Origin of the sequence: Cellulomonas soli, from assembly GCF_052036975.1 — a bacterium.
Taxonomy (GTDB): Bacteria; Actinomycetota; Actinomycetes; order Actinomycetales; family Cellulomonadaceae; genus Cellulomonas; species Cellulomonas soli_A.
In genome coordinates this window covers 1-56,634 of record NZ_JBQIAR010000014.1, presented here as the reverse complement: position 1 = coordinate 56,634, position 56,634 = coordinate 1, and the positions used below count along the sequence as shown (strand labels likewise).

At 72.4% G+C, this 56,634-nt stretch carries 52 protein-coding genes (1 of these 52 only partly in view); 37 read left to right on the top strand and 15 right to left on the bottom strand.

All coding sequences use genetic code 11. From position 1 onward, the window contains the following. From ACTHAM_RS14180 to ACTHAM_RS14170, 3 genes are all read left to right on the top strand, one after another. Positions 1–402, top strand: partial view of a PhoH family protein gene (locus ACTHAM_RS14180; RefSeq protein ID WP_440688666.1) — the final stretch only. Its footprint begins 978 nt before the window's first position; the window shows 402 of its 1,380 coding nt (coding positions 979–1,380); its start codon lies off the left edge, out of view; its stop codon occupies positions 400–402. A gap of 114 nt (positions 403–516) precedes the next feature. Further along, positions 517–1,134 carry a PadR family transcriptional regulator gene (locus ACTHAM_RS14175; RefSeq protein WP_440688564.1) on the top strand — a complete coding sequence of 206 codons (618 nt, stop codon included), beginning with the start codon at positions 517–519 and terminating at the stop codon, positions 1,132–1,134. Then, positions 1,131–2,957 (top strand): MFS transporter, encoded by a 1,827-nt coding sequence (locus tag ACTHAM_RS14170; protein ID WP_440688562.1) that lies wholly within the window; start codon positions 1,131–1,133, stop codon positions 2,955–2,957. Before ACTHAM_RS14175 ends, ACTHAM_RS14170 begins: the two co-directional genes overlap by 4 nt. Here ACTHAM_RS14170 and ACTHAM_RS14165 read toward each other — a convergent pair. Genes ACTHAM_RS14165 through xseA form a run of 4 tightly spaced genes read right to left on the bottom strand, consistent with a single transcriptional unit; the run spans position 2,893 to position 6,570 of the window. After that, positions 2,893–4,314 carry a class II fumarate hydratase gene (locus tag ACTHAM_RS14165; RefSeq protein ID WP_440688560.1) on the bottom strand — a complete coding sequence of 474 codons (1,422 nt, stop codon included), beginning with the start codon at positions 4,312–4,314 and terminating at the stop codon, positions 2,893–2,895. The genes ACTHAM_RS14170 and ACTHAM_RS14165 overlap by 65 nt on opposite strands. Before the next feature lie 44 nt (positions 4,315–4,358). Continuing rightward, positions 4,359–5,012 carry a carbonic anhydrase gene (locus ACTHAM_RS14160; protein WP_440688558.1) on the bottom strand — a complete coding sequence of 218 codons (654 nt, stop codon included), beginning with the start codon at positions 5,010–5,012 and terminating at the stop codon, positions 4,359–4,361. Continuing rightward, a complete protein-coding gene (locus ACTHAM_RS14155; protein WP_440688556.1) occupies positions 5,009–5,269 on the bottom strand; it encodes an exodeoxyribonuclease VII small subunit in 261 nt (86 codons plus the stop codon). Before ACTHAM_RS14155 ends, ACTHAM_RS14160 begins: the two co-directional genes overlap by 4 nt. Before the next feature lie 53 nt (positions 5,270–5,322). After that, entirely contained in the window at positions 5,323–6,570 is a 1,248-nt protein-coding gene (gene xseA, locus ACTHAM_RS14150) for an exodeoxyribonuclease VII large subunit (protein WP_440688554.1), read from the bottom strand. A gap of 95 nt (positions 6,571–6,665) precedes the next feature. Between xseA and ACTHAM_RS14145 the strand changes: the two genes are divergently transcribed. Beyond that, positions 6,666–7,709: a 4-hydroxy-3-methylbut-2-enyl diphosphate reductase gene (locus tag ACTHAM_RS14145; protein WP_440688552.1), complete on the top strand. Its 1,044-nt coding sequence runs from the start codon at positions 6,666–6,668 to the stop codon at positions 7,707–7,709. A gap of 59 nt (positions 7,710–7,768) precedes the next feature. Here the strand turns inward: ACTHAM_RS14145 and rmuC are convergent, their stop codons facing one another. Next, the gene (gene rmuC, locus ACTHAM_RS14140) at positions 7,769–9,124 is read right to left on the bottom strand and encodes a DNA recombination protein RmuC (RefSeq protein ID WP_440688550.1); all 1,356 of its coding nucleotides are present in this window, start codon (positions 9,122–9,124) and stop codon (positions 7,769–7,771) included. Positions 9,125–9,172: 48 nt separating this feature from the next. On the opposite strand from rmuC, the gene ACTHAM_RS14135 reads away from it, so the two are divergent. From ACTHAM_RS14135 to ACTHAM_RS14120, 4 genes are read left to right on the top strand one after another with little or no spacing between them, the layout of a single operon-like run. Beyond that, positions 9,173–10,018, top strand: a complete 846-nt coding sequence (locus ACTHAM_RS14135) for an ABC transporter ATP-binding protein (protein ID WP_440688548.1) — start codon at positions 9,173–9,175, stop codon at positions 10,016–10,018. After that, positions 9,994–11,562: a hypothetical protein gene (locus tag ACTHAM_RS14130; RefSeq protein ID WP_440688546.1), complete on the top strand. Its 1,569-nt coding sequence runs from the start codon at positions 9,994–9,996 to the stop codon at positions 11,560–11,562. Before ACTHAM_RS14135 ends, ACTHAM_RS14130 begins: the two co-directional genes overlap by 25 nt. Positions 11,563–11,611: 49 nt before the next feature. Continuing rightward, complete coding sequence (gene ychF / locus ACTHAM_RS14125) at positions 11,612–12,697, top strand: redox-regulated ATPase YchF (RefSeq protein ID WP_440688544.1); 1,086 nt, start codon at positions 11,612–11,614, stop codon at positions 12,695–12,697. After that, a complete protein-coding gene (locus ACTHAM_RS14120; protein WP_440688542.1) occupies positions 12,690–13,046 on the top strand; it encodes a zinc ribbon domain-containing protein YjdM in 357 nt (118 codons plus the stop codon). The genes ychF and ACTHAM_RS14120 overlap by 8 nt, the downstream gene beginning before the upstream one ends. A 10-nt stretch (positions 13,047–13,056) precedes the next feature. Here ACTHAM_RS14120 and ACTHAM_RS14115 read toward each other — a convergent pair whose 3' ends face one another. Then, a complete protein-coding gene (locus ACTHAM_RS14115; RefSeq protein ID WP_440688540.1) occupies positions 13,057–13,536 on the bottom strand; it encodes an iron chaperone in 480 nt (159 codons plus the stop codon). A gap of 443 nt (positions 13,537–13,979) precedes the next feature. Here ACTHAM_RS14115 and ACTHAM_RS14110 point away from each other — a divergent pair, with 443 nt between their 5' ends. The 3 genes from ACTHAM_RS14110 to ACTHAM_RS14100 all read left to right on the top strand — a co-directional run bounded on the left by ACTHAM_RS14110 (position 13,980) and on the right by ACTHAM_RS14100 (position 18,624). Continuing rightward, positions 13,980–15,773 (top strand): ABC transporter family substrate-binding protein, encoded by a 1,794-nt coding sequence (locus ACTHAM_RS14110; protein WP_440688538.1) that lies wholly within the window; start codon positions 13,980–13,982, stop codon positions 15,771–15,773. A gap of 227 nt (positions 15,774–16,000) precedes the next feature. Then, the gene (locus ACTHAM_RS14105) at positions 16,001–17,536 is read left to right on the top strand and encodes an ABC transporter permease subunit (RefSeq protein WP_440688536.1); all 1,536 of its coding nucleotides are present in this window, start codon (positions 16,001–16,003) and stop codon (positions 17,534–17,536) included. Next, the gene (locus ACTHAM_RS14100; RefSeq protein ID WP_440688534.1) at positions 17,533–18,624 is read left to right on the top strand and encodes an ABC transporter permease; all 1,092 of its coding nucleotides are present in this window, start codon (positions 17,533–17,535) and stop codon (positions 18,622–18,624) included. The genes ACTHAM_RS14105 and ACTHAM_RS14100 overlap by 4 nt, the downstream gene beginning before the upstream one ends. Before the next feature lie 2 nt (positions 18,625–18,626). Here ACTHAM_RS14100 and ACTHAM_RS14095 read toward each other — a convergent pair whose 3' ends face one another. Continuing rightward, the gene (locus ACTHAM_RS14095) at positions 18,627–19,247 is read right to left on the bottom strand and encodes a PH domain-containing protein (RefSeq protein ID WP_440688532.1); all 621 of its coding nucleotides are present in this window, start codon (positions 19,245–19,247) and stop codon (positions 18,627–18,629) included. A 26-nt stretch (positions 19,248–19,273) separates the two neighbouring features. Between ACTHAM_RS14095 and ACTHAM_RS14090 the strand changes: the two genes are divergently transcribed. From ACTHAM_RS14090 to ACTHAM_RS14060, 7 genes are all read left to right on the top strand, one after another. Further along, entirely contained in the window at positions 19,274–21,061 is a 1,788-nt protein-coding gene (locus ACTHAM_RS14090) for an ABC transporter ATP-binding protein (RefSeq protein WP_440688530.1), read from the top strand. A 20-nt stretch (positions 21,062–21,081) separates the two neighbouring features. Continuing rightward, a complete protein-coding gene (locus ACTHAM_RS14085) occupies positions 21,082–23,022 on the top strand; it encodes an ABC transporter substrate-binding protein (RefSeq protein WP_440688528.1) in 1,941 nt (646 codons plus the stop codon). Between the two features lie 185 nt (positions 23,023–23,207). After that, positions 23,208–25,136, top strand: coding sequence for a translational GTPase TypA (gene typA / locus ACTHAM_RS14080; RefSeq protein ID WP_440688526.1), 1,929 nt, complete (start codon positions 23,208–23,210; stop codon positions 25,134–25,136). An 11-nt stretch (positions 25,137–25,147) separates the two neighbouring features. Then, entirely contained in the window at positions 25,148–26,173 is a 1,026-nt protein-coding gene (locus ACTHAM_RS14075; protein WP_440688524.1) for a PIG-L family deacetylase, read from the top strand. Positions 26,174–26,177: 4 nt separating this feature from the next. Then, positions 26,178–26,618: a hypothetical protein gene (locus ACTHAM_RS14070; RefSeq protein ID WP_440688522.1), complete on the top strand. Its 441-nt coding sequence runs from the start codon at positions 26,178–26,180 to the stop codon at positions 26,616–26,618. Further along, on the top strand, positions 26,615–27,115 hold the full coding sequence (locus ACTHAM_RS14065) for a flavin reductase family protein (protein WP_440688520.1): 501 nt from the start codon (positions 26,615–26,617) through the stop codon (positions 27,113–27,115). The genes ACTHAM_RS14070 and ACTHAM_RS14065 overlap by 4 nt, the downstream gene beginning before the upstream one ends. 126 nt (positions 27,116–27,241) lie before the next feature. Next, positions 27,242–30,100 carry a VanW family protein gene (locus ACTHAM_RS14060; protein ID WP_440688518.1) on the top strand — a complete coding sequence of 953 codons (2,859 nt, stop codon included), beginning with the start codon at positions 27,242–27,244 and terminating at the stop codon, positions 30,098–30,100. Positions 30,101–30,146: 46 nt separating this feature from the next. Here the strand turns inward: ACTHAM_RS14060 and ACTHAM_RS14055 are convergent, their stop codons facing one another. Next, positions 30,147–30,443: a hypothetical protein gene (locus tag ACTHAM_RS14055; protein WP_440688516.1), complete on the bottom strand. Its 297-nt coding sequence runs from the start codon at positions 30,441–30,443 to the stop codon at positions 30,147–30,149. A gap of 111 nt (positions 30,444–30,554) precedes the next feature. On the opposite strand from ACTHAM_RS14055, the gene fdxA reads away from it, so the two are divergent. From fdxA to ACTHAM_RS14040, 3 genes are all read left to right on the top strand, one after another. Continuing rightward, positions 30,555–30,881, top strand: a complete 327-nt coding sequence (gene fdxA, locus ACTHAM_RS14050; protein ID WP_146953845.1) for a ferredoxin — start codon at positions 30,555–30,557, stop codon at positions 30,879–30,881. Positions 30,882–30,890: 9 nt separating this feature from the next. Then, entirely contained in the window at positions 30,891–32,042 is a 1,152-nt protein-coding gene (dapC, locus tag ACTHAM_RS14045; RefSeq protein WP_440688514.1) for a succinyldiaminopimelate transaminase, read from the top strand. Positions 32,043–32,294: 252 nt separating this feature from the next. Then, a complete protein-coding gene (locus ACTHAM_RS14040; RefSeq protein ID WP_440688512.1) occupies positions 32,295–33,593 on the top strand; it encodes a citrate synthase in 1,299 nt (432 codons plus the stop codon). 33 nt (positions 33,594–33,626) lie between these two features. On the opposite strand, the gene ACTHAM_RS14035 is transcribed toward ACTHAM_RS14040, so the two are convergent. Continuing rightward, a complete protein-coding gene (locus ACTHAM_RS14035; protein ID WP_440688510.1) occupies positions 33,627–34,520 on the bottom strand; it encodes a hypothetical protein in 894 nt (297 codons plus the stop codon). Between the two features lie 25 nt (positions 34,521–34,545). After that, complete coding sequence (dapD, locus tag ACTHAM_RS14030) at positions 34,546–35,541, bottom strand: 2,3,4,5-tetrahydropyridine-2,6-dicarboxylate N-succinyltransferase (protein ID WP_440688508.1); 996 nt, start codon at positions 35,539–35,541, stop codon at positions 34,546–34,548. Positions 35,542–35,658: 117 nt separating this feature from the next. On the opposite strand from dapD, the gene dapE reads away from it, so the two are divergent. The 6 genes from dapE (at position 35,659) to ACTHAM_RS14000 (ending at position 41,785) form a co-directional block, all read left to right on the top strand. Next, positions 35,659–36,753: a succinyl-diaminopimelate desuccinylase gene (dapE, locus tag ACTHAM_RS14025; protein WP_440688506.1), complete on the top strand. Its 1,095-nt coding sequence runs from the start codon at positions 35,659–35,661 to the stop codon at positions 36,751–36,753. A 29-nt stretch (positions 36,754–36,782) separates the two neighbouring features. After that, positions 36,783–37,583, top strand: coding sequence for a TIGR00730 family Rossman fold protein (locus tag ACTHAM_RS14020; RefSeq protein ID WP_440688504.1), 801 nt, complete (start codon positions 36,783–36,785; stop codon positions 37,581–37,583). 2 nt (positions 37,584–37,585) lie between these two features. Next, entirely contained in the window at positions 37,586–38,515 is a 930-nt protein-coding gene (folP, locus tag ACTHAM_RS14015) for a dihydropteroate synthase (RefSeq protein ID WP_440688502.1), read from the top strand. A gap of 23 nt (positions 38,516–38,538) precedes the next feature. After that, a complete protein-coding gene (locus ACTHAM_RS14010) occupies positions 38,539–39,813 on the top strand; it encodes a hypothetical protein (protein WP_440688500.1) in 1,275 nt (424 codons plus the stop codon). 188 nt (positions 39,814–40,001) lie between these two features. Next, complete coding sequence (locus ACTHAM_RS14005; RefSeq protein WP_013884554.1) at positions 40,002–40,169, top strand: DUF3117 domain-containing protein; 168 nt, start codon at positions 40,002–40,004, stop codon at positions 40,167–40,169. Positions 40,170–40,180: 11 nt separating this feature from the next. After that, a complete protein-coding gene (locus ACTHAM_RS14000) occupies positions 40,181–41,785 on the top strand; it encodes a leucyl aminopeptidase family protein (protein ID WP_440688497.1) in 1,605 nt (534 codons plus the stop codon). A 94-nt stretch (positions 41,786–41,879) separates the two neighbouring features. Here ACTHAM_RS14000 and ACTHAM_RS13995 read toward each other — a convergent pair whose 3' ends face one another. Continuing rightward, complete coding sequence (locus tag ACTHAM_RS13995) at positions 41,880–42,512, bottom strand: O-methyltransferase (protein ID WP_440688664.1); 633 nt, start codon at positions 42,510–42,512, stop codon at positions 41,880–41,882. Positions 42,513–42,722: 210 nt separating this feature from the next. On the opposite strand from ACTHAM_RS13995, the gene sigE reads away from it, so the two are divergent. The 7 genes from sigE to ACTHAM_RS13960 all read left to right on the top strand — a co-directional run bounded on the left by sigE (position 42,723) and on the right by ACTHAM_RS13960 (position 49,017). Next, positions 42,723–43,370, top strand: coding sequence for an RNA polymerase sigma factor SigE (gene sigE, locus ACTHAM_RS13990; protein WP_440688495.1), 648 nt, complete (start codon positions 42,723–42,725; stop codon positions 43,368–43,370). Continuing rightward, complete coding sequence (locus ACTHAM_RS13985; RefSeq protein WP_440688493.1) at positions 43,367–44,314, top strand: zf-HC2 domain-containing protein; 948 nt, start codon at positions 43,367–43,369, stop codon at positions 44,312–44,314. Before sigE ends, ACTHAM_RS13985 begins: the two co-directional genes overlap by 4 nt. Beyond that, positions 44,311–45,783 carry a S1C family serine protease gene (locus tag ACTHAM_RS13980; protein WP_440688491.1) on the top strand — a complete coding sequence of 491 codons (1,473 nt, stop codon included), beginning with the start codon at positions 44,311–44,313 and terminating at the stop codon, positions 45,781–45,783. The genes ACTHAM_RS13985 and ACTHAM_RS13980 overlap by 4 nt, the downstream gene beginning before the upstream one ends. Before the next feature lie 21 nt (positions 45,784–45,804). Then, positions 45,805–46,227, top strand: a complete 423-nt coding sequence (locus tag ACTHAM_RS13975; protein WP_440688489.1) for a twin-arginine translocase TatA/TatE family subunit — start codon at positions 45,805–45,807, stop codon at positions 46,225–46,227. A gap of 103 nt (positions 46,228–46,330) precedes the next feature. Continuing rightward, positions 46,331–47,368: a tryptophan--tRNA ligase gene (gene trpS / locus ACTHAM_RS13970; RefSeq protein ID WP_440688487.1), complete on the top strand. Its 1,038-nt coding sequence runs from the start codon at positions 46,331–46,333 to the stop codon at positions 47,366–47,368. Continuing rightward, on the top strand, positions 47,365–47,967 hold the full coding sequence (locus tag ACTHAM_RS13965; protein ID WP_440688485.1) for a 2'-5' RNA ligase family protein: 603 nt from the start codon (positions 47,365–47,367) through the stop codon (positions 47,965–47,967). The genes trpS and ACTHAM_RS13965 overlap by 4 nt, the downstream gene beginning before the upstream one ends. A 9-nt stretch (positions 47,968–47,976) precedes the next feature. Then, positions 47,977–49,017, top strand: coding sequence for a YihY/virulence factor BrkB family protein (locus ACTHAM_RS13960; RefSeq protein ID WP_440688483.1), 1,041 nt, complete (start codon positions 47,977–47,979; stop codon positions 49,015–49,017). A 37-nt stretch (positions 49,018–49,054) separates the two neighbouring features. Here the strand turns inward: ACTHAM_RS13960 and ACTHAM_RS13955 are convergent, their stop codons facing one another. From ACTHAM_RS13955 to sdhC, 4 genes are read right to left on the bottom strand one after another with little or no spacing between them, the layout of a single operon-like run. After that, positions 49,055–49,846 (bottom strand): succinate dehydrogenase iron-sulfur subunit, encoded by a 792-nt coding sequence (locus ACTHAM_RS13955; RefSeq protein ID WP_440688481.1) that lies wholly within the window; start codon positions 49,844–49,846, stop codon positions 49,055–49,057. Further along, the gene (sdhA, locus tag ACTHAM_RS13950) at positions 49,846–51,672 is read right to left on the bottom strand and encodes a succinate dehydrogenase flavoprotein subunit (protein WP_440688479.1); all 1,827 of its coding nucleotides are present in this window, start codon (positions 51,670–51,672) and stop codon (positions 49,846–49,848) included. Before sdhA ends, ACTHAM_RS13955 begins: the two co-directional genes overlap by 1 nt. A gap of 41 nt (positions 51,673–51,713) precedes the next feature. After that, positions 51,714–52,172 (bottom strand): succinate dehydrogenase, hydrophobic membrane anchor protein, encoded by a 459-nt coding sequence (gene sdhD, locus ACTHAM_RS13945; RefSeq protein ID WP_440688477.1) that lies wholly within the window; start codon positions 52,170–52,172, stop codon positions 51,714–51,716. Continuing rightward, positions 52,172–52,570 (bottom strand): succinate dehydrogenase, cytochrome b556 subunit, encoded by a 399-nt coding sequence (gene sdhC, locus ACTHAM_RS13940; RefSeq protein ID WP_440688475.1) that lies wholly within the window; start codon positions 52,568–52,570, stop codon positions 52,172–52,174. The genes sdhD and sdhC overlap by 1 nt, the downstream gene beginning before the upstream one ends. 174 nt (positions 52,571–52,744) lie before the next feature. On the opposite strand from sdhC, the gene ACTHAM_RS13935 reads away from it, so the two are divergent. From ACTHAM_RS13935 to ACTHAM_RS13925, 3 genes are all read left to right on the top strand, one after another. Next, on the top strand, positions 52,745–53,878 hold the full coding sequence (locus ACTHAM_RS13935) for a mannose-1-phosphate guanylyltransferase (RefSeq protein WP_440688473.1): 1,134 nt from the start codon (positions 52,745–52,747) through the stop codon (positions 53,876–53,878). 162 nt (positions 53,879–54,040) lie between these two features. Next, positions 54,041–55,249: an amidohydrolase gene (locus ACTHAM_RS13930; RefSeq protein ID WP_440688662.1), complete on the top strand. Its 1,209-nt coding sequence runs from the start codon at positions 54,041–54,043 to the stop codon at positions 55,247–55,249. Positions 55,250–55,430: 181 nt separating this feature from the next. After that, entirely contained in the window at positions 55,431–56,573 is a 1,143-nt protein-coding gene (locus tag ACTHAM_RS13925) for a BMP family lipoprotein (protein WP_440688471.1), read from the top strand. The last annotated feature ends 61 nt before the right edge of the window (positions 56,574–56,634 follow it).

Genomic DNA, 56,634 nt, shown 5'->3' with positions numbered 1-56,634 from the left:
ATGAACCCGTGGGCGCAGGCGGTGTTCGACACCCTGGGGGCCTTGGTCGGCAAGGAGGTCGTCGAGGAGATCCTCGACCGTGACGTGCTCGAGGTCCTGCCGCTGACGCACATCCGCGGGCGGTCGTTGCACGACGCGTTCGTGATCGTCGACGAGGCCCAGTCGCTCGAGCGCAACGTGCTGCTCACGGTGATGTCCCGCATCGGGCAGAGCTCGCGCGTGGTGCTCACGCACGACGTCGCCCAGCGTGACAACCTGCGGGTGGGGCGGCACGACGGTGTCGCGGCGGTCATCGAGGCGCTCAAGGGCCACCCGCTCTTCGCGCACGTCACACTGACCCGTTCGGAGCGCTCGCCGGTGGCCGCCCTGGTCACGGAGATGCTGGAGGGCATCGAGGTCTGAGCCCGCGCGCGGCCGGGCCCGTCTGGACGGCACGGCGTCCGCCTGCCTATATTCCGGTCGGAATAGTCAGGTCGGAACACAGGAGGCGGCGCCGTGCCCGCAGAGCTGTCAGCCGTGGCAGTCCTCGCCCTCGCGCTGCTGCACGAGCGGCCCATGCACCCCTACCAGGTGCACCAGACCCTGACCCGGCGGGGCGACACCCGGCTCGTGCGGGTCAACCCCGGTGCCGTCTACCACGCGGTCGAACGCCTCGAGCGTGACGGGCTCGCCCGGACCGTCGGCACCGACCGCGACGGCCGCCGACCCGAACGCACCACCTACGAGATCACGCCGGCCGGCCGGGAGGCGTTCGCCGACCGCGTGCGCGGGATGCTCGGCGAGGACCACCCCGCCTACCCGCTGTTCACGGTCGGGCTCGCCGAGTGCCACGAGCTGCCCGAGCCCGACGTGACGGACGCCCTGACCAGGCGACACGCACGGATCGCCGCCCGCCTCGACGAGATGCTGCACCGCTACCACGGCATCCGCGACCGCGGCCTGCCCCGCCACTACCTGCTCGACGTCGAGTACGAGATCGCGCACCTGCGCACCGAGCTCGACTGGCTGCAGCGCACGCTGCACGAGCTGACCACCCGCGCGCTCGACTGGGACGCCCCGCTGCCCGAGCACCTCGTGCAGGCAGCGCGCACCCTGGACCCGGACGCCCCCACCCCCACGGAGACCCCACGATGACCACACCCGCCCCCGCCGCCGATCCCGGCGCGCAGCCCGCCGCGGCACCCGTGCCCCGCGCACTCGTCGACCTGCACGGTCGCAGCCCCTGGAGCATCCTGCCCCCGCTGTGCCTGGGCTTCTTCATGATCATGGTCGACACCACGATCGTGAACATCGCCGTCCCCACGCTGGTCTCCAGCTTCGACGCCAGCCTGACGGCCGTCGGCTGGGTCAACAGCGCCTACCTGCTCACGTTCGCCGTGCTGCTGCTGGTGACCGGCAGGCTCGGCGACACGTTCGGGCCACGCCCCGTGTTCGTCGTCGGCCTGGTCGTCTTCACGCTCTCGTCGCTGTGGTGCGGGCTGTCGGGCACCATCGAGATGCTCGTCGTGGCCCGCGCCGTCCAAGGGGTCGGCGGTGCGCTCATGACACCGCAGACCATGTCGATGATCACCCGGGTCTTCCCGCCGCAGCAGCGCGGCGCGGCCATGGGCATCTGGGGTGCCGTCGCCGGGGTCGCCACGATCACCGGGCCGGTGCTCGGCGGGCTGCTCGTGGAGACCGTCGGCTGGGAGTGGATCTTCTTCGTCAACATCCCCGTCGGCGTCGTGGCACTCGTGCTCGCCGTGCGGCGGTTGCCCGCCCTCGAGCGGCACACCCGCTCGTTCGACGGCGTCGGCGTGGTCCTGTCCGTGGTGGGCATGTTCCTGCTGGTCTTCGGCATCCAGGAGGGTGCGACCTACGACTGGGGAACCATCACCGGACCTGTCACCGTGTGGTCCGTCATCGTCGCCGGGCTGCTCGTGCTGGTCGGCTTCGTGCTGTGGCAGCGGCACCGCGGCCCGGATGCGTTGCTCCCGCTGACCCTGTTCCACCGCCGCAACTTCTCGCTGTCCAACGTGGCCGGCGCCGCCGTGTCCTTCGCGATGATCGGCATCTTCTTCCCGCTGACCCTGTTCCTGCAGTCGGTGCTCGGGCTCTCGCCGTTGGGCGCCTCGCTGGTGAACCTGCCCGGGTCGGTCATCTCCGGCGTCGTGGCCCCGTTCGCGGGGCGGCTGTCCGACCGGGTGCCCGGCAAGTGGGTCGTCGCCAGCGGGTTCACCTTCCTGACGATCTCCGTGGTGTGGCTGTCCGTGCTGGTGGAGCCGGGGCTGGCCACCTGGCAGGTGCTGCCGCCGATGGTCGTCTTCGGGCTCGGCACCGGCTGCCTGTTCTCGCCGTTGGCGAACCTGGCCACCGCGGGCCTCGACCACCGCACGGCCGGTGCCGGTGCGGGCGCGTTCAACACCACGCGGCAGATCGGCGGGGTCATCGGGTCGGCCGCGATCGTCGCGATGCTCACCTCGCGGCTGGCCAGCACCATCCCCGCCGCCGCGCAGGACGCCGCCGCCGCACTGCCCGAGGCCTTCCGTCAGCCGTTCGTCGACGGGTTCGCGCAGGCCGACGCCTCGGCGTTCTCCGGCGGCGCCGGGGGAGGGTTGACCCTGCCCGACACCGTGCCGGCCGACGTGGCCGCCCAGGTCCAGCAGGTCGCGCTCGACGCGGTGCACACCGGCTTCGCCACCGCGGTCGGTCAGACGTTGCTGCTCGCAGCGGCGGTGCTGGTGCTCGGACTGGTGGCTGCGCTGGCCATGCGGGGCACCCGCCCGCACGCCCACGGGCCGGTGGCTGCGGCCGCCGACGTCACGCCGTCGACCGCCGCCACCGCAGCCGGTGCAGGTACCGGTGCGGGCCCCGCCGCTTCCGGTGAGGAGCCCGCAGAAGGGTCCGCGGTGCTCAGCCCTTCGGCGGGCGCGTCATCGACAGGACGTCCAGCGCCGCGTCGAGCTGGTCGAGCGTGAGGTCACCGCGCTCGACGTAGCCCAGGTCGAGCACCGCCTGGCGGACCGTGATGCCCTTCTTCACCGCGTGCTTGGCGATCGCGGCGGCCGCCTCGTAGCCGATCACCCGGTTCAGCGGTGTCACGATCGACGGCGAGGACTCCGCGTACGCCCGGGCGCGGCCCTCGTTGGCCACCAGCCCGGCCACGGTCTTGTCGGCCAGCACGGTGGCGGCGTTCGACAGCAGGCGGATCGACTCCAGCACCGCCGAGGCGATCACGGGGATCTGCACGTTCAGCTCGAACGCGCCGCTCGCCCCCGACCACGCCACCGTCGCGTCGTTGCCGATGACCCTCGAGGCCACCATGAGCACCGCCTCGGGGATCACCGGGTTGACCTTGCCGGGCATGATCGACGAGCCGGGCTGCAGGTCCGGGATCGCGATCTCACCCAGACCCGTGTTCGGGCCCGAGCCCATCCAGCGCAGGTCGTTGCAGATCTTGGTCAGGCTCACCGCGATGGTGCGCAGCGCTCCCGAGAGCTCGACCAGCCCGTCGCGTGAGGACTGCGCCTCGAAGTGGTCGCGTGCCTCGCTCAGCGGCAGACCCGTGTCCTCCACCAGCAGCGCGATGACCCGCTGCGGGAACCCGGCCGGCGTGTTGATGCCGGTGCCGACCGCGGTGCCACCCAGGGGCACCTCGGCTGCGCGGGGCAGGGCGGACTGCAGGCGTTCCACGCCGTAGCGGACCGCCGCGGCGTACCCGCCGAACTCCTGCCCGAGCGTCACCGGTGTGGCGTCCATCAGGTGGGTGCGCCCGGACTTGACCACCCCCGACCAGTCCTCGCTCTTCTCCTCGAGCTCGGCGGCCAGGTGCAGCAGCGCCGGGATCAGGTCGTTCACGACGCCGGCCGTGGCCGCCACGTGCACCGAGGTGGGGAACACGTCGTTGGACGACTGCGAGGCGTTCACGTGGTCGTTCGGGTGCACGGCGGCGCCCAGGACCCGCGAGGCCAGCGTGGCCAGCACCTCGTTGGTGTTCATGTTCGAGCTCGTGCCCGAACCGGTCTGGTAGACGTCGACCGGGAAGTGCGCGTCGTGGACGCCCGAGGCGACCTCGTCGGCCGCGGTGACGATCGCCTCGGCGATGTCCTGCGGCAGGACGCCCAGCTCGGCGTTCGCCCGCGCGGCGGCCTTCTTGATCCGGGCCAGCGCCTCGATGTGCCCGCGCTCCAGGCGACTGCCCGAGATCGGGAAGTTCTCCACCGCGCGCTGCGTCTGCGCCCGGTAGAGAGCGGCGGCCGGAACCCGGACCTCGCCCATGGTGTCGTGCTCGATACGGAACTCGGTCCCCTCGTCGGGACCCGTCACGGAGGTCATTCCGCCATCCTGCCCCATGACCTGCGGCGCAGGGGCGAGTCGGCTCACTCGATGGTGCCGACGGCCTCCGTCAGCTGCACACGGCCGTCCGCGAGCGTGTACTCGACGCCCACGATCGCGCACCGGCCCTCGGCGATCGCCTCGGCCAACGACACCGAGTAGCCCTGCAGCATCTGCACCGTGTGGCGCACGTGCTCGTGCCCGAGCGTGGCGGCGTCGACGCTGGCCATGCCGGCACCGTCGGGCCCGTGCAGGTTGACGATGCTGGGGATGACCCGGTCGACGACGGCGCGGACGAACCCGCGCGGCAGCTCGCCGTGCTGCAGGGCGGCCGTCGCGGCGGCCACCGCACCGCAGCTGTCGTGCCCGAGCACCACGACCAGCGGGGCGCCGAGCACCTCGACGCCGTACTCGATGGACCCGATCACGGTGGTGTCGAGCACGTGACCGGCCGTGCGTACCACGAACGCGTCGCCGAGGCCCTGGTCGAAGATGATCTCGGCGGCCACACGCGAGTCCGAGCAGCCGAAGATCACCGCGAACGGGTACTGCGCGGCCGACAGCTGCGCGCGTCGGTCGATGCCCTGCGAGGGGTGCAGCATCTCGCCGCGCACGAACCGGGCGTTGCCTTCCAGCAGAGCCGCCCAGGCCTGCGCCGGGGTGGTCGGGCGGGACTCGTCGGTGACCGGGCCGCTCATGCCTGCTCCTCGTCGGACGGGCCGTCGGCGGCGGACGCGCGAGCGCCCTCCAGTCGGGCGCGCGCTCCGTCGAGCCATTCCTGGCAGCGGGCGGCGAGCGCCTCGCCGCGCTCCCAGAGGGCCAGGGACTCCTCGAGGGAGTCCGCACCGGACTCGAGGCGGGCGACGACGGAGACGAGCTCGTCGCGCGCCTGCTCGTAGCTGAGCGCGGCGATCTCGGCAGGGACGTCGGGTGTGGGGGTGATCGACGTGGGCACGGGCACAGTCAACCAGGCGACACCGACGCGGCCGCGCCCAGAGGCCCGCCGTCTCAGTCCGCGGAGCCCTCGACGACCTGCGCCGCGAGCTCCCCGCGGGCCACCCGCACGCGCAGCCGGTCGCCCGCCTCCACGTCACCGGGGTCGCGCACCACGTGCCCGTCGGTGCGCTGCACCACGGCGTAGCCGCGCTCGAGCGTCGCCGCCGGCGACAGTGCGCGCACCTGCGCGGCCAGGCGCGACGTCTCGGCGCGGGCGTGCAGCACCGCCTCGTCCAGCACGCGGCGTCCTGCGTCACGCAGACCGTGCAGCGCCCGCTCGTGCGGGTCGACGAGGGTCGCGGGGCTGGCGAGCACGGGGCGGCTGCGCCAGTGGTCGAGCGCGTGCTGCTCCCGTGCGAGGCGCTGGCCGAGCGCATGGCGCGTGCGCTGGCGGGCCTGCTGCAGGCGTGCCCGCTCCTCGGTGACGTCGGGCACGATCCGCTTGGCGGCATCCGTCGGCGTCGAGGCACGCAGGTCGGCCACCAGGTCGAGCAGCGGTGCGTCCAGGTGGTGCCCGATGGCCGAGACCAGCGGGGTGCGGCACGCCGCCGCGGCACGTACCAGCGCCTCGTTGCTGAACGGGAGCAGGTCCTCGAACGACCCACCGCCCCGCGCCACGACGATGACCTCGACCCGCGGGTCGGCGTCGAGCTCGGCGATCGCGGCGGTCACCTCGGGCACGGCCCGGGGCCCCTGCACGGTCACGCGGCGGATCTCGAACTGGACGGCGGCCCACCGGGCGCGCGCGTTGGAGACCACGTCGTGCTCGGCATCCCCCTGCTGCGCGCACACCAGCCCCACCACGGCCGGCAGGAACGGCAGCGGCCGCTTGCGCGCCGGGTCGAACAGGCCCTCGGCCCCCAGGACGCCCTTGAGGTGCTCGATCCGCGCCAGCAGCTCGCCCAGCCCCACGAGGCGCACCTCGTCCGCGGCGAACGTCAGGTCGCCCTTCTTGGCGTGGAACCGCGGCCGTGCGTGCACCACCAGGTGCGAGCCGTCGGCCAGCCGGTCGGCCACCGGTCCGATGGCGGAGGCCGGGGCGGTCACCGACAGCGACATGTCCAGGTCGGTGTCGCGCAGCGTCAGGAAGTACAGCGAGTTCCACCGCTTGAGGTTGAGCACCTGCCCCTCGACCCACACCGGCGGCATGCGCGCGATGTAGTCGGCGATCTTGGGGGCCAGGTGCCGCACAGGCCACGGGCGGTCGGCGGTGGTGTCGGCCGCCTTGACGGGCAGTGCGACGACGGGGTCCGTGCTCACGGGGACAAGCGTGCCCCACGACGCCCACAGCACCGGCACGCCCCGCGCACGTGACCCCCGCAGGGCCTCGGCGGGGAGCCACCTAGACTTGCCCGGTGACCTCCACGACCAGCACCCCGGCCCGCAAGCGTGTGCTCCTCGCGGCGCCACGCGGCTACTGCGCCGGTGTCGACCGCGCGGTCGTCGCGGTCGAGAAGGCGCTCGAGCACTACGGCGCCCCCGTGTACGTGCGCAAGGAGATCGTGCACAACAAGTACGTCGTGGAGACCCTCGCCTCGCGCGGCGCGGTCTTCGTGGACGACACCGACGAGGTGCCCGAGGGTGCGCGTGTGGTGTTCTCCGCGCACGGCGTCTCACCCGCGGTGCGCGCAGCCGCCGCGTCCCGGTCGCTGCAGACGATCGACGCGACGTGCCCGTTGGTGACGAAGGTGCACAAGGAAGCCGTGCGGTTCGCGGCCGACGACTACGAGATCCTGCTCATCGGGCACGACGGCCACGAGGAGGTGGAGGGTACCCAGGGCGAGGCGCCCGACCACATCCAGGTCGTCAACTCCCCGGAGGCGGTCGACGAGGTCGTGGTGCGTGACCCCGAGAAGCTCGTGTGGATCTCGCAGACCACGCTCTCGGTGGACGAGACCATGGAGACGGTCCGTCGGTTGCGCGAGCGGTTCCCCCACCTGCAGGACCCGCCCTCGGACGACATCTGCTACGCGACGCAGAACCGTCAGGTCGCCGTGAAGAAGCTCGCCCCCGCCTGCGACGTGGTCATCACCGTCGGCTCGGCGAACTCCTCGAACTCCGTGCGGCTGGTCGAGGTCGCGCTCGACGCCGGTGCCCGCAGCTCCTACCGGGTCGACCGGGCGGCGGACATCGACCCGGCGTGGCTGGTCGGGGCGAGCACCGTCGGCGTGACCTCGGGCGCCTCCGTGCCGGAGATCCTCGTGCGTGACGTGCTGGACCTGCTCGCCGCCGCGGGCTTCGAGGACGTCGAGGAGGTGCGCACGGCGACCGAGGACCTCATGTTCTCGCTGCCGCGTGAGCTGCGCGCCGACCTGCGTGCCGGTGGTGCGGAGCCGGAGCGTCGGCCCGGCCGCCCGCGGCGTGAGGGGCGCACCGCGATCGACGTGCAGACCGTCTGACCGGCGCGCGAGCGTCGCCCGGGGCTCGTGCAGGCCCCGGCACGGGAGAGCCGCGCGACTCAGGCGTCCGCGGCCTCGTGCCGGCGATCGGGCACCCGTTCGGGCAGCGGCACGACCTGCTCGCTCACCGAGGCCAGCAGCTCCGGGGCGCTCACGGCGGACAGCTGGGGGTTCACCGGGGGAGGGGTGGGCAGCTCGCCGTCGACCACGTCGAGCGCCGCGAACCGCCGTGCGCTGACCAGCACCCGGGTCTCCAACGACGACACGGTCTGGTTGTAGGCGCCGGCCGCCGCATCGAGCGAACGGCCCAGACGGGCCAGGTGCGAGCCCATCGTCGCCAGCCGTCCGTGCAGCTCCTTGCCGAGGGTGAGCACCGCCTGGGCGTTCTCCGCCAGCGCGTCCTGGCGCCAGGCGTAGGCCACGGTGCGCAGCAGCGCCAGCAGGGTCACCGGCGTGGCGATGACGACGTTGCGCTCGAAGGCGTACTCGATCAGCGACGGGTCCTGCTCCACGGCCGCGTGCAGGAACGACTCGGCCGGCACGAACATCACGACGAACTCCGGCGCCGGCGCGAACTGGTCCCAGTACCTCTTGGCAGCCAGGTCGTCGACGTGCTTGCGCACGTGCCGGGCGTGCGCCGCCAGCCGGGCGGTGCGCTCGGTCTCGTCCTCGGTCTGCGCCGCCTCCAGGAACCCCAGGAACGCGACCTTCGCGTCGACCACCACGTTCTTGCCGCCGGCGAGCTTGACCACCATGTCGGGGCGCAGCAGGCCGTCGTCCGTGCGGACCTGCTCCTGCTCGACGAAGTCGACGTGCGCGAGCATGCCCGCGGACTCCACCACGCGCCGCAGCTGCAGCTCGCCCCAGCGTCCGCGCACCTGCGAGGAGCGCAGGGCCGTGACGAGCTGGGCGGTCTGCAGGCGCAGGTGCTCGGACTCCGCACGCATCGCACGCACCTGCTCACCGACCGCGGCCTGGCCCGCCGCACGGGCCTGCTCGGCGTGCGAGAGCTGGGTGCGCACCTGCTCGAGCGTCGTGGCCAACGGCTCGACCATCGCCCGCACGGCCTGCTCGCGCTGGGCGAGCTCGCCCACCTGCGTCTGGTGGCTGGCCGCCAGCCGCTGGTGCGCCAGGGCCAGGAACTGCTCGGAGCTGGTGGTCAGCGCATCGGCCGCCAGAGCCCGGAACTGCTCGGACAGCCGTGCGCCGTCGGCCTGCGCGTCGGCCGCGCGCTGCGTGGCCAGCGCCCGTTCGGCGTCGAGCCGTGCCCGCAGCTCGACGGCCTCGATCTCGGCGGCACGCACGCGACGCTCGGCCGTGCGTGTGGCACGCGACGTGCCCACCACGACGCCGGCCCCGAGCCCGAGCGCGGCCCCGACCAGCACGCCGACCAGCACAGCCACTGCGATATCCATGCCCGAACCCTGCCAGGCAGCACCCACACCTGCTCCTATGCTGGCCGGATGCCGCCCGTCGAGATCCCCCCGCCCCCTGCACGTGGTTCGGGTGAGACGGCCGCTGCACCCGCCCCGACCGCCCCCGCGGCGGTCCCGCCCGCCCTCGAGCTGCGCGGTCTGTGGAAGCGCTTCGGGAACAAGATCGCCGTCGCCGGCGTCGACCTCGTCGTGCCCGCCGGCTCCTTCTTCGGCCTGGTCGGCCCCAACGGCGCGGGCAAGACGACCTCGCTGTCCATGGCCACCGGCCTGCTGGCGCCGGACTTCGGCACGGTGCTCGTGCACGGACGCGACCTGTGGGCCGACCCCATCGGCGTCAAGGGCATGCTGGGTGTGCTGCCCGACGGAGTGCGGCTGTTCGACCGGCTGACCGGAGCCCAGCTGATCACCTACGCCGGCCTGCTGCAGGGCCTCGACCGCGAGACCGTCGCCGCCCGGACCCACGACCTGCTGGGCGCCCTCGACCTGCGCGGCGACGCCGACACGCTGGTCGTCGACTACTCCGCGGGCATGACCAAGAAGATCGCCCTGGCCTGCGCGCTCGTGCACGCCCCGAGGCTGCTCGTCCTCGACGAGCCGTTCGAGGCGGTCGACCCGGTCTCCGCGGCCAACATCCGCGACCTGCTGGCCGGCTACGTGCGCTCGGGCGGGTCGGTCATCGTGTCCTCGCACGTCATGGACCTCGTGCAGCGCATGTGCGACCACGTCGCCGTGATCGCGGCCGGCCACGTCCTGGCCGCCGGCACGGTCGACGAGGTGCGCGGCGACGCCAGCCTCGAGGACCGGTTCGTCGAGCTCGTGGGCGGGCGTGTGGGCGGGGAGGGGCTGGCGTGGTTGCGCACCTCGTCGCTCTGAAGCTGACCCTGCTGCGCAACGGGCTGCGGCGCAGCACCTGGCAGGTCGTGGGGCTCGCCTTCGGTGCGTTCTACGGCCTGGGCATCCTCGCCGTCGTCGCACCCAGCGCGGTCGCGCTGAGCATGCAGGACATCGCGTTGCAGCGTGACCTCACCGTGCTGCTCGGCGGGCTGCTCGTGCTCGGCTGGTGGGTGGTGCCGCTCGCCGCGTTCGGCGTGGACGCGACCCTCGACCCGATGCGCTTCGCCACGTTCGCGATCCCGCGCCGGTCGCTGATCGCGGGGCTGTCCGTGGCGGCCCTCGTCGGCATCCCCGGGGTGGTCACCGCGTTCGTCGTGCTGGCGTTGTCCGGCGTGTGGTGGCGCACTCCGGCCGCGCTCGCGGTCGCCGTGCCGGCGGCCGTGATCAGCCTCGCGCTGTGCGTCGTGGGTTCGCGGGCGATCACGACCCTGCTGGCCCGGGTGGTGGCGCGCCGCCGGGTGCGCGAGCTGACGGCCGTGGTCGCCGTGCTCCCCGTGATGTTCCTCGGACCGATCATGTCCGGCGTGGGCGAGGCCGGCGTCAGCCTGTCCGCCTCGGGCGGTGTGATGACCAGGGCCGCGGACGTGGTCGGCTGGACTCCGGTCGGTGCCCCGTGGGCCGCGGCGGGCGAGGCGGCCGCCGGTCGCCCGGGGTCCGCCGCGCTGCACCTGCTGGTGGCCGTCGGCTCGCTCGTGGTGCTCGCACTCGTGTGGGACCGTGCGCTCGGCCACGCGCTGGTCCACCCCGCGCACGACACCGTCGCCGGGCACAAGCGCGGCACGGGCATGTTCGGTCGGCTGCCGGCCACCCCGCTCGGGGCGGTCGTGGCCCGTTGCCTGACCTACTGGGTGCGTGACCCCCGGTACGCGGCCTCCGTGGCGACCGTGCCGCTCGTGCTGGTGGCCCTGTGGTTCGCCGGCATCGACGGGTCGGGCCTGCTGCTGGCCGGCCCGTTCGTGGCGTTCCTGCTGGGGTGGAGCATCTCCGCGGACGTCGCCTTCGACGGGACCGCGTTCTGGACGCACGTCGCCGCACCGCTGCCCGGCCGGACGGACCGCTGGGGGCGTGCCCTGGCCGCGCTGCTGGTCGTGGGCCCTGCGGCGCTGGCGGTGGCGGTCGGCAGCACCCTGGTCGTCGGGCGTCCCGAGTCGTTGCCGGCCGTGCTGGGCGCGACCACCGGCATCCTGCTGACCGCGCTGGGTGGTTCGAGCGTGACCTCGGCGATGGTGGTCTACCCGGTGCAGGAGCCCGGCCAGAACCCGTTCTCCACGCGCCAGGGTGCCTCGATGGCGGCGTTCACCTCGCAGCTGGCGGGATGGTCGGCGATCGCGGTCCTGAGTGCGCCGACCATGGTGCTCGGGGGGTTCGCCGTGCTGCGCGACATGCCGGCGCTCGGCTGGGCGACCCTCGTGCTCGGCCCCGCGCTGGGTGCGACGCTCCTGGTCGTCGGAGTCCGCGTGGGTGGGCGTGCGCTGGACCGCAACGCACCCGACCTCCTCACCCGGGTGCGGTCGTTCACCTGAGCGGACCCGTGGCCGGTGGGCGAGGGGCGCGCCCGTAGACTTGTCGCCCGTGGCACTCACCATCGGCATCGTCGGCCTGCCCAACGTCGGCAAGTCCACCCTCTTCAACGCCCTGACGCGTGCGTCGGTGCTCGCGGCGAACTACCCGTTCGCCACGATCGAGCCCAACGTCGGCGTGGTGCCGCTGCCGGACCCTCGGCTGCAGACGCTCGCCGGGATCTTCGGCTCGGAGCGGATCCTGCCCGCCACGGTGTCGTTCGTCGACATCGCCGGGATCGTCAAGGGTGCCTCCGAGGGTGAGGGCCTGGGCAACAAGTTCCTGGCGAACATCCGTGAGGCCGAGGCGATCTGCCAGGTCACCCGCGCGTTCGCAGACCCCGACGTGGTGCACGTCGACGGCCGGGTCTCACCCAAGGACGACATCGAGACCATCAACACCGAGCTGATCCTGGCCGACCTGCAGACGCTGGAGAAGGCCGTCCCGCGCCTGGAGAAGGAGGTCCGCGCGAAGAAGGCCGACGCCGCGCTGCTGGCCGCCGCCCAGGCCGCGCAGGCCGTGCTCGAGCAGGGCCAGACCCTGTTCCAGGGCGCCAAGGCCGCCGGTATCGACCCCGAGCAGCTGGCCCAGCTGCAGCTGATGACCGCCAAGCCGTTCATCTACGTGTTCAACACCGACGACGCCGGTCTGGCCGACACCGCCCTGCAGGACGAGCTGCGCGCGCTGGTCGCCCCCGCCGACGCGGTGTTCCTCGACGCCAAGTTCGAGTCCGAGCTCGTCGAGCTCGAGCCCGAGGAGGCCAAGGAGATGCTCGCCGACAACGGCCAGGACGAGGCCGGCCTGGACCAGCTCGCCCGGGTGGGCTTCCACACCCTGGGCCTGCAGACGTACCTGACGGCCGGGCCCAAGGAGGCTCGCGCCTGGACGATCCACCAGGGCTGGACCGCCCCCCAGGCGGCCGGTGTGATCCACACCGACTTCCAGAAGGGCTTCATCAAGGCCGAGGTCATCTCGTTCCAGGACCTCGTCGACGCCGGTTCCGTCGCGGCGGCCCGCGCGGCCGGCAAGGCCCGTATCGAGGGCAAGGACTACGTGATGGTCGACGGCGACGTGGTGGAGTTCCGGTTCAATGTCTGACCAGCTGCCGCCCTGCCCGCAGTGCACCGAGGAGTACACGTACGAGAACGGCGCGCTGCTCGTGTGCCCGATGTGCGGCCACGAGTGGTCGCCCGACGAGGGCGACGACGTCCCGCAGGGCGCCGTGATCCGTGACGCGGTGGGCAACGTGCTCGCCGACGACGACACGGTGACCGTGGTGAAGGACCTGAAGGTCAGCGGCGCCGGCGGCGGGGTCATCAAGGTCGGCACGAAGGTCCGAGGCATCCGACTCATCTCCGACGGCGTGGGCGACCACGACATCGACGCGACGGTTCCCGGCTTCGGCCGCATGCAGCTCAAGTCGAGCGTCGTGAAGAAGGTCGGCTGAGGACACCGGCTCAGCCGCAGGCCCGCACCACCAGCTCGCGTACGCGCTGCTCCTCGGCCTGGCCCAGCTCGACCAGTGCGAAGGCTGCCGGCCACATCCCGCCGTCGTCGAGCTGGGCCACGTCGTTGAACCCGAGGGTGGCGTAGCGGGCCTTGAACTTGCTCGCGGGTTGGAAGAAGCACAGGACCTTGCCGTCCTTGGCATAGGCGGGCATGCCGTACCAGAGGCGAGGCGTGAGACTCGGTGCGTGCGCGCGGACGATCTCGTGCACCCGGGTGGCCATGGCGCGGTCGGGCTCCGGGAGCTCGGCGATCTTCGCGCGGACCTCGGCGTCGGGGTCCACGCCGTCTGCGCCCGTGGCACGCCGCCTGCCGGCCCGCACCTCCTGCGCCCGCTCCTTGATCGCGGCACGTTCCTCGGCGGTGAAGCCGTCCGCGCCCTCCTCTCTGGTTCCTGTGGTGCCACTCGTGCGCCGTTGCGTCGTGCTCATGCCGTGCTCCTCGTGAGGTCCGCAGGTGCTGGTGACGCCCACGCTAGGAGGCCGTGCCGGGCACAGGCTTCTTCGATCCTGACCGATGGCGCGCAGGCCTCGGAGGGTGCCCGGACGGCCCCACCCGCGGGCCGTGTCGCGGCGCTTATAGCAGAGCACGCGCGTCGGGGTCTTGGATCTGAGACGATCGGGCTGCTCCCCGAACGGCGTAGCCATGTAAACAGCATGTTTCCGCCAGGTTCCGTCTCGCATCCTGGACCATACCCACCAGTATCAATCGGGTAACGATCAGGGGCGGAGGGGCTCACAGGTCCGATATGCCCGGGGTTCCGTGGCTAGCGTGGCAACACTCACGGCGGACGTCCGTGCATGGCCCGACGAACCGGCAGCTGCCGGTGGTGGGGCCAGCGGGCCGAGCGTCCACCACCTTCCCAGGAGGAACATTGAAGATCAGGCGAATCACGGCGGGAGTTGCCGCACTCGCGGCGGGCGCACTCGTGCTGACCGCGTGCACCAACAGCCCGACCGACGAGGCCACCGCCTCCACCCCGGCCACGACCACCACCGGTGGCACGGTGACCGTCTCGGAGACCAACGAGTTCTTCTCGTTCAACCCCTCGACGGCCAACGGCAACACCGACATCAACTCGAAGATCTCGCTCGCGACGAACTCGCACCTGTACTACATCGACGACGAGCTGAAGGTTCAGCACGACGAGTCCTTCGCCACCACGGAGAAGCTCAGCGACGACCCGCTGACGGTGAAGTACACGATCAACGAGGGCAAGAAGTGGTCCGACGGCGAGCCGATCGACGCTGATGACCTGGTCCTCGCCTGGGCCGTGTTCTCCGGCTACTACGCCGACGCCACCTACGACGACGCCGGCGAGGTCATCTCGGGTCAGCCTTACTTCTCCTACGCGGGCTCGACGCTGGGCCTCGGTCTGACGGAGTTCCCCGAGATCGGTGACGACAACCGCAGCATCACGCTGACGTACTCCAAGCCGTTCTCCGACTGGGAGGTCGCGCTCGACCTCGACCGGCCGGCGCACGTGGTCGCCAAGGGTGCCGGTCTGGCCGACGGTGCCGCGCTGCTCGACCTGTTCACGAAGACCGCCAAGGGCGACCCGGCCATGCCGGTCGACAACCCGGAGCTGAAGGCCGTCGCGGACTTCTACAACACGGGCTTCGACTACACGACGCTCCCGTCCGACCCGGGCCTGTACCTGTCGAGCGGCCCGTACATCGTCTCCGACGTCGTCGAGAGCCAGTCGGTCACCCTCGTCCCGAACGAGACGTACGACGGCGACCTGACGCCGAAGCTCGACCAGATCGTCGTCCGCACGATCGGTGACCCGTCTGCCGCCATCCAGGCGCTGCAGAACGGTGAGGTCGACGTGGTCTCGCCGCAGGCGAACGCCGACACGCTGGCCGCGCTCGAGGCCGTCCCGGACGCCACCGTGCACCAGGGTCTGCAGCTCGCGTTCGACCACATCGACCTGAACAGCACCGGCGTGTTCGCCGACCCGAAGGTCCGTGAGGCCTTCCTCAAGGTCATCCCGCGTCAGGCGATCCTCGACGCGATCATCGTCCCGCTGGCGCCCGACGCCGAGGTCCTCAACTCGGTCCTCTTCGTCCCCGCCCAGGAGGACGGCTACGCCGCCACCGTCGAGAGCAACGCGTTCCCGCAGTTCACGGAGCCCGACATCGAGGGCGCCAAGGCCCTGCTCGCCGAGGCCGGCTACGACGGCACCCCGGTGCGGATCCTCTACAACGTCAACAACCCGAACCGCGTCGACGCGTTCAAGCTCATCCAGGCCTCGGCCACGGAGGCGGGCTTCGTCGTCGAGGACCAGGGCGACGCCAAGTGGGGCTCGCGCCTCGGTGACGGGTCGTACGACGCGTCGATCTTCGGCTGGATCAACTCGGGCGTCGGCGTCTCCGGCGTCCCGCAGATCTACGGCACCGGTCAGGCCTCGAACTTCAACCAGGTGTCGTCCCCGCAGGCCGACGCCCTGATGGAGGAGCTGATCAGCACCATCGACCCCGACACCCAGGTTGACCTGCAGGTCGAGATCGAGAAGCTCCTCTCGGAGACCTACACCACGCTGCCGTTCTTCCAGAGCGTGGGCGTCGACGCGGTCTCCTCGCGCGTCGTGGGCATCGACACCTACAACCCCAACCAGAACGGTGTCTGGTGGAACGTGTGGGAGTGGTCGGTCAACGACAACGCCTGAGCAGTGACCCGGTGATGCCGGGTCCGTCCCACGGGGCGGGCCCGGCATCACGCCGACCGAGGGTGCAGGGAGCCCCGCACGCGGGTGCGACCTGCACCCGCGGTGTGTCCGGACCCCGTACGGGGCGCCCGGAGCGGTGCGCGAGGCGGTATTACAGCAAGGTCACGACAGTGCCCTAGACTCGCGCCACCCGTCTGTCCCCACCCCAAGACCATGCAAAGAAGCCGATGACGAACTACATCCTTCGGCGGTTGCTCGCGTCCGTGCTGATCCTGCTGGGCGCGTCGTACATCGTCTACCTGCTCATCGCGTACTCGGACGACCCCCTTGCCGAGCTGCGCGCCAGCAACGACCCGGGCAAGCAGGCGAAGATCGCCACGCGCACCGAGATGCTGAACCTGGACGTCGCACCGCCACTGCGGTACTTCATCTGGTTCCGTGGTGCCGCCCAGTGCGTCGTGCCGTTCGTCGGCAAGTGCGACCTCGGTGTCACGCTGCAGAACCAGCCGGTCACCGCCGCGCTCGGCGCGGCCATCCCGACCACGCTGCGCTTCGTGACGGCGGCCGTGCTGCTCGCCATCGTCATCGGCATCACGATCGGTGTGATCACGGCGCTGCGGCAGTACAGCACGCTGGACTACTCCGTCACCTTCGTGACCTTCCTCTTCTTCTCGCTGCCGGTGTTCTGGGTCGCGGTGCTGCTCAAGGAGTTCGGGGCCATCCGGTTCAACGACTTCCTGGCCGACCCGTACATCTCGAACACCGCGATACTCGTGATCTCCCTGGTCGCCGGTGCGCTGTGGGCCGTGGTCATCTCCGGCTCGTGGCGTCGGCGCGGTATCGCGTTCGGCATCGGGGCCCTGGTGACAGGTGTCGTCCTCTACGCGCTGTCGGCGACGCGGTGGTTCACCACGCCGTCGCTCGGTGTCGTGGTGATCGCCCTGACGGGCGTGGCCATCGCCTACGGTGCGACTGCCCTGCTGGCTGGTCTGCAGAACCGTCGTGCGCTGTACGCCTCCCTGATCAGCGTGGCCCTGGCCGTCGTCGCGTACTTCGCGCTGGGGTCGCTGCTCGACATCGCCTCCGTCTGGACCATCGTGTTCCTGGGGATCGCGGCGGTCGTCGTCGGGTGGCTGATCGGGCGGTTCATGGGTGGTTTCGACCCGGTGCAGTCGGCCAAGGCCTCGGCCCTGACGTCGTTCGCCGTGGCCGGGCTGGTGCTCATCGACCGGTTCATGCAGGCCTGGCCGGAGTACTTCAAGCTCACGCGCGGACGCCCGATCGCCACGATCGGCTCGGAGACCCCCAACCTCTCCGGTGACCTGTGGGTGACGGGGCTGGACAACTTCACGCACGTGCTGCTGCCGACCCTCGCCCTCATCCTCATCTCGGTGGCCACCTACACCCGGTACTCGCGGGCCTCGATGCTCGAGGTCATGAGTCAGGACTACGTGCGCACGGGCCGTGCGAAGGGCCTGTCCGAGCGGGTCGTCATCACCCGGCACGCGTTCCGCAACGCCCTCATCCCGCTCGCCACGATCGTCGCCATCGACATCGGCGCGATCATCGGCGGCGCGGTCATCACCGAGCGCGTCTTCTCCTGGAAGGGCATGGGCCAGCTCTTCATCCAGGGTGTCATCAACGTCGACCCGAACCCCGTGATGGGCGTCTTCATCGTCACGGGCATCGCCGCCGTCACGTTCAACCTCGTCGCCGACCTCTGCTACTCGGCGCTCGACCCCCGAGTGAGGGTGAAGGCATGACCACGATCCTCGAGAACACCGCCGACGTCCCGCCCGGTGAGGTCGCGCCGGGGCCTGACGAGACGAAGGGCCTGAGCCAGGGACGCATCGTCCTCAAGCGCTTCCTCGGCCACCGTGCCGCGATGGTCAGCATCGTCGTCCTGGCGATCGTCGTCGTCCTCGCGATCACGTCGATCGGCGTCGGGCCGATCTCCGGCTGGTGGAAGTACACCTACACGGAGAACCCGCCCCTGGTGAACGGCGGCAAGCCGACGATGACGCTGTGGCCGCTGTCCTTCGGTGACCACCCGTTCGGCCAGGACCGTGTCGGCGGTGACCTGTTCGCGCAGACGATGCGCGGCACGCAGATCTCGATGACCATCATGATCATCGTGGGTGCGCTTGCCTCGCTGGTCGGCGTCCTGATCGGTGCGTCTGCGGGCTACTTCCGCGGCTGGGTCGAGGCCGTGCTCATGCGGTTCACCGACATGATCATCATCATCCCGGCGCTCATCGCGGCGGCGGTCGTCGCCAAGGGAGCCCGAGGGATCGTCCTCCTCGGTGTGTTCCTCGGCTTCGTGTCGTGGATGGGCATGGCGCGACTCGTGCGCGGTGACTTCCTCTCGCTGCGTGAGCGCGAGTTCGTCGACGCCGCGCGCCTGGCCGGCGCGTCGAACCGACGGATCATCTTCAAGCACATCCTGCCGAACGCGATCGGCGTGATCACGGTCAACGCCACGCTGCTGATGTCGGCGGCGATCCTCACCGAGACGGCCCTGAGCTACGTGCAGCTCGGTGTGAAGAGCCCGGACGTGTCGCTCGGCAAGCTGATCAGCGACAACCAGGCGGCGTTCTCCACCCGCCCGTGGCTGTTCTGGTTCCCGGGTCTGTTCATCATCCTCATCTGCCTCACGATCAACTTCATCGGCGACGGTCTGCGCGACGCGTTCGACCCGCGCCAGAAGAAGATCTCGCTGCGTCGGGTCGCCGAGGCGGCGCCGATGCCCGGCCGCGAGAAGGGTGTGGCCGCGCGGGTGACGCCGGCGATCGCCCCGACGGCGGACGAGCCGCCGGAGCCCGCGGACGAGGCAGGGCGCGAGCGCCCGTGAGCTCAGAGCTGTGCGAGCACCAGGCCGAGGAGCACTCCGCCGGCCACCGTCGCGAGCAGGGGCAGGTGCCAGGTGGACACGCACGGCGTGCTCTCCGCCTCACCCTGCTCCACCGCGCCGGACTCGACCAGGTCGGCCCAGCGTCGGCGCACCTGTGCGGCGGCGACTCCCGAGGGAGCCGAGAGCATGTCGCCGAAGCCCACCGCACCCTTGCTGTCGTACGTCGAGGCGGGCAGGCCCGCCAGGTCCTGGTGCCCCGACGAGGCCAGCTCGTGGCGGCCCGGCCCGGGTGCCGCCCAGGCGCGCACCTGGCCGGTCGGGGTGACGAGCGTCAGCGAGTAGCGGGTGCGGACGTCGATCAGGGCGCCCCACGGCACGCGCACGGTGCGCAGCGGGTTGACCACGAGCACGCCCTGGTCGTCCACGTCGACGCGCGGCAGCCAGAACACCATCCAGGCCAGCACCATCACGGCCACGGCCCAGGGCAGTGCGCGCAGCAGGCCTCCGGGGCCGGCGGTCACGCCGTAGCCGGCGGTCGTGCCGAGCGCCATGGCCCAGACGCCACCGACCCACCACGCCCCCGTGCGAGGTCGGTACGACCAGATGTCCTTCGTAGCAGGCATGTCCGCATGATCTCAGGAGCAGCACGATGACCCCAACGAGCAGCAAGACGCCCGTCCTGCAGGTGCGTGGCCTCTCGGTCGACTTCGCGGTCGACCGGCGCTGGGTCCCCGCCGCGGTCGATCTCGACTACGACGTGGCCGCCGGCGAGGTGCTGGCGATCGTCGGCGAGTCCGGTTCGGGCAAGTCGGTCAGCTCCATGGCGATCCTCGACCTGCTGCCCAAGAACGCCCGGGTGCGCGGGAGCATCAAGCTCAACGACCTGGAGCTGCGCGGTCTGCCCGCGGCCAAGATGCGCGAGGTCCGCGGCAACGAGATCGCGATGATCTTCCAGGAGCCCATGACGGCCCTCAACCCGGTCTACACGATCGGGTACCAGATCATCGAGACGCTGCGGCTGCACTCGATGATGTCGCCGGAGGCGGCGCGCGAACGTGCCATCGAGCTGCTCACCCTGGTCGAGCTGCCCGACCCGGAGAAGGCGTTCCGCTCCTACCCGCACCAGCTCTCGGGCGGTCAGCGCCAGCGCGCGATGATCGCGCAGTCGCTGTCGTGCGACCCGGCGCTGCTGATCGCCGACGAGCCCACGACCGCCCTCGACGTGACCGTGCAGGCCGAGATCCTCGACCTGATGCGCAACCTGCGCGACCGGCTCGACTCGGCCATCATCCTCATCACCCACGACATGGGCGTCGTCGCCGACCTGGCCGACCGGATCGCGGTCATGCGCTACGGCGTCATCGTCGAGGCGGGGACGGCCGACCAGATCTTCTCCGCGCCGCAGCACCCGTACACGCAGGAGCTGCTGGCCTCCGTGCCGCACCTGGGTGGGCCCGAGATCGACCTCACCGCCTCGCTCGCCTCGGTGACCCACGCGGAGAACCTCGTGGTCGACGTGGACCCCGCCGAGCTCGCCCGCCGCGAGCAGGAGAACGCCCGACGTCTGGCCGAGGCCCACGCGCGCGACGCCGAGCGCGCCGCCCTGCGAGGTGCGCCGGTCCTGGAGCTGCGCGACGTCGCGATCGAGTATCCCAAGCAGGGTCGGATGCCGGCTTTCCGTGCGGTCGAGGGTGCCAATCTCACGATCCACGCGGGCGAGGTCGTCGGCCTGGTCGGCGAGTCGGGTTCGGGCAAGACGACCATCGGCCGTGCGGCCGTGGGTCTGCTCCCCGTCGTCGAGGGCCAGCTGCGGGTGACCGGTGTCGACCTGACCAAGCCCGACCGCAAGACGCTGACGCAGCTGCGCCGCCGGGTCGGCATGGTGTTCCAGGACCCGTCCTCCTCGCTCAACCCCCGTCTGCCGATCGGCGAGAGCATCGGCGAGCCGCTGTTCCTCGCGGGTGAGGCCAAGGGCGAGGCCCTGCAGCGTCGGATCGAGGAGCTGCTCGACCAGGTCGAGCTGCCGCGTTCCTACCGCAACCGGTACCCGCACGAGCTGTCCGGTGGGCAGAAGCAGCGCGTGGGCATCGCCCGTGCCATCGCGCTCAAGCCCGAGCTGCTCGTCGCCGACGAGCCGACCTCGGCCCTCGACGTCTCGGTGCAGGCGCACGTGCTCGAGCTGCTGCAGGAGCTGCAGCGGGAGTTCCAGTTCGCCTGCCTGTTCGTCACGCACGACCTCGCGGTCGTCGACGTGCTGGCCGACCGGATCGTCGTCATGAGCCGTGGCCGCGTGGTCGAGGAGGGTTCGCGCGACGCGATCCTGCGCAACCCGCAGGAGCCGTACACGCAGCGGCTCATCGCCGCGGTGCCGCTGCCCAACCCGACGAAGCAGCGGGAGCGCCGCGAGCTGCGGGCCATGCTGATCGAGAAGTCGTGACGCGCTTGTAGTCTCGCCCCATGACGAGTGCGCAGACCGGACGTTTCGGGCGGTACGGGGCGTTCCGTCGGGGTGCTGCGTGGGTGTCCGGTGGGCTGCTCGTGCTCACCGGACTGGCTGCGTGCACGCAGGAGGACCCCGGTCCGACGGAGCCGGACGCCGTGGTGGTCACCACCTCGGCGCCGTTCCTGTCGCTCAACGGCGCGCTCCCCGACGGTTCGTCGCAGGGCAGCCGACTGGTGCGCGGTGCGGTGCAGGAGCGGCTGACCCGGCTGGACGTGGCCGGTGAGCTGGTCACGAACACCGCGCTGGGTACCGTCGAGAAGATCGCCGACGCCCCGCTGACCGTGCGGTACACGATCGCCGAGGACGCGGTCTGGTCGGACGGTGTGCCGATCACGGCGGACGACCTGCTGCTGGAGTGGGCCGCCCGCAGCGGTCGGTTCGACGAGGTGGGCACCGAGCCGACCGACGCCGCTGAGCAGGATGCCGCAGGCGAGACCCCGGCTGCCGACCCCTCGGCCACGGCGTCGGACGTCCCGGCCGCCGACGTCGTCCGCTTCGGCGCGACCTCGGCTGCGCTCGTGCACGCCGAGACGTTCCCGGTGGTGGACGGCCGGACGTTCACGCTGGTCTACGACACTCCCGTGGCCGACTGGCGCACCGCGCTCGACATCGGGCTGCCCGCCCACGTGGTGGGTCGGCTGGCCCTCGCCGATGCCGCCGGTCAGGGCACCCCGTCGCCGTCCGCCTCCACTCCTGCCGCGTCGCCCGCGGCCTCGAGCGCGCCCTCGTCGTCCGAGTCGCCCCTGGCCACCGACACCGCGACGGACTGGGCGGCCGCCGTGCGCGCCGCGTTGCAGACCGGCGACCGGACGAGCCTGATCGCCGTCGCAGACGTGTGGCGCACGGGTTTCGACGCCGAGCAGCTGGCCGCCGACCCCACCCGTGCGGTGAGCAACGGCGCCTACGTCATCGGTGCGGTCGTGGGCGGTGAGCAGGTCGAGCTGCTCCGCAACGACCGGTACCCGGGTGAGCCGGCCCCGTACGAGCGGATCGTGGTGCGCACCGACCTCGACCAGCTCTCCCAGGTCGACGGCCTGGAAGGCGGTGACGTCGACGCGATGGCCACGGTCGCGCAGGCGGACCTGCTCGACGCGTTGGCCGACGTGGAGGGTGCGGACGTGGTGACCGGCGCAGGTCGGGTGCTGCAGCTGGTCACGCAGGTGGCGGGCGGCGGCGTGTTCGACGCAGCCACGTACGGCGGCGACGCCGCGCAGGCCCAGGCGGTGCGGCGAGCGTTCCTGGCCACGGTGCCGCGCGAGCAGATCGCCCAGGACCTCGCGGCGTTGCACACCGGGGCCGAGGTGAGCGACTGCGTCCTGCCCGCGCTCGGTGCCCAGGCGCCGGCCGGCACGGCCACCGCGGTGCCGGGTGGGTCGGCCACGGCGACCCCCGCGACGGCGGGGCCCGCCGAGGTGCGGCTCCTGGTCGTGGCGGGGGCCGCGCAGCAGGACTCGATGGTGCAGCACATCGTGGCGGAGGCCGCGACCGCCGGGTTCGACGTGCAGGTGGTCGAGGCGGACGACCCGGCCGCGATCGCCTGGCGGGAGCCGGCCGCCTGGGACGTGGCGCTGGTGCCCGCCGGGCAGTCGGACGTGCCGGTGTCCGCCGTGGTCGACACGTGGCGCACCGGGGGTGCGGTGAACCTCGCGGGTCTGTCCGACGCGACGCTGGACCAGGTCCTGGACGGCGCTGCTGCGCAGCCCGACCCGGAGGCCGCCGCGCAGGGCCTGCAGGCGGCCTCGGCTCGGCTTCTCGAGCTGGGTGTCGTGCTGCCGCTCGTCCAGGGACCGGGGCTGACGGCGAGCGCCCCGGACGCGGCGATCGAGCCGATCGTGCCCCTCGACGCGGGCGCGGCCGATCTGACCGACTGGTGGGACTGGGCCCGCGCGCAGTAGGCCGGGTCCGGTGGGCCGGGCGCCCCGTCCGGGGGTCGGGGACGGGGTGCGGCCCGGTGCGGGGACGCAGAACGTGAGCGACGTCGCGCACGCCGCCGGTCGTGCCGCGCCGCGTCACGGGTAGAATCGATCGGCGCTCGACGTCGTCGCGCCTCCTTCACCCTCCCCAGGAATCGAGTCCTGACATGTCTGTGCCTCCTGGCACCAGCGTCCGCTCCGATCTGCGCAACGTCGCGATCGTCGCCCACGTCGACCACGGCAAGACGACCCTGGTGGACGCCATGCTCTGGCAGTCCGGCGCGTTCGGCGAGCACGCGCACGTCGACGAGCGCGCGATGGACTCCGGCGACCTGGAGCGGGAGAAGGGCATCACGATCCTCGCCAAGAACACCGCGGTCCGGTACTCCGGTCCGGCGGCGGCCGAGGTGGGCGAGCCCGGCGGCATCACCATCAACGTCATCGACACCCCGGGTCACGCCGACTTCGGTGGCGAGGTCGAGCGTGGGCTGTCGATGGTGGACGGCGTCGTGCTGCTGGTCGACGCGTCCGAGGGTCCGCTGCCGCAGACCCGCTTCGTGCTGCGCAAGGCGCTGGCCGCCAAGCTGCCGGTGATCCTGGTGGTCAACAAGGTCGACCGTCCGGACGCGCGCATCAGCGAGGTCGTGCACGAGGCGACGGACCTGCTGCTGGGTCTGGCCTCCGACCTGCACGAGGACGTGCCGGACCTGGACCTCGACGCGATCCTCGACGTGCCCGTCGTGTACGCCGCGGCCAAGGTCGGCCGCGCCTCGCTCGAGCAGCCTGCCGACGGTGGCCTGCCGGACAGCCCGGACCTCGAGCCGCTGTTCAAGACCATCCTGGAGAAGATCCCGGCCCCGACGTTCGACCCCGAGGCGCCGCTGCAGGCGCACGTGACGAACCTCGACGCCTCGCCGTTCCTGGGCCGTCTGGCGCTGCTGCGCATCTTCAACGGCACCCTGCGCAAGGGGCAGACCGTGGCCTGGGCGCGTCACGACGGCACGATGTCGAACGTCCGCATCACCGAGCTGCTGGAGACGAAGGCCCTCGAGCGTGTCCCCACGGACGAGGCGGGCCCCGGTGACATCGTCGCCGTCGCGGGGATCGAGAACATCACCATCGGTGAGACGCTGACCGACCCCGACGACCCGCGGCCGCTGCCGCTGATCACGGTCGACGACCCGGCGATCTCGATGACCATCGGCATCAACACCTCGCCCCTGGCCGGCAAGGGCGGCAAGGGCCACAAGGTCACCGCCCGCCAGGTCAAGGACCGCCTCGACAAGGAGCTCGTCGGCAACGTCTCGCTGCGGGTGGTGCCCACCGAGCGTCCCGACGCCTGGGAGGTGCAGGGCCGTGGTGAGCTCGCGCTGGCGATCCTCGTCGAGCAGATGCGTCGTGAGGGCTTCGAGCTGACGGTCGGCAAGCCGCAGGTCGTCACCAAGAAGGTCGACGGCCACGTGCACGAGCCGGTCGAGCGCATGACGATCGACGTGCCCGAGGAGTACCTCGGTGCCGTCACGCAGCTGCTCGCGCAGCGCAAGGGCCGCATGGAGACCATGTCGAACCACGGCACCGGCTGGGTCCGCATGGAGTTCCTGGTCCCGGCGCGCGGCCTGATCGGCTTCCGCACCCGGTTCCTGACCGACACGCGCGGCACGGGCATCGCCTCGTCCATCGCCGAGGGCTACGAGCCGTGGGCCGGCGCCATCGAGACCCGCGTCAACGGCTCGCTGGTCGCGGACCGTGCCGGCGTCGTGACCCCGTTCGCGATGATCAACCTGCAGGAGCGCGGCTCGTTCTTCGTCGACCCCACGCAGGAGGTGTACGAGGGCATGATCGTGGGCGAGAACTCCCGCAACGAGGACATGGACGTCAACATCACCAAGGAGAAGAAGCTCACCAACATGCGCTCCTCCACGGCGGACAACTTCGAGAACCTGGTGCCGCCGCGTCACCTCACGCTCGAGGAGTCCCTGGAGTTCGCGCGCGAGGACGAGTGCGTCGAGGTGACGCCGGAGATCGTGCGGATCCGCAAGGTCGTGCTCGACCAGACGGAGCGCGCGCGCATCACCGCACGGACCAAGCGCGCCTGACGGGCGCACCTGTGGACTCGTCGACCGGGGCGCCCCGGCCGGTACCGCCGGTCGGGGGGCTGCTGGCCGTGCACGCGCACCCGGACGACGAGACGCTGGCCACCGGTGCGATCCTGGCGACCTGGGCGGCGGCCGGGCGACCCGTGACGGTGGTGACCTGCACCCGCGGAGAGCGCGGCGAGGTCATCGGTCCCGAGCTGGCGCACCTGGAAGGCAACCCGCGCGAGCTCGCCGCGCACCGCAGCGGCGAGCTCGCGGCTGCGCTGCGGGCGTTGGGTGTGCAGGACCACGTCTTCCTGGACACGGTCGCCGACGGTGCGGCCTCGGGGGAGCGGTTCGAGGACTCCGGCATGGAGTGGGTCGACACCGGTCGGGCCGGAACGGCTGCCCACGTGCCGCCGCACGCCTTCGTCGCCACGCACCTCGGCGACGTCGCGCGGCGGTTGGCCCGCGTGCTGCGCGCGCGTCGACCTGAGGTCGTCGTGACGTACGAACCGGGTGGCGGCTACGGGCACCCGGACCACGTGCGCGCGCACGAGATCACCGTGCGGGCCGTGGCACTGGCGGCGTCGGAGTCCGACGCCGAGCACCCCCCGCACGTCGTCCCGGTGGTGCTGTGGGCCGCGCACGACGAGTCGGCGCTGCGGGCGGCGTACGCCGCACTGGCCGGTGAGTGCGTCGAGGGCGTCCTCGCACCGGGCGAGGCAGACCTTCGACGGCCTGACCCCGAGGGTCCACTGCCGTCCGTGGCCGTCCCGGCGGGCTGGATCGACCTCACGGTCGACGTGGTACCGGTGCGCCCCCGACAGCTCGCCGCGTTGCGTGCGCACGCGACCCAGGTGACCGCGGTGCACGCGGTCGACGGCGAGCCCGCACTGGTGGGGTGCTACGCGCTCAGCAACCAGGTGCTGGCACCGCTGCTGCCCGCCGAGGGCTACCGCTGCGGCCTGGCCTACGGCCGCCCGGCGCCCGAGTCCTGGCTCGGGTCGGCGGCGTTGGGCGTCACCTGGCCCGACGGTGTGCGCCCGGTAGCCTGACGCCGTGAACCCCCTGTCCGCCGGCACCCTCGGCAAGGCCGCCGGTGCGTTCGTCCTCGGCCTGCTGGTCGGCACCCTCGGCACCGTCATGCACCGCTGGTCGTGGCCGTGGGGTGTCGTGCTGTGCCTCGTGCTCGTGCTCGTGGCCGGGGTCACCGTGCGGGCCTGGGGTGGCGCCGTGCCGGTGGTCGGGTATGCGGGCGGTCTCTTCCTGGCGGTGCAGGTGCTGGCGCAGCGCGGTCCGGGCGGTGACGTGCTGGTCCCCGCGGGCGACTCCCACGGCTGGGTCTGGATCGTGGGTGCGGCGGTGGCGGTCGCGGCCGTGGCTGTGGTCCCTCGGCGCGCGTTCGACGACACCCCCTTGCCCCCGCGGCGGGTCCGGGGTGCAGCCGAGCAGCAGCCGGGCAGCGTCCCGGATGCGCCGCCGAGCGAACCTCGCCCATGACCGAGGTCGCGCCGGTCGACCCTGACCACTTCCGCCGGGTCGTCGCCAGGCTGCCCTCCGGAGTCGCGGTCGTCACGGTGCGGTGGCGCGGGCATGTGCACGCCATGACGGCCAGCGCGGTCGCCTCCGTCTCGCTCGAACCGCCCTTGCTGCTCTTCTGCGTACACGTCGACTCCCGGTTCCGTGAGGCGCTCGACGACGTCGACACGTGGGCACTCAGCGTGCTTGCGGACGACGGTGCGCCCGTCGCCGACTGGTTGGCCTCGCCCGGCCGGCCGGCCGTGGACCAGCTCGCGCGGGTCGCGCACCGTGCCGCACCGCTCTCGGGGGCCGTGTGGGTCGACGGAGCCGCGGCATGGTTCGACTGCCGCACCGCCGCGGTGCACCGGGCCGGGGACCACGACATCGTGGTCGGGTCGGTGCTGGCGGCGCAGGAGGGGGCTGCTGCGGTCGGCGGGCTCGTGCACCTGCGGGGTCGGCTGCGCCCTCTGCGCTGATCCTCGGCGGCCCCGTCCGGGGCGTCCGGCTCCGGGCCTCAGGTCGCAGTTCCGCATCGGTCGCGCCACGTAGACTCACGCCGCGCAGGACTACGCGCAGCATGCCGAGGATCCGCAGGGGAGACGATGACCGACGGCACCGGACCGGACGAGCACGACGACGCCGTTCCGGCGAGCACCACCCCTCCGAGCGCACCGCGCGTCACGCCGCGCGAGCAGACGGACGAGCAGCCGGACGGTGGCGCGTCGAGCCTCGCCGAGGACGTGCAGCCCGAGGAGGAGGCGACGGCCGAGGACGCCACGGCCGGCGAGACCGTCGAGGAGGTCGTCGACGACGTCTCCACCGACCGGACTGTTGAGGGCGAGCCGCAGGAGGCGGCGACCGGCGGCTCCGAGGCACAGGATGTGCCGGGCGGTGACGCAGGATCGGCCGCGGCGGAGGCCACGACCGACGAGGAAGCACCCGCTGACGAACCCGTCCTGGTCGACGAGGAAGCACCGGCTGACGAACCCGTCCTGGTCGACGAGGTGGCACCGGCCGACGAGGACTCGCCGCACGTCGGCGACGAGCCCGCGGAGGATGACGCGCCGACTGCCGATGTGCCCGCCGAGCAGGGCGAAGCCCCGACCCCGGTCGAGACGGCGTCGCCCGATGGTGCCGACGAGTCGCCGGCTGACGTGGAGCCCGTGCCGCAGGACGGGCCGGAGCTCGTCGCCGCGCCGACGGCCGAGGCCGAGTCGGAGGCTGTCGCCGAGCCGGAGCCGGAGACTGAGACTGAGCCGGAGCCGGAGCCGGAGCCGGAGCCGGAGCCGGAGCCCGAGGCCAAGTCCGAGCCGGAGCCCGCGCCTGAGACCGGGACCCAGGCGGAGCCGGAGAGCGACGACGAGCTGGACTCCGCGCCCGAGGTGAGCGCGAAGAGCGACCCCACCCCGCAGGCAGTGCCCTCGGTTCCCGAGCCGACGACACCCGCCGCGCCTGCCGGTGCGGCGGCCGCCGTGTCGTCGTGGGCGCCTCTGGCGGCGGCGCTGCGGGCCCACGCGCTCGAGGAGGATGCGCCCGCGCCGTACACGCCGACGGGTGCCTCGGCCCCGCAGGAGGCACCGGTCGCGCCGGGAGGGGTCGCTGACACCCCGGTCGCGCCGGGCATCACCGCCCCCGCGGCTCCTGCGCCGGTCGCCGCGCCCCCGGCGCCCGCATCCCCGACGCCCGCACCCTCGGCGTCGGCGCCCGCGGCACCAGTGCCCACGACGACGGATCCGGGCCAAGGATCGCCCCTGGACGTCTTCGAGGACGCGCCGACGGTCCGTCGCTGGCCCCGCCGTCTGCTCGTGACGCTGGGCGTCGTGCTCGTCCTGTGCGGGCTCTACGTCGGGGCGTCGTACGCGCTGGCCGACCGGGTTCCCCGTGGAGCGACGGTCGCCGGTGTCGACATCGGTGGCCTGTCGGCCGATGCGGCCGTGGCGCGCCTGGAGGAGGGGCTCGACGGGACGGTCACCGAGCCGATCGCGGTCGTGGCGAACGACGTGCAGGCCGAGCTCGAGCCGGCTGCCGCCGGTCTGACGTTCGACCCGCGGGCGACCGTCGACGCGCTGACTGGCCTCGACCTGGCGCGCCCGTCCACGCTGTGGGACCACCTGGTCGGTGTCGGTGCGCGCACCCCGGTGACGCAGGTCGACGAGGACGCACTCACGTCGGCCATCACGTCGCTGACGACCTCGCTGTCCCTGGCGCCGGTGGACGGTGCGATCGTCTTCGCGGACGGCGCGCCGCACGCGACGGACGCGGTCGACGGCTGGGAGGTCGACGTCCCGGCCGCTGCGCAGACGGTGCGGGAGACGTGGTTGGTCGGCGAGCGGCCGTTGTCGCTGCCCACCGTCGCGGTCGAGCCTGCGATCACGCAGGAGGCCACCGACGAGGCGTTGTCCGACGCCCGTGCGGTGACGGCGGCGCCGGTGGGCGTGACGGTGGCGGACCGCATGGCGACGCTGTCGCCGGAGGTCCTGGCGGCAGCTGCCTCGTACGTCCCGGACGACGGCGAGCTCGTGCTGACGATGGATGGCGAGGCGCTGGAGTCGGAGGTGCTGGGGCAGCTGCCCGATCTGCTGACCGAGGCCTCGGACGCGCACTTCGAGTTCCAGGCCGACGCACCGGTGATCGTGCCGGGTGTCCCGGGGACGGCGCTGGACCCCGCTGCCCTGGCGACCTCGGTGGCGCAGGCCGTGCACGCGGACGTCCGCACCGCTGCCGTCGAGCTCGTCGAGAGCGACCCGGCCGAGTCGACGGCCGAGCTGGAGGCGCTGGGCATCAAGGAGATCGTCTCGGAGTTCTCCACGCCGCTGACGGCCGAGCAGCGTCGCACGGTGAACATCGCCAACGGTGCGAGCAAGATCTCCGGCACGTTGGTGCGCCCCGACGAGACGTTCAGCCTGACGGAGGCGCTGGGGCCGATCGACGCGGAGCACGGGTTCGTGCAGGCCGGTGCGATCGTCAGCGGTGAGCATGTCGACGCGTGGGGTGGCGGTCTGTCGCAGATCTCGACGACGACCTACAACGCGGCCTACTTCGCGGGGTTCGAGGATGTCGAGCACCAGCCGCACAGCGAGTGGTTCACGCGCTACCCCGAGGGGCGCGAGTCGACCCTGTTCACCGGCGTCATCGACCTGAAGTGGAAGAACAACACGCCGTACGGTGCGCTGGTCCAGGCGTGGGTGGCCGACGGGCGCGTGTACGTGCGCATCTGGGGGACGAAGCACTGGACGGTCGAGTCGGAGACGAGCGGCCGGTCTGGCGTGGTCGCGCCCACGACCGTGTACTCCCAGTCGCCGACGTGCGCGGCGGCGAACGCAGGCAACCCGGGCTTCACCGTGACGGTCACCCGGCGCACGTACCTCGGCGGTGTGCTGCAGGAGACGGACGCGAACACCTGGCGGTACAAGCCGCAGAACAAGGTGGTCTGCGGGCCGGCCCCGACGCCGACCCCCTAGCGCGTCGCCCGCCGCCGGGTCCGTGGGGCGCGGTGGCGGGCGAGCCTCAGTCGGTCTCGTCCGCCTCGGGCCGGGGTCGGCGCACCCGGGCGGGCGGCACGATCTTGCCCAGGGCGATGTCGGCGCCGTCCACGTGGACCTCGCCGTGCCGGGTCCGCACCAGCACACCGGCGTCGTCGACGGCCAGCAGGTCGCCCAGGACGTCGGTGTAGTGCGGTTCGCCGTGGCGGTCGATCGGTGTGCCGTTCTCGTCGCGTCGGAGGCGGCGGACGACCACCCGGACGCCGGGTGCCCAGCCGCGCCACGGTTCTTCTGGCGGACGGCTCGTCGACGGTGTGCTCACCTGGGGGATACTAGGAGTCCCCGTGCGGACGACCCAGCCCGCACGGCTTCACGACCGATGCCGCATCCCGCGGCCGACGGCCGAGACGACCCGGCCAGTGGAGGACGCACCGTGACGTATGTGATCGCCGAGCCCTGCGTGGACGTCAAGGACAAGGCGTGCATCGAGGAATGTCCCGTGGACTGCATCTACGAGGGCAAGCGGTCGCTGTACATCCACCCGGACGAGTGCGTGGACTGCGGTGCCTGCGAGCCGGTCTGCCCGGTCGAGGCGATCTACTACGAGGACGACGTCCCCGAGCAGTGGAGCGAGTACTACAAGGCGAACGTCGAGTTCTTCGACGACCTCGGCTCGCCCGGTGGTGCGGCGAAGATGGGTCAGATCGACAAGGATCACCCGGTGATCGCCACGCTGCCGTTGCGCGTGCACGGCGACTGACGCCGGGGGATGGGTCTGTCGACCGGCACGCTGCCGGACTTCCCGTGGGACACGCTCGTGCCGTTCGCGGAGCGGGCCAGGGCCCACCCGGGCGGCATCGTCGACCTGTCGGTGGGCACGCCGGTGGACCCGACCCCTGCGCTGGTGCGCGACGCCCTGGCGGCGGCAGCGGACTCGCCGGGTTACCCGACGACGCACGGCACGCCGGCGCTGCGGCAGGCGGTGGTCGACTGGTTCGCCCGTCGCCGTGGCGTGCCCGGGCTGGATCCTGCTGCCGTGCTGCCGACGCTCGGGTCGAAGGAGCTCGTGGCGCTGCTGCCGTCGTTGCTCGGCCTGGGTGCAGGCGACGTGGTGCTGCACCCGGCGACCGCGTACCCGACGTACGACGTGGGGGCCCGGCTGGCCGGTGCGACGCCGGAGCCTTGCGACGACGTCGAGGCGCGGCTCGCGGACGCGCGTGGTGACGTGCGACTGGTATGGCTGAACTCCCCGGGCAACCCGGACGGGCGGGTGCTGGGCGTCGACGCCTTGGCGGCGATCGTCGATGCGGCGCGGGCGGCTGCAGCGCGCGACGGGCGACCGGTGGTCGTGGTCGGTGACGAGTGCTACGCCGAGCTGCCGTGGGACGAACCGTGGGTCGCCCAGGGCGTCCCGAGCGTGCTGGACCCGCGGGTGACGGGTGGTGACCTGACCGGGTTGCTGGCCGTGTACTCGCTGTCGAAGCGCTCGAACCTGGCCGGTTACCGGGCGGCGTTCGCCGCGGGTGACCCGGCCCTGGTGGCCGGGCTGCTGGAGACGCGCAAGCACGCGGGGATGATCGTGCCGGGGCCGGTGCAGGCGGCGATGACCGTTGCGCTGGCTGATGACGGGCACGTCGAGGAGCAGCGGGCGCGGTACGGCCGACGTCGGGCGGCGCTGCGTACGGCGTTCGAGGGCGCGGGGTACGCGGTCGACGGCTCGCACGCGGGGCTGTACCTGTGGGTGCGGCCCGAGGGTGCGCCGCAGGACTGCTGGGCGACGGTGGCAGATCTGGCGGGTCAGGGCATCCTGGTCGCGCCGGGCTCGTTCTACGGGGCCGCGGCGGCCGGGCACGTGCGGGTCGCCCTCACGGCGAGCGATGACCGGGTGGCCGAGGCGGCCGCCCGGCTTGGTGGGGCGTGAGTGACGGGTGAGGCCCGTGGGGCGTCACGCGGGCGTCGGGAACGGGTGATCGGCACGACGCCGAGCAGTGTTGTGATGCTGGTCACACCAGGACGCTGGTCCTGCTGGACGTTGGTCACGACGCGCTAGGCGCAGGTACCGTCAGGTCAGGCCGACGGGGGTCGCAGCATGGCGCCCCGCAGGCCCATGAGGCAGCGACGCACAGGGGTCCGGGGGACACCCGGCCCTGGGGGCGTCCGAGGAAGGGAACCCATGTCGGAGGCCGTCACCGCTCCTGTCCAGCTCATCGTCGACGGGCAGTCGCGCGACCTCCCGGTGGTCACCGCGACCGAGGGCAACGACGGCATCGTCGTCTCGACGCTCCTGCGCGACACAGGCCTGGTCACGGTCGACCCCGGGTTCATGAACACGGCGTCCTGCGAGTCGAAGATCACCTACATCGACGGCGACGCGGGCATCCTGCGCTACCGCGGCTACCCGATCGACCAGCTCGCCGAGCACGCCCGGTTCCTCGAGGTCGCGTACCTGCTGATCCACGGCGAGCTGCCGACGGTCGCCGAGCTGTCGGCGTTCGAGGAGCGCGTGAACCGGCACACGTTGGTGCACGAGGACTTCCGCACGTTCATGGGGACGTTCCCGCGCAACGCACACCCGATGGCCGTGATGTCCTCGGCCATCAACGCCCTGTCGACGTTCTACCCCGAGTCCCTCGACCCGTTCGACCCGGAGACCGTCGAGCTGGCCACCGTGCTGATCCTGGCCAAGACCCGCACGATCACCTCGTACGTGCACCGCTCGGCCAAGGGTGAGCCGCTGCTGTACCCGGACTACTCGCGCGGGTACGTCGAGGACTTCCTGCGCATGACGTTCGCGGTGCCGTACCAGCAGTACGAGCCCGACCCGGTCGTGGTGCGCGCGCTCGACCAGCTGCTGATCCTGCACGCCGACCACGAGCAGAACTGCTCGACGTCGACCGTGCGCATCGTCGGCTCGTCGCACGCGAACCTCTACGCGTCCGTCGCCGCCGGCATCAACGCACTCTCGGGCCCGCTGCACGGCGGGGCCAACGAGGCCGTCCTGACGATGCTCGGGGAGATCAAGGCCAACGGCGGTGACGCCACCGACTTCATGCGCCGCGTGAAGGCCAAGGAGGCCGGCGTCCGGCTCATGGGCTTCGGCCACCGTGTCTACAAGAACTACGACCCGCGCGCGGCCATCGTGAAGAACAGCGCGCACGCCGTGCTCGAGGCGCTGGGCCAGAACGACGAGCTGCTGGACATCGCGATGCGCCTGGAGGAGATCGCGCTGTCCGACGACTACTTCATCTCGCGCAAGCTGTACCCGAACGTCGACTTCTACACCGGCCTGATCTACAAGGCGATGGGCTTCAGCCCCACCATGTTCACGCCGCTGTTCGCGCTGGGTCGCATGCCCGGCTGGATCGCCCAGTGGCGCGAGATGATCACCGACCCGCAGACCAAGATCGGCCGCCCGCGGCAGGTGTACACCGGCGAGGTCGAGCGCGACTGGGTGGAGCGCACGGCGCGCTGACGCGCCGGGCCGCCCTCGGCCCGGTCGAACGGGTCAGCCCGCGAGCGTGATCCGCACGGTGCCCGACGTCGCCGGGGTCTCGGTCGGCACCCACGTGGTGGCGTCGCGCACCCACGTGCGGTCGCCCACGGTGACCTCGTCGGCGCCGAGCGGACCGGCCAGCGCCACGGCCCAGTGGCCCACGGCCCAGGCGAGCCGCTCGCCCTCCGCACCCAGCGGGTCCACGTGCACCACGACCTGCGCAGGCACGTCGGCCGACGCGGGCGTGACCTCGGTCGGCAGCTCGCCGAGGTCACGGGTGATCCGGGCCAGCACGGTGTCCGTCCCCACGGGTTCGACGGCCCCCACGGTGCAGGTCAGGGCTGCGGGGGACCACCCGGTGAGCGCCGAGGCGAACGCCCTCGCCCGGCCCTCGTGCTGGGCGTACGCGTCGGGGTAGCCCGAACGTTGCACGGCCTGCGCCGCCGCGGTGATCTCGAGCTGCTCGTAGCCGTCCACACCCACGAGGCCGTCGTAGAACCTGCCGGTGGCGTACACCGGGTCCTGCACCTGCTCGACGGTGCCCCACCCCTGCGACGGGCGCTGCTGGAACAGGCCCAGTGAGTCGCGGTCGCCGTAGTCGACGTTGACGAGCTTCGACTCCTGCAGCGCCGTGGCCAGGGCGATCGTCACCGCGCGGGCGGGAAGGGTGCGGCGCACCGCGACCGCGGCGATCAGCGCGGCGTTGTCGGACTGCTCCAGGTCGAGCGACCACGAGCCGTCGACGGTGGCCACGCACTGCGTCAGGACCGGTTCGTGCGCCGCCGTGCGGTCCAGCACGACGACGACCCCGGTGACCGCGAGCGCCAGTGCGGCGACCGTGCCGAGCAGACCGGCGCCCGCGCGGGCCGCACGGGTGCGGGCGTGGTGTCGGCGGGCGCGGGTCACGGTGCCTGCTGCGGGCCGGCCGGGGTCAGTTGGCGTGCAGCGCGGCGTTGAGCTGGACCCCGGCGCCGGTGCGGGCGACGGCCTCGACGCCACCGGTCAGGGAGTTGCGGCGGAACAGCACGCCGTTGGCCCCGGCGAGCACGCGCGCCTTGACGACCTGCGTGCCGCTCGGGTCGGTGGGTGCGTCGTCGACCCGGAAACCCACGAGCGTCACCTTGGTACCGGCAGTGACGTAGAGGCCCGCCTCGACCACGCAGTCGTCGCCGAGCGGGATGCCCAGACCGGCGTTGGCGCCCAGCAGGCTGCGCCGCCCGATGGACACGACCTCGCGGCCACCACCGGACAGGGTGCCCATGATCGAGGCGCCGCCCCCGATGTCCGAGCCGTCGCCGACGACGACGCCCGCGGAGATGCGGCCCTCGACCATGGACGTGCCGAGGGTGCCGGCGTTGAAGTTCACGAACCCCTCGTGCATGACGGTGGTGCCAGGTGCCAGGTGCGCACCCAGCCGGACGCGGTCCGCGTCGGCGATCCGCACACCGGTGGGGACGACGTAGTCGACCATGCGGGGGAACTTGTCGACGCCCAGCACGGTGACGGGTGTGCCGGTCGCGGCACGCAGCCGCAGGCGGGTCGCCTCGAACCCCTCGACGGCGCACGGGCCACGGTCGGTCCACACGACGTTGGGGAGCGCGGCGAAGATGCCGTCCAGGTTCTGCCCGTGCGGGGCGACCAGGCGGTGCGAGAGCAGGTGCAGGCGGAGGTAGGCGTCCGCGGTGCCGGCCGGCGGGGCGTCCAGGTCGATGACGGTGCGCACGAGCTCGACGCGCACCCCACGGGCGGCGTCGAGGTGTGCCGCCGCGGCGAGCTCGGCAGGTGGCACGTCCTGGTCGGTGGGCGCCCCGAGCTGCGGTGCGGGGTACCACACGTCGAGCGTGGTGCCCGCGGCCGCAGCACCGGCCCCTTCCCCGGCCGTGGTCACCGTCGCGAGGCCGTCCGCCCATGCCCACCGTGCAGTCATGGCGGCCAGCCTAGGTCAGCCGGGTGCGGGCGCCCGGGAGCGTCCGGGACACGGGCGCCGCGCGCCGGCTCCCGGCCGGCGGCCCCGAGCACCCGGCGTCGCACTAAGGTCGGTCGCGTGACGCACACCCAGCCCCTGGACCTGGCCACCGACCTGGTGACGCTCACCCGTGCACTGTGCGACGTGCCGTCGGTCAGCGGCGCGGAGACGGCGCTGGCGGACGCCGTCGAGGTGGCGCTGCGCGGGTACCCGCACCTGGAGGTGCTGCGCGACGGCGACGCGGTGGTGGCCCGCACGCACGCCGGGCGGGCGACCCGGGTGGTGGTGGCCGGGCACCTGGACACGGTGCCGGTGGCGGACAACCTGCCGACCCGGTTGGTCGGCGAGGGGCAGCACGCCGAGCTGTGGGGGCGCGGCACGGTCGACATGAAGGCCGGGGTGGCGGTCCAGCTCGCGCTCGCCGCCGAGCTGGCCGAACCTTCGCGTGACGTCACGTGGGTGTTCTACGACCACGAGGAGGTCGACGCCTCCCTCAACGGCCTGGGTCGGGTGGCCCGCCACCATCCTGAGTGGCTGGCCTCCGACTTCGCGGTGCTGTGCGAGCCCACGGCGGCCGGTCTCGAGGGCGGGTGCAACGGGACGCTGCGCGTCGAGGTGCGGTTGCAGGGCGTCGCGGCGCACTCGGCGCGCGCGTGGATGGGCCGCAACGCGGTGCACGCCGCCGGTGAGGTGCTGCGTCGTCTCGAGGCGTACGAGCCGGCCGACGTCGAGGTCGACGGGCTGGTGTACCGCGAGGGCCTCAACGCGGTGCTGATCGCGGGGGGCACGGCCACCAACGTGATCCCGGAGTCCTGCGTGGTGACGGTCAACTACCGGTTCGCCCCGGACAAGAGCGTCGAGCAGGCCCTCGCGCACGTCCGCGCGGTGCTCGACGGGTTCGACGTGGTCCTCACGGACTCCGCGCCGGGCGCCCGGCCCGGGTTGGACGCCCCCCTCGCGCAGGACTTCGCCGCCGCGGTGCTGGCGACCACCGGCTCTGCCCCGACGGCCAAGCTGGGCTGGACGGACGTGTCCCGGTTCTCGGCGCTGGGCACACCGGCCGTGAACTTCGGACCGGGCGACCCGACGCTCGCGCACAAGAGCGACGAGCGGTGCCCCGTGCACCAGATCACCGCGACGCACGCGGCGCTGCGCGCCTGGCTCACAGCCTGAGCAGCACCGGGACCACCTAGAGTCGGCGCATGAGCGACGAAGGCCAGCCGGCACCGGGGCACGGCTACCGCAGGGGACCGGTCCTGCTGCGGCGCGAGCAGATCCCCGCGACCACGTCCGACCAGCGGCTGCTGCGCCGCGACCCCGACGCGTCCTGGTTGCACGAGGACCCGTGGCGCGTGATGCGGATCCAGAGCGAGTTCGTCGAGGGCTTCGGTGCGCTCGCCGAGGTCGGTCCGGCGGTGTCGGTGTTCGGGTCTGCGCGCGTGCAGCCCGACCACCCGGACTACGCGCTGGCCTCGGAGATCGCGGGTCGGCTCGTCGGGGCGGGCTTCGCGGTCATCACCGGTGGCGGCCCGGGGATCATGGAGGCCGCCAACCGCGGCGCCAGCGAGGCCGGTGGGTTGTCGGTCGGCCTGGGCATCGAGCTGCCGTTCGAGCAGGGCGTCAACGACTGGGTCGACCTGGGGGTCAACTTCCGGTACTTCTTCGCCCGCAAGACGATGTTCGTCAAGTACTCCGAGGGCTTCGTCGTCATGCCCGGCGGCTTCGGCACGTTCGACGAGCTGTTCGAGGCACTGACCCTCGTGCAGACGCAGAAGGTCACCCGGTTCCCCATCGTGCTGGTCGGCTCGGACTACTGGCGGGGCCTGATCGACTGGATGCGGTCCGCGGTGGTCGACCGCGGCATGATCGCGCCGAAGGACCTCGACCTGCTGCCGGTCGTCGACTCCGCCGAGGAGGCGGTGCGGATCGTCGTCCAGCGGGTGCGCGAGCTGCACGCCGCCGAGGAGAACACCCTGTCGCAGCAGTCGGACGAGGATCTCTGACGGTGGTCGAGGACGCCGGGCTGACCGGTGTGCCGGCCCGCGGTGCGGACCTGCGGCTGCGCGGGCGCACCTTCGGCGCCGACCATCCGGTGGTGATGGCGGTGGTCAACCGCACCCCCGACTCGTTCTACGCCGCCGCGCGTTTTGACGACGCGGGGGCGGACGCCGCCGTGGCGCGGGCGCTGGAGCAGGGGGCCGACATCGTCGACCTCGGCGGGGTGCGGGCGGGTCGCGGTCCGGCGGTGGACGTCGAGGAGGAGATCGCCCGCGTGGTGCCCCTCGTGGAGCGTGTCCGTCGGCGGCACCCCGAGCTGCTGGTCAGCGTGGACACGTGGCGCGCCCCCGTGGCCCGGGCGGCGGCCGATGCGGGCGTCGACCTGATCAACGACACGTGGGCCGGGCACGACCCGGAGCTGGTCGAGGTGGCCGCCGAGCGCGGCCTCGGCATCGTGTGCTCGCACACCGGCGGCGCGCAGCCGCGCACCGACCCGTTCCGGGTGACCTACCCGCCCACGGAGGGCGGCGACCCGCTGGACGGTGTGCTCGACGACGTGCTCACCACGGTGCTGGCCGGCGCACGGCGGGCGGTCGACCTGGGCGTCGACCCGGCCGGCGTGCTGATCGACCCGACGCACGACTTCGGCAAGACGACGTGGCACTCGCTGCACCTGGTCCGCCGGGCGCCCGCGCTGGTGGCGTCGGGGTTCCCGGTGCTGATGGCGCTGTCCCGCAAGGACTTCGTCGGTGAGGCGCTGGACCTGGGCGTCGACGAGCGGCTCGAGGGCACGTTGGCGGCGACGGCCGTGGCCGCCTGGTTGGGGGCCCGGGTGTTCCGGGTGCACGACGTGCAGGCGACGCGGCGCGTGCTGGACATGGTGGCCGTCCTGCGGGGTGACCGTGCTCCGGCGCGGGCCGTCCGGGGGTTGATCTGACGGTGACCACCGACAGTCCGAGCGTGTCAGCCCAGGGCGTGGCGTCCGGTCAGGTCCGGCGCCCGCTGCGGGTCCTCGACCTGACCCTGAGTGGCCGGTGGGACCCGCGCACCTGGCCGTGGTGGGTGCAGTCGTTGGCCGTGTACGCGCTGGCCCGGGTGCTCAGTGCGGTGATGCTGCTGGTGACGGCGCGCGCCCAGGTGGAGAACTACTGGACCCCGGCCCATCCGTCGTACCTGCAGTTCACGGGTCTGATGTGGGACGCCACCTGGTACCGCACGATCGCGGAGGGTGGCTACCCGGACGTGCTGCCGCGCGGCGACGACGGGCTGGTCCAGCAGAACGCATGGGCGTTCTTCCCGCTGTTCCCGATGCTGGCGCGGGGCTTGATGACCCTGACGCGTGCTCCGTGGCAGGTCGTCGCGCCGGTGCTCGCGACGGTGCTGGGTGCCGCGGCCGTCGTGGTGGTCCACCGGCTCGTCGAGAAGGGGGCGCCGCGCGCGGTGGCGGCCCGTCCGGGGCTGCCCCTGGCCACGGTCGGGCTGGTCAGCGTGTTCCCCACCGCCGTCGTGCTGCAGATCGCGTACACCGAGGCGCTGGCGCTGCTGCTGATCGCCGCGGCACTGCTCCTGCTGGTCCAGCGGCGCTACGGCTGGCTCGTCGTGGTGCTCCTGGCCCTCGGGTTCACCCGCGCGGTCGCGCTGCCCATGGCAGCCGTGATCGGTGTGCACGCCCTGACGCGGTGGTGGTCCGCCCGGCGTGCGGGGGAGCGGCTCGGCCTGCGCACGTGGGCGGCGCTCGCCGGGGTGGGTGTCGCCGCGGGGGTCTCCGGCGTGGCGTGGCCCCTGGTGTGCGGGTGGGCCACGGGCGAGAGCGACGGGTACCTGCTGACCCAGGGCGCCTGGCGAGGCGTGCGGGACATCGCCCCCTTCGGCGCCTGGGGGTACGTGTCACGGTTCTGGTTCGGCGACCACGCGCCCCTGGTGCTCGTCGCGGCGTTCGCCCTGGTCGTCGCCACGATGGTGGTTCCCGCGGCCTGGCGCCTGGGCCCCGAGCTGCACGCCTGGCCCGCGGCGTACCTGCTGTACCTGGCGGCCGTGGTCGAACCGGGCAGCAGCCTGGCCCGCTTCCTGGTCCTCGCGTTCCCGCTCGGTGCGGTGACGGCAGGTGTGGTCACGCGACCACCCTGGGCCCGACGTGCGTGGTACGCGGCCGTCGTGGTGCTCATGCTCGCCCTGCAGGCGGTATGGATCTGGAACACCTGGCGGCTGACCCCGCCGAGCGGGTGGCCGCCGTGAGAAACGGGTCGTCCGGGGCGCGGTGGGCGCGGATCGGGGCGGTCCACCGGGCAGAGGCCGAGGTGAGCGCGGCCGCAGTGAACTAGGATGGTCGACGGACAACCGGCGCGTGGGGCCGTCGACGGGTGCGCAGCGCGCGTCCTGACGGTGCCCCGGTCGGGACGCACGAGGCGAAGGAGAGGCCCCGCATGGCCGCGATGAAGCCGAGGACCGGTGACGGCCCGCTCGAGGTCACGAAGGAGGGGCGCGGCATCGTGATGCGCGTCCCGCTCGAGGGCGGTGGACGGCTGGTGGTCGAGCTCAACGCGACCGAGGCCGCCGAGCTGGGTGAGGCACTGACCTCCGTCGCCGGCTGACCCCCGCACGCATGGCACGAGGCACCTCACCCACCATCCCGGCACGCGCCACCGCCTCGCTCGACGGCGGTGACGTCACCACGTCGGTGCGCCTGGTCGACGGTTCGCTCGACGCGCTCGCGGTCCCGGTGGCACCGGCCGACGGCGACGACGCGCTGCGTCCGGGGCGTGGCACGGCCGACGCGGCCGCGCGCTACGGCATCGACCTGGCGGACATCGCGGAGCGGGCCGGCCTCACCGGCGTGCCCGGGGAGTCCTACGTGCTGCAGCTGCCGCGGCCCGTGGGGTCCAAGGTCGGTGACGTGCTGCCCTGGACCGGCCTGCCGCTGCGTCTCGTGCTCGTGGGTGTCGGCGACGGGTCGACCACCGCGCTGCGCCGGGCCGGGGCGGCACTCGCCCGGGCGACCCGGGGTCTGCGCGTGGCCACGACCCTCGGGGCGTCCACGGACCACGGCGCCGCGGCGGCGGCCAAGGACGTCCGCGCTGTCGTCGAGGGCTACCTGCTCGCGTCGTACCGGATGCCCACGGCCGCCACGTCGGCCGCACCGGCGGACGGACCTGCCGAGCTGGTCCTGCTGGGCCGATCGGGCACCGAGGTCGAGACGGCTCTGCGCTCCGCGACGATCGCCGCCGAGGCCACCTGCCTGGTCCGCGACCTGGCCAACACGCCCTCGAGCACGAAGGACCCCGCCTGGGTGGCCGACCGTGCCCGTCGCCTCGCGACGAAGGCCGGGCTCGACGTGCAGGTGCTCGGGCCGCGCGAGCTGGCCGCGCAGGGGTTCGGGGGGATCCTCGCGGTCGGCGCCGGGTCGGCGTCCACACCTCGCCTCGTGCAGATCTCGTACGTCCCCGCAGCACGTGAGGGCAGGCCTGCCCCCGCGGGCAGGCATGTCGTGATCGTCGGCAAGGGCATCACGTACGACACCGGCGGGCTGTCGATCAAGCCCCGTGAAGCCATGGTCCCCATGAAGACCGACATGGCCGGCGCCGCCGTGGCGCTCGCGACGGTCCTGGCGGCCGCCGAGACCGGTGTGGCGCACCGCGTGACCGCGCTGCTGCCGTTGGCCGAGAACCACTTCGGGGGGTCGTCCTACCGACCCGGTGACGTGCTGCGCGTCTACGGCGGCACGACCGTCGAGATCGCGAACACGGACGCCGAGGGCCGGTTGGTGCTGGCCGACGCCCTCGCCTACGCCGACGCCCGGCTGTCGCCGGACGTGCTGGTCGACGTCGCCACGCTCACCGGCGCCATCACGCTCGGCCTGGGTCGTCAGCACGCCGGCCTGTACGGGACCGACCCGTCGTTGGTCCAGGCGCTCGTCGCCGCCGGTGAGGCCACGGGGGAGCGGGTCTGGCCGATGCCGTTGGTCAGCGAGTACGCCGAGGCCGTGCGCTCCGACGTCGCCGACCTGCGGCACGTCAGCGCCGACTCGCACATCGGTGCGGGTTCCATCACGGCCGCGCTGTTCCTGCAGCGCTTCGTCGGCCAGCGCACGTGGGCGCACCTGGACATCGCCGGTACGGGCCGGGCCACGGCGGACAAGCACGAGGTCACCGAGGGGGCCACGGGCTACGGGGCGCGTCTGCTGCTGCAGTACCTGACCGACCTGGACTGAGCACCGTCGAACCGGGTGGGACGGGCATGGTCGGCCCGGGCACGAGGCCTGCGGGCGAGTGTCCGCCCCACCACGGACCGATCGGCCGCTGCGCTCAGCGGCGCACCGCGGTCAGCAGACCGTCACCGCTGGGCACCAGGGCCGTCATCAGGCGGTCGTCGGCCCGCAGCGTGCGACCGACCTCGCGGATCACGGTCGTCGTCTCGTCGCGGCGGGCCGGGTCGCCCACCCGGTCGTGCCACAGGGCGTTGTCGACGGCCAGCACACCGCCGGGCCGTAGCAGGCGCACCGCCTGCTCGACGTAACCCGGGTAGCCGTCCTTGTCGGCGTCGACGAACACCAGGTCGTAACCGCCGTCGGTGAGCCGGGGCAGCACCTCGGCTGCGCGTCCAGAGATGGTGCGGGTCCGTGTGGGCCGCACGCCCTCCTCGGCGAACGCGAGCTTGGCGGCTCGTTGGTGCTCGACCTCGAGGTCGATGGTCGTCAGCACACCGTCGGCGGGCATGCCGCGCAGCAGGTAGAGCGACCCGACGCCCGCACCGGTGCCGACCTCGACGACCGCGCGGGCCTGGGCCGCGGCGGCCAGGACGGTCAGCAGCGCACCCGAGCCGGGCAGCACCGGGGTGCAGCCGAGCTGGGCGGCCCGCTCCCGGGCCCGCAGCACCACGTCGTCCTCCGGCAGGAACTCCTCGCAGTAGACCCAGCTCTGGGCCTTGTCGGTGGAGATGGTGACCTCCCAGGTCGTCGTGCGCGGCCGGGCGGTCGGCCACCGTCGACCAGACTACCGGCGGCACCCCTGCGCGCCCGGGAGGCGGGAACCCCCGGGCGGCATGCAGCGTTCTCCCAGACAGACCTGGGAGACTGCCCAGGAGGCGTTCGTCCCTGACCGGCACCCGGCCGGCTGCGGCACTGACGCCCGAGAAGGAGTCGACCTGCGATGACCACACCTGGACCGGCCGTCTGGCAGGCCCCGTCGTGGGAGCAGATCGTGCGGGACCACTCGGCCCGTGTGTACCGGCTCGCGTACCGACTGACCGGCAACCGCCAGGACGCCGAGGACCTTACGCAGGAGACCTTCGTGCGGGTCTTCCGGTCGCTGTCGAGCTTCACGCCGGGCACGTTCGAGGGCTGGCTGCACCGCATCACCACCAACCTGTTCCTCGACCAGGCTCGCCGTCGCACGCGCGTGCGCATGGACCCCATGGGCGAGGAGTCCGACCGCTACGCCTCCGGTGACCAGCTGGCCACGCCGGAGCGGGCGTTCGAGCACGGCAACCTCGACCACGACGTGCAGCGTGCGCTGGACGAGCTGCCCCCCGAGTACCGGGCCGCGGTCGTGCTGTGCGACATCGAAGGACTGTCGTACGAGGAGATCGCCGTGACCCTGGGCATCAAGCTCGGCACGGTGCGCTCGCGGATCCACCGGGCCCGCGCGCGGCTGCGCGTCTCCCTCGAGCACCGCGCGCCGGGCACCCGCTCCGCCGACGAGCTGCCGGACAGCACACCGGTGGCCGACCCCCTGACCGCCGGGCACCGGGGTGCCGACGTGACGACCGGTCGACTGATCGCCGGGCTGCCGGGATGAGTCACCTCGGCTCGCGGATCAGCGCCCTGGTCGACGGCCAGCTCGACCCGGCCGCGACCGAGCGTGCGCTCGCGCACGTGGCGGGGTGTCGCGGGTGCGCGCTCGAGCTCGGCCAGGCCCGGGCAGCCCGTCGCGCGCTGGCCCAGGCCGCCGAGGTCGCCCCCGCGCCGGACCTGACCTCCCGTCTGCTCTCCCTTGCCTCGCAGTGCCCGCCGGACGTGCCGGGCGACCCCTTCGCGGCTCCTTCGCCGCGCCTGATCGGCCCGCTGGGTTCCGCGGCGTACACCGTCCCGGCTCGCGGGTTGCGGGGTGATGTGACGGGGCGTTCGCGTGCACGGCTGGGGCGCGGTGCGCTCGCCGGGGCCGGTGCTGTGGCCGCCGCGCTGTTCGTGCTCGGCGCGCGGCCCGTGGTCGTCCCGTCGGCGCACCCCGGCGCAGACCTGGGCCTGCTGGGCGGCGCCGTGTCGAGCGAGGGATCCACGGTGGACGTGCTGGCCGACGACACGGGGACACCCGCCGTGCAGGCCGAGACGACGAGCTGGTTGCGCGACCACAGCTGGACGTTCCCGCAGTCCCTGCCGGACGGCTGGACGGTCACCGCCGTGCGCTGGTCCGGTGACGACGACGACGTGCTCGAGGTGGACCTGGCCGGGCCGGACGGGCCGGTCGTCCTGACCGAGCAGCAGGGGCGCCTCGACACCGAGGCCTTGGCGGACGCTCAGGTGCAGACCGTCCAGGGGTGCACCGTCTACGTGCTGTCGACCTCGCCCTGGCACGTGGTGTGGCAGTCGGACGCCACCGTGGTGGAGGCGGTCGCGGCGCAGTCGAGCGACTCGGTACAGTCCGTCGTCGCCGCCTTCCCGGGTGGCACGTTCGACGACGGCGTCCCTGCGCGGATCACCCGCGGATGGGACACGGTGACGGGAGTGTTCGCACAGCCATGACGACCGCGTCCGGCGACGACCAGCCGCCCATCCCGTCGCAGCCGGAGCACCCGGTGCAGGTGCCGCCGCAGCCCGCGGCCCCGGCGCCCCCGCAGCCGTTCGCCCCGCCTGCGGGGCGGCGCCTGCCGGACTTCCCGGCGGCTCCCACCCCGCCGGCGCCCGCACCGGGGACCCCGCCCTCGGCGGTACCGGCCTTCGGTGCGCCGAACGTGCCCGCACCAGGTTTCGCCGCGCCCGGCCCCGCACAATCGACCTTCTCCGCGCCCGGTCCCGCACAGCCGACCTTCGCCGCCCCGGTCCCCCCTGCGCAGGGCGGCGCGCCGTTCGCCCCGCCGGTTCCCCCGGCCGCGGCGGGCGCCTCGGCCCGGTCGCGTGGCCGTGCGCTGTCGGTCGTCTGGGTCGTCCCGCTGATCGTCCTGTCGCTCGTCGCCGGTGTGGTCGGTGGTGTGCTGGGCGCACGGTCCACGGGCGGCGCACGTCCGGCCGACGCGGGGCTGCCGACCGTGTCGATCACGGGCTCGGTCGACCGGGCGCCGGACTCGGTGGCCGGTATCGCCTCGGCCGTGCTGCCCTCCGTCGTCTCCATCGAGGTGACCGCCTCGGACGGCACGTCGACCGGTTCGGGGTTCGTGCTCCGTCAGGACGGCTACATCCTCACCAACAACCACGTGGTGGCCTCCGCCGACGAGGTCGGCTCGTCGATCGTGGTCCTGTTCGCCGACGGCACGCAGGTGGATGCCACGGTCGTGGGTCGCACCGCCGACTACGACCTCGCGGTGGTCAAGGTCGAGGCCGACGGCCTGACCCCTCTGCTGCTCGGCGACTCCGACGCGGTGGTCGTGGGTGACCCGGTCGTCGCGATCGGGGCACCGCTGGGTCTGGTGGGCACGGTGACGACCGGGATCGTCAGCGCCCTCAACCGGCCCGTGTCGGCGGGAGACTCCCAGGACACCGCGTTCATCAACGCGATCCAGACCGACGCCGCGATCAACCCCGGCAACTCCGGCGGTCCGCTGGTCAACGCCGCGGGCGAGGTCGTCGGCATCAACTCGGCGATCGCCCAGGCGCCGGGGACCGACACCACGGCCGCCGGCAGCATCGGCCTGGGCTTCGCGATCCCGTCCAACCAGGCCCGCCGCACCGCCGAGCAGCTGATCGAGACGGGGACGGCGACATACCCGATCATCGGGGTGCTGCTGGACGACCGGTACACCGGCGAGGGCGTGCAGGTCGCCTCGGAGGACAACGACGGCACCGCGGCCGTCACCCCCGGGGGACCGGCGGACGTCGCGGGCATCCGTCGGGGCGACGTGATCCTCGAGATCGACGGCCGCCCGGTGACCGACCCGGAGGAGCTGATCGTCACCATCCGCGCGCACACCCCCGGCGACGTGGTGGTGCTGCGGGTGCGCACCGGTGAGAAGGAACGGGACGTCAGGGTCGAGCTGTCGGAGTCCTCCGGCGGCTGAGCCCGGCGGTACCCTGACCCGGTGTTCGACATCAACGGTGGCGAGTGGCTGGTGCTGCTGCTCGTCGCGATCCTGGTGATCGGGCCCGAACGTCTGCCGCAGTACGCCGAGCAGCTGGGCGTGTGGGCGCGTCGGGCACGCCGGTTCGCCAAGGATGCACGCACCCGTGTCGACGACGAGCTGGGCGAGGACATCAAGGACGTCGACTGGGCCGCGCTCGACCCCCGCAGGTACGACCCGCGCCGGATCGTGCGCGAGGCGCTGCTCGACGACGAGCCCGTGGCTCGGGCCGCGACGGCACCCCGCCCGGCCGCCCCCGCTCGCCCGGTGTACCGCACCGGCGCAGCGCAGGCCGCGGCCGCGACCACCACGGCAGCCGGTGGTGCCACGGACGCCGCCGCGCAGCCGCTTGCCGGTGCACCGTTCGACGACGAAGCGACCTGAGCACTGCCGTGCACCCGGGCCCCGGCCCGTGCGCACACCGCCCGGGCCCCCTCCGCCCGGGTCACGTCCCGCAGCGTCCACCGCTGCACGAGAGATTGGTCGGATGGTCTTGGCGCCGCAGCAGCAACGCATCTTCTCCGGGATGCAGCCCACCTCGGACTCGCTCCAGCTCGGCAACTACCTCGGCGCGCTCACGCACTGGGTGGCCCTGCAGGAGGAGCACGACGCGATCTACTGCGTGGTGGACCTGCACGCGCTGACGGTCAACCCCGACCCGGCGGTGCTGCGCGAGCGCACCCGGCGGACCGCGGCCCAGTACCTGGCGGCCGGCGTGGACCCGGCGCGCTCGACCTTGTTCGTGCAGTCGCACGTGCCCGAGCACGCCGAGCTGGCATGGATCCTGTCGTGCCACACCGGCTTCGGTGAGGCGGGTCGGATGACGCAGTTCAAGGACAAGTCGGCCCGGCACGGCAGTGAGGGCACCACGGTAGGCCTGTTCACCTACCCGGTGCTCATGGCCGCCGACATCCTGCTCTACGACACGAACCTCGTGCCGGTGGGCGAGGACCAGCGCCAGCACCTCGAGCTCTCGCGCGACCTGGCCCAGCGCCTGAACACGCGGTTCGGCAAGGACACCGTGGTGGTGCCTGAGGGGCACATCGTCAAGGAGACCGCCAAGATCTACGACCTGCAGGACCCCACGGCCAAGATGAGCAAGTCGGCCGAGAGCCCGAACGGTCTGATCGAGCTGCTCGACGACCCGAAGATCGTGGCCAAGCGGATCCGTTCGGCCGTGACCGACGCCGACCGGGAGATCCGGTTCGACCCGGCGGCCAAGCCGGGCGTGTCGAACCTCCTGACGATCTTCTCGGCGCTGTCCGGCCGTTCCGTCCCGTCGCTCGAGCAGGACTACGCGGGCAAGGGGTACGGCGACCTGAAGAAGGACCTTGCCGAGGTCGTCGTCGGGTTCCTGCTGCCGTTCCAGGCCCGGGTGCACGAGTACCTGGCGGACCCTGCCTCGTTGGACGCGGTGCTGGCCGCGGGGGCGGAGAAGGCCCGCTCCATCGCGGGCGTCACGCTGGACCGGATCTACGACCGGTCGGGCCTGCTGCCGCGCGGCGCACGGGCGGGGCGAGCGTGAACCTGCCGGAGCGTGTGGACGACGAGGTCCGCATCGGTGTGTCGATCACGGTGCCGGAGCCGTGGGGCACCCGCCTGCAGGACGCCCGCGCCGGGTTCGGCGACCCGGCGGCCGAGCAGATCCCCTCGCACATCACGTTGCTCGGGCCGACGGTCGTCCGGCCCGAGCTGCTGCCCGCCATCGATGCGCACCTGCGCGAGGTGGCTTCCCGGCACGAGCCGTTCACGCTGCGCCTGCGCGGCACGGGGACGTTCCGTCCGGTGTCGTCGGTGGTGTTCGTGCAGGTCGTGGAGGGCATCGCCGGTTGCGAGCGGCTGGAGCACGACGTGCGCTCCGGTCCGCTCGCGCAGGACGTGCGGTTCAACTACCACCCGCACGTGACGGTGGCCCACGAGGTCCCGGACGACCGGCTGGATGCCGCGTTCGACGGGCTCGCGGACTTCGACGCGTCGTTCGAGGTCGCCGTGATCCACTCCTACGAGCACGGTGACGACGGCGTGTGGCGACCTGCGCGCGACTACCCCCTGGGTGGTCGGCCGGCGGGGCCGACGGGCGAGGTGCGGACCGGGGCGGCTGCGGACGGGACGCCCGCGGCCTAGGGTCTCTGGATGGATCGCACCGACGCAGGGCCCGATGCTGCGGCGCAGGAACCCGCGGGCGCAGGTGCGGCCCAGTGGCATGCCGAGGTGTCGGAACGTGGCGCACGGCCTGCGGGGCCGTCCCTGCCGACCCGGTCGGCCGCCTGGGTGCGCGGCCGGATCGCGTGGTGGAAGGGCTCCCGGCCGGGCCGGGCCAACGCCCGCTTCGGTGCCGTCGGTGGCGGTGTACTGGCCGGTGGCATCGCGTACGCCACGTTGTTCTCGCTGTCGGCCGGGCTGACCCTGGGCTGGACCGTGTTCATGCGGGTGCTGGGCGGCAACGAGCAGCTGCGTGTCACGGTGATCGAGACCGTCGACGACGCGTTGCCCGGCCTGTTCGACACCGGTGACGGCAACGGGCTGCTGGCTCCTGACGACCTGGTCTTCAGCCCCGGGCTCACGATGGCCGGTGCGGTGGCGCTCGTGGTGCTCGTGGTCAGCGCGACCTCAGCCATGGCGGCCATGCGCAAGGGGGTGCGGGCTGTCTTCGGCGCCACCACCGACGCGGAGAACGCCGTGGTCGGCAAGCTGCGCGACCTCGGCGGTCTGGTCGCCTTCGCGGTCGTGGTGCTGGTCTCGGCCGTGCTGAGCCAGGCCCTGACCGGGACGTCCCAGTGGGTGCTCGGCCTGCTCGGGATCGACGACACCGGGGGAGCGCTGCTCGTGGCGTCGGGTGCGGCGGTGTCCTTCGTGCTCGACGCGGCCGTGTTCGTGCTGGTCGTCACCGTCCTGGCCGGTGCGCGACCGGCCCGGCGCGACCTGGTGCTCGGGGCGGTGATGGCCGCGGCGGGCCTGGGTGCCGTGCGGCTGCTGGGCACGTCCGTCGTCGCCGGGTCGGTGACGGGAAACGCCCTGCTCGGCTCGTTCGCGGTGCTCGTGACCTTGCTGGCGTGGATCAACCTCGTCGCCCGGATGGTGCTCCTGGCCGCGGCGTGGACCGCTGATCCGCCGGGTCCGGAAGGGCCCGAGGGCGTCGCAGACGCGCACGAGCCGGTGCCGCCGCGAGGCTGACACCGGCTCGTGCGAGCTGTGGCTGTGCTGCGGGTGGTCAGAAGACGCGCGTGATCATCGCGCGCTTGACCTCCTGGATCGCCTTGGTGACCTCGATGCCGCGGGGGCAGGCCTCCGAGCAGTTGAAGGTGGTGCGGCAGCGCCACACGCCTTCCTTGTCGTTGAGGATCTCCAGGCGTTGGGCGCCGCCCTCGTCCCGGCTGTCGAAGATGAACCGGTGGGCGTTGACGATCGCGGCCGGGCCGAAGTACTGCCCGTCGGTCCAGAACACCGGGCAGGACGACGTGCACGCGGCGCACAGGATGCACTTGGTGGTGTCGTCGAACTTGGCGCGGTCCTTCGGCGACTGCCGGCGCTCCTTGGTGGGCTCGTTCCCGCTGGTGATGAGGAACGGCATGATCTCGCGGTAGGAGGCGAAGAACGGCTCCATGTCGACCACGAGGTCCTTGATCACCGGCAAGCCCTTGATCGGTTCGATCGTGATGGGCTTGCTGGGGTCGAGGTCCTTGAGCAGCGTCTTGCAGGCCAGCCGGTTGCGGCCGTTGATGCGCATGGCGTCGGAGCCGCAGATGCCGTGCGCGCAGGACCGCCGGAACGTCAGGGTGCCGTCCTGCTCCCACTTGACCTTGTGCAGTGCGTCGAGCACCCGGTCGGTGCCGTGCACCGTGACCGTGAACTCCTCCCACTGCGAGCTCGTCGGGGCGGGCGCGTCACCGAACGCGGCCGGGGCGGCGTCGTCGGCGGGCAGGTGACGCATGATCTTCAGCGTCACCTGGAAGCTGGGCACCGCTCCGACGGCGGTGGCAGGGGCGTCGAGAGTGGCGGTCATCAGTACTTGCGCTCCATCGGCTGGTAGCGGGTCACGGTGACGGGCTTGCTGCCGAGCACGAGCTGGTAGCCGTCGAACTCGGTGACGGTGGAGAACGTGCCGTCCGTGTCGCCGTCCGCGGTGGACGTCAGGGGGCGGCGGTACGCCATCGTGTGCTTCATGTACTGCGCGTCGTCCCGGTCGGGGTAGTCCTCGCGGAAGTGGCCGCCGCGCGACTCGTTCCGGTTGAGCGCCCCGACGACGACCGTCTCGGCGATGTCGAGCAGGAACCCGAGCTCGACGGCCTCGAGCAGATCGGTGTTGAACGTGCGGGACTTGTCCTGCACGCTCACGGCCCGGAACCGCTTCTGCAGGGCCTTGACGTCCTCGAGGGCTTGCGCGAGCGACTCCGAGGTGCGGAACACCTGGGCGTTGGCGTCCATGGTGGCCTGCAGTGCCTTGCGGATGTCCGCCACCCGCTCGCCGTCGGGGCGGGTGCGGATCTCCTCGAGGCCTGCCTCGACGGCCACCGCGGGGTTCTCCGGCAGGTCGACGAACTCGGCGGTGGCGGCGTACGCGGCTGCGGCCTTGCCGGCGCGCTTGCCGAACACGTTGATGTCGAGCAGCGAGTTGGTGCCCAGGCGGTTGGAACCGTGCACCGACACGCACGCGACCTCACCGGCGGCGTACAGGCCCTTGATGACGTCCGTGGCGTTGCGCAGCACCTCGCCCTGGATGTTCGTCGGGATGCCACCCATCGCGTAGTGCGCGGTGGGGTAGACCGGCACGGGCTCGGTGTACGGCTCGATGCCCAGATAGGTGCGCGCGAACTCGGTGATGTCGGGGAGCTTGGCGTCGATGTGCGCGGGCTCCAGGTGCGTCAGGTCGAGCAGGACGTAGTCCTTGTTCGGCCCGGCACCACGGCCCTCACGCACCTCGTTGGCCATCGACCGGGCGACGATGTCGCGCGGGGCGAGGTCCTTGATGGTCGGGGCGTAGCGCTCCATGAAGCGCTCGCCGTTGCCGTTGCGCAGGATCCCGCCCTCGCCGCGGGCGGCCTCCGAGAGCAGGATTCCCAGGCCGGCCAGGCCTGTCGGGTGGAACTGGAAGAACTCCATGTCCTCCAGCGGGATGCCGCGCCGGTACGCCAGCGCCATGCCGTCACCGGTCAGGGTGTGCGCGTTGGAGGTCGTCTTGAAGATCTTGCCCGCACCGCCCGTGGCGATCACGACGGACTTGGCCTGGAAGACGTGGATCTCGCCGGTGGCCAGCTCGTAGGCCACGACGCCCGAGACGTTGACCTCCTCGCCCTCGGCGACGTCGCCGGAGGCCAGGTCGTGGTCGACGAGCAGGTCAAGCACGTAGAACTCGTTGAAGAACTCGACGTCGTTCTTCACGCACTGCTGGTAGAGCGTCTGCAGGATCATGTGACCGGTGCGGTCCGCGGCGTAGCACGCGCGGCGCACGGCGGCCTCGCCGTGGTTGCGGGTGTGGCCGCCGAACCGCCGCTGGTCGATGCGGCCCTCGGGCGTCCGGTTGAACGGCAGGCCCATCTTCTCCAGGTCGATCACCGCGTCGATGGCCTCCTTGGCCATCACCTCGGCGGCGTCCTGGTCGACCAGGTAGTCACCGCCCTTGACGGTGTCGAACGTGTGCCACTCCCAGTTGTCCTCCTCGACGTTGGCCAGCGCGGCGCACATGCCGCCCTGGGCCGCGCCGGTGTGCGACCGCGTGGGGTAGAGCTTGGAGATGACGGCCGTGCGCGAACGCACCGAGGACTCGAGCGCCGCGCGCATGCCGGCGCCGCCCGCGCCGACGATCACGACGTCGTACTGATGGGTCTGCATCTGCGGCGATGCCTTCCTGTCGCTGGGGGCTTGCGGGTCGGTCAGGCCGTGCAGAACGAGGGCAGCAGATCGGCCGGGGAGTTCGGCGGGCACGGGTCGAACGTGAAGATGACCAGGGTGCCGAGCACCACCACGACGACGAACGCCAGGTAGAGCAGGGCCTTGAGCACCAGACGGGTGCGGTCCTTCTCGGCGTAGTCGCTGATGACGGTCCGCACGCCGTTGGTGCCGTGGATCATCGCGAGCCAGAGCATCACGAGGTCCCAGACCTGCCACAGCGGGCTGGCCCACTTGCCGGCGACGAACCCGAAGTCGATCGACTTCACGCCGTCACCCTGCACGAGGTTGACGAACAGGTGGCCGAAGATCAGCACGACGAGCACGACGCCGGAGGCGCGCATGAACAGCCAGCCGTACATCTCGGTGTTGCCGCGCGTGGTGCGGCGACCCGGGCCGGGGCGCGGGGTGCGCGGGGCCTTGGGATCGGCGATCGTGGTCATCACTCGCCCCCGAAGACGTGCATGAGGTGACGCGGCAGGAACCCGGCCATCGTCACGGCGAACAGGCCGAGCACCACCCAGAGCATGACGCGCTGGTACTTGGGGCCCTTGGCCCAGAAGTCCACCAGGATGATCCGCAGGCCGTTGAACGCGTGGAACACGATCGCGGCGACCAGACCGGCCTCACCCAGACCCATGATCGGGTTCTTGTAGGTGGCGATCACGTCGTTGTAGGACTCCGGCGACACGCGCACCAGCGCGGTGTCGAGGATGTGCACGAGCAGGAAGAAGAAGATCGCGACACCGGTGACGCGGTGCGCGACCCACGACCACATGCCTTCCCGGCCTCGGTAGAGGGTTCCGGCTGGCGCTGTGGGCGCTGTCGGCGCTGCGGACACGTGAGTGGCCTCCTGGCGGTGAGGGCGAAGGACGACGGCGTCCTGGTGCGGACCACTGTAGTGACCTGCGCCACGGGACACGCCCGTCCCACGCGCGACCACGCGACGGGATGGGCGATGTGACCTAGTCCACACCCCTCTGTGTGCCCCCGGGCTGCGACTAAGGTCACGGGCATGTCCGTCACCACCGGGGCGATCCCCGGCTTCCACGCCGTCGTGCCCGCCGGAGGCGCCGGGACCCGGCTGTGGCCGCTGTCCCGTGCAGGCCACCCCAAGTTCCTGCTCGACCTGACCGGGACGGGGCGCACGCTCCTGCAGGGCACGGTCGACCGGCTGCTGCCGCTCACCGGCCCGGGCGGCGTCCTGGTCGTGACCGGGGTCCGCCACGCCGCGGCGGTCGCCGAGCAGCTGCCCGAGCTGGGTGCCGGCGACGTGCTCGCCGAGCCCTCGCCGCGCGACTCGATGGCCGCGATCGGCCTGGCCGCCGCCGTGCTCGTGCAGCGCCACGGCCCGGACGTGGTCCTCGGCTCGTTCGCCGCCGACCACATCATCGAGGGCGCCGAGGAGTTCGCGCGGACCGTCCAGGAGGGTGTCGAGGCGGCGCGGGCCGGGTACGTCGTGACCGTCGGCATCGCCGCCACGGAGCCGTCGACCGCGTTCGGCTACGTGCGCTCGGGCGAGTCGCTCGGGCTCGCCGGCGCACCGCGGGTCCGGCACGCCGCAGGGTTCACCGAGAAGCCGGACCAGGAGACTGCCACGCAGTACCTGGCCACGGGGGAGTACCGCTGGAACGCGGGCATGTTCATCGTGCGTGCCGCGACGCTGCTGGAGCACCTGCACACCCAGCTGCCCACGCTGCACGACGGCCTGGTGCGGATCGCCGCCGCCTGGGACACCGCGGAGCGTGAGTCGGTGCTGGCCGCCACCTGGCCCGGGCTGACGAAGATCGCGATCGACCACGCCATCGCCGAGCCCGTCGCGGCCGCCGGTGGCGTCGCCGTGGTGCCGGGCGACTTCAGCTGGGACGACGTCGGCGACTTCGCGGCCCTGTCCACGCTGCTGCCGGTCGCCGAGGGCACCCTCGACGGCGGGCGCACGCTCGGCGACGACGCACTGGTGCTGCGGGTCGACGCACCCGGAGCGTTCGCCGCCCCGGCGTCCGGGCGCACCGTGAGCATCGTCGGACTGCCCGACGCGGTCGTGGTGGACACCGCCGACGCCGTGCTGGTGACCACCCGCGCCCATGCCCAGCAGGTCAAGGCGGCGGTCGACGGCTGGCGCGCCCGGGGGCGTGACGACCTGGCCTGAGACCGACAGGTGAGCCGCACCGACCCGCCGGTGAGGGCAGCAACTAGGCTCGAGGACGTGTCCGCCACCGTTGCCCCCGCTCAGCCCGCCGAACCCGACGGGCCGCACTCGCCGGGAGGCTCGGGTGCGGGCGGGGCGTCCACGGTGGCCGCGCTGGATGCCGTGGCGGCCACGTCCGGCGACGCGGTCGTGCAGGCGCTGGCGGCATCGGTGGCCGCGCGCCGCGACGAGCTCGTGGCGATCCGACGGGACCTGCACGCTCACCCCGAGCTGGCGCGCGCCGAGGCGCGCACCACGGCGGTCGTCGAGGCCCGCCTGCGTGCGGCGGGCCTGCACCCGCGCCTGCTCACCGGCACGGGCCTGATCTGCGACATCGGTCCGACCACGGCCACCCCGGTGCACCGCAGGGTGGCGCTCAGGGCCGACCTGGACGCACTGCCGGTCACCGACCGCTGCGGCCTGCCATGGGAGTCCACCGCCCGGGGCGTCGCCCACGCGTGCGGTCACGACGTGCACACGGCCGCCGTGCTCGGGGCTGGTCTCGCGCTCGCCGACCTCGACCGTGCCGGACTGCTGACGACGGGGGTGCGGTTGGTCTTCCAGCCCGCCGAGGAGGTCCAGCCCGGCGGTGCGCTCGACGTCGTCGGCCAGGGTGCCGTGGACGGGGTCGGCCTCATCTTCGCGGTGCACTGCGAGCCGAAGCTCGACGTGGGGCGCCTCGGCACCCGCATCGGCCCGATCACCTCGGCCAGCGACGAGGTGCAGGTGACCGTCACCGGGCCGGGTGGGCACACCTCGCGCCCGCACCTGACCGGAGACGTGGTCTTCGCCCTCGGGCAGATCGCCACCCAGGTCCCGGCCATCCTCGGGCGCCGGCTGGACCCCCGCTCCGGCGTCAACCTGACGTGGGGCGCGGTGCAGGCGGGCTCGGCGCACAACGCGATCCCCACCACGGGCACGATCCGCGGCACGTTGCGCTGCCTGGACGTGCGCGCGTGGGAGAAGGCCTCGGAGGTCTTCGAGGCCGCCGTCGGCCAGGTCGTGGCCTCGCTCGGCGTCGAGGTCGAGGTGCGCCACCACCGGGGTGTCCCGCCGGTCGAGAACGACGAGCGGGCCACCGGGTTCCTCGAGGCCGCCGCACGGGACGTGCTCGGGCCGGCTGCCGTGGTGCTCACCGAGCAGTCGCTGGGCGGCGAGGACTTCGCGTGGTACCTGACCAAGGTGCCCGGGGCCATGGCACGGCTGGGCACGCGCACGCCCGGCGGCCACACCTACGACATCCACCAGGGTGACCTGCGGATCGACGAGCGGGCCGTCGAGGCGGGCGCACTGCTGCTGGCCCGCACGGCCGTGCTGGCCGGGCAGGGCTGACGGTCCCGCCGCTGGCCCACGACCTGCCTGCGACCTGCTGCTGAGTCCTTCGCACATACCAAGTCGGTAACGGAACGGCCGCGGGTACCCCCCGGTAACGCCGCTGTCACACAACTCTCACTAGTGTCCGAGACATCGATGCCGGGCAGCCCCGCGCGCATCGGCGTGACGATGCGTCGAGGTGGCGCGGACCAGCGGGTCCGGTACGGACGAGAAGCAGGAGAGTCGAGTGAAGAAGATCATGCGTGTGGCCGCACTCAGCGGTGCGGTCGCCCTTGCCCTCGCGGCGTGTGGCAGTGCTCCCGAGGACGCGGAGACCACGGCCGGCACCGACACGGGCGCGACCGTCGACTACAAGGCCTGCATGGTCTCCGACTCGGGCGGGTTCGAGGACAAGTCCTTCAACCAGTCCGGTGCCGAGGGCCTCGAGCTGGCCGCCGCCGAGCTGGGTGTCGAGATCAACAAGGTCGAGTCGACGGCGGAGACGGACTTCACGCCGAACATCGACCAGCTGGTCGCCGACAACTGCAGCCTGATCATCGGTGTCGGCTTCCTCCTCGAGGACCCGATCCAGGCCGCCGCCGAGGCGAACCCTGACATCGACTTCGCGCTCGTCGACTCCTCGTTCTCGGACCCGGACTTCAACCCGGTCACGCTGGAGAACGCCAAGCCGCTGCTCTTCAACACGCAGGAGGCGGCCTTCCTCGCCGGCTACGCGGCGGCGGGCGTCTCGACGACGCACACCATCGCGACCTTCGGTGGCATCCAGCTGCCGTCCGTCACGATCTTCATGGACGGTTTCGCCGACGGCGCCAAGCAGTACGACGCCGACAACGGCACGACCACGACGGTCCTCGGCTGGGACAAGGCCGCGCAGACCGGCTCGTTCACGGGTGATTTCGAGAACCAGGCCAACGGCCAGAACCTCGCCAAGGGCTTCATCGACCAGGGTGCGGACGTCATCATGCCCGTCGCCGGTCCGGTGGGTCTGGGTGCGGCGGCGGCGGCCCAGGAGGCCGGCAACGTCAAGATCGTCGGCGTCGACGCCGACTGGTTCCTCACCGCTCCCGACTACGCCCCGATCGTCCTGACCTCGGTCATGAAGGAGATCAGCGCGGCCGTGTTCGACACGATCGAGCAGGGTGTGAACGGTGAGTTCACCTCCGACCCGTACGTCGGGACGCTGGAGAACGAGGGCATCGGCCTGGCGCCGTTCCACGACAACGAGTCGCTCGTCTCGGCCGAGCTGTCCGCGAAGCTCGACGAGCTCAAGGCGTCGATCATCAGCGGCGACCTGGTCGTCGACTCGGTCAGCTCCAACTGACCTGACGCTGTCTCTTATACACATCTCGCAGGGGATAGTCAGATGACGCTGCCGACGACTC

Excerpts from the sequence above, each read along its gene's own strand:
- ACTHAM_RS13960 (WP_440688483.1), top strand. The coding sequence starts at position 47,977 with ATGGATCGCACCGACGCAGGGCCCGATGCTGCGGCGCAGGAACCCGCG.
- ACTHAM_RS14005 (WP_013884554.1), top strand. The coding sequence starts at position 40,002 with ATGGCCGCGATGAAGCCGAGGACCGGTGACGGCCCGCTCGAGGTCACG.
- sdhD (WP_440688477.1), bottom strand. The coding sequence starts at position 52,172 with ATGACCACGATCGCCGATCCCAAGGCCCCGCGCACCCCGCGCCCCGGC.
- typA (WP_440688526.1), top strand. The coding sequence starts at position 23,208 with ATGTCTGTGCCTCCTGGCACCAGCGTCCGCTCCGATCTGCGCAACGTC.
- ACTHAM_RS14060 (WP_440688518.1), top strand. The coding sequence starts at position 27,242 with ATGACCGACGGCACCGGACCGGACGAGCACGACGACGCCGTTCCGGCG.
- ACTHAM_RS13985 (WP_440688493.1), top strand. The coding sequence starts at position 43,367 with ATGAGTCACCTCGGCTCGCGGATCAGCGCCCTGGTCGACGGCCAGCTC.
- ACTHAM_RS14090 (WP_440688530.1), top strand. The coding sequence starts at position 19,274 with ATGACCCCAACGAGCAGCAAGACGCCCGTCCTGCAGGTGCGTGGCCTC.
- rmuC (WP_440688550.1), bottom strand. The coding sequence starts at position 9,124 with ATGGATATCGCAGTGGCTGTGCTGGTCGGCGTGCTGGTCGGGGCCGCG.
- ACTHAM_RS14105 (WP_440688536.1), top strand. The coding sequence starts at position 16,001 with ATGACGAACTACATCCTTCGGCGGTTGCTCGCGTCCGTGCTGATCCTG.
- ACTHAM_RS14000 (WP_440688497.1), top strand. The coding sequence starts at position 40,181 with ATGGCACGAGGCACCTCACCCACCATCCCGGCACGCGCCACCGCCTCG.
- ACTHAM_RS14100 (WP_440688534.1), top strand. The coding sequence starts at position 17,533 with ATGACCACGATCCTCGAGAACACCGCCGACGTCCCGCCCGGTGAGGTC.
- trpS (WP_440688487.1), top strand. The coding sequence starts at position 46,331 with ATGGTCTTGGCGCCGCAGCAGCAACGCATCTTCTCCGGGATGCAGCCC.
- ACTHAM_RS14095 (WP_440688532.1), bottom strand. The coding sequence starts at position 19,247 with ATGCCTGCTACGAAGGACATCTGGTCGTACCGACCTCGCACGGGGGCG.
- ACTHAM_RS14020 (WP_440688504.1), top strand. The coding sequence starts at position 36,783 with ATGAGCGACGAAGGCCAGCCGGCACCGGGGCACGGCTACCGCAGGGGA.
- ACTHAM_RS14065 (WP_440688520.1), top strand. The coding sequence starts at position 26,615 with ATGACCGAGGTCGCGCCGGTCGACCCTGACCACTTCCGCCGGGTCGTC.
- dapC (WP_440688514.1), top strand. The coding sequence starts at position 30,891 with ATGGGTCTGTCGACCGGCACGCTGCCGGACTTCCCGTGGGACACGCTC.
- sdhA (WP_440688479.1), bottom strand. The coding sequence starts at position 51,672 with ATGCAGACCCATCAGTACGACGTCGTGATCGTCGGCGCGGGCGGCGCC.
- ACTHAM_RS14165 (WP_440688560.1), bottom strand. The coding sequence starts at position 4,314 with ATGACCTCCGTGACGGGTCCCGACGAGGGGACCGAGTTCCGTATCGAG.
- ACTHAM_RS14160 (WP_440688558.1), bottom strand. The coding sequence starts at position 5,012 with ATGAGCGGCCCGGTCACCGACGAGTCCCGCCCGACCACCCCGGCGCAG.
- ACTHAM_RS14135 (WP_440688548.1), top strand. The coding sequence starts at position 9,173 with ATGCCGCCCGTCGAGATCCCCCCGCCCCCTGCACGTGGTTCGGGTGAG.
- dapD (WP_440688508.1), bottom strand. The coding sequence starts at position 35,541 with ATGACTGCACGGTGGGCATGGGCGGACGGCCTCGCGACGGTGACCACG.
- ACTHAM_RS13935 (WP_440688473.1), top strand. The coding sequence starts at position 52,745 with ATGTCCGTCACCACCGGGGCGATCCCCGGCTTCCACGCCGTCGTGCCC.
- ACTHAM_RS13955 (WP_440688481.1), bottom strand. The coding sequence starts at position 49,846 with ATGACCGCCACTCTCGACGCCCCTGCCACCGCCGTCGGAGCGGTGCCC.
- ACTHAM_RS14040 (WP_440688512.1), top strand. The coding sequence starts at position 32,295 with ATGTCGGAGGCCGTCACCGCTCCTGTCCAGCTCATCGTCGACGGGCAG.
- ACTHAM_RS14085 (WP_440688528.1), top strand. The coding sequence starts at position 21,082 with ATGACGAGTGCGCAGACCGGACGTTTCGGGCGGTACGGGGCGTTCCGT.
- ACTHAM_RS14115 (WP_440688540.1), bottom strand. The coding sequence starts at position 13,536 with ATGAGCACGACGCAACGGCGCACGAGTGGCACCACAGGAACCAGAGAG.
- ACTHAM_RS14170 (WP_440688562.1), top strand. The coding sequence starts at position 1,131 with ATGACCACACCCGCCCCCGCCGCCGATCCCGGCGCGCAGCCCGCCGCG.
- ACTHAM_RS14120 (WP_440688542.1), top strand. The coding sequence starts at position 12,690 with ATGTCTGACCAGCTGCCGCCCTGCCCGCAGTGCACCGAGGAGTACACG.
- ACTHAM_RS13980 (WP_440688491.1), top strand. The coding sequence starts at position 44,311 with ATGACGACCGCGTCCGGCGACGACCAGCCGCCCATCCCGTCGCAGCCG.
- sigE (WP_440688495.1), top strand. The coding sequence starts at position 42,723 with ATGACCACACCTGGACCGGCCGTCTGGCAGGCCCCGTCGTGGGAGCAG.